The 57,671-nt window shown below is 55.7% G+C and carries 43 protein-coding genes and 1 pseudogene (2 of these 44 running past the window's edge); 19 read left to right on the forward strand and 25 right to left on the reverse strand.

Annotation, left to right across the window (positions count from 1 at the left end):
- The 10 genes from KI379_RS24975 to KI379_RS25020 all read right to left on the reverse strand — a co-directional run.
- On the reverse strand, positions 1 to 1,892 hold the 5' portion of the coding sequence (locus KI379_RS24975; protein ID WP_212985256.1) for an alpha-mannosidase. 538 nt of this gene lie to the left of the window's left edge; the window shows 1,892 of its 2,430 coding nt (coding positions 1-1,892); it begins with the start codon at positions 1,890 to 1,892; its stop codon lies off the left edge, out of view.
- A 51-nt stretch (positions 1,893 to 1,943) separates the two neighbouring features.
- Positions 1,944 to 2,873, reverse strand: a complete 930-nt coding sequence (locus KI379_RS24980; RefSeq protein WP_212985257.1) for a class II fructose-bisphosphate aldolase — start codon at positions 2,871 to 2,873, stop codon at positions 1,944 to 1,946.
- Positions 2,874 to 3,012: 139 nt separating this feature from the next.
- Positions 3,013 to 3,750 carry an aspartate/glutamate racemase family protein gene (locus KI379_RS24985; protein WP_212985258.1) on the reverse strand — a complete coding sequence of 246 codons (738 nt, stop codon included), beginning with the start codon at positions 3,748 to 3,750 and terminating at the stop codon, positions 3,013 to 3,015.
- A gap of 7 nt (positions 3,751 to 3,757) precedes the next feature.
- Positions 3,758 to 5,146, reverse strand: a complete 1,389-nt coding sequence (locus KI379_RS24990; RefSeq protein WP_212985259.1) for a sedoheptulokinase — start codon at positions 5,144 to 5,146, stop codon at positions 3,758 to 3,760.
- Positions 5,147 to 5,484: 338 nt separating this feature from the next.
- Positions 5,485 to 7,536 (reverse strand): hypothetical protein, encoded by a 2,052-nt coding sequence (locus KI379_RS24995; RefSeq protein ID WP_212985260.1) that lies wholly within the window; start codon positions 7,534 to 7,536, stop codon positions 5,485 to 5,487.
- 54 nt (positions 7,537 to 7,590) lie between these two features.
- Positions 7,591 to 8,844 (reverse strand): amidohydrolase family protein, encoded by a 1,254-nt coding sequence (locus KI379_RS25000; RefSeq protein ID WP_089548713.1) that lies wholly within the window; start codon positions 8,842 to 8,844, stop codon positions 7,591 to 7,593.
- A gap of 98 nt (positions 8,845 to 8,942) precedes the next feature.
- Complete coding sequence (locus KI379_RS25005) at positions 8,943 to 10,250, reverse strand: ABC transporter substrate-binding protein (RefSeq protein WP_076173786.1); 1,308 nt, start codon at positions 10,248 to 10,250, stop codon at positions 8,943 to 8,945.
- Positions 10,251 to 10,438: 188 nt separating this feature from the next.
- Positions 10,439 to 11,260, reverse strand: a complete 822-nt coding sequence (locus KI379_RS25010; RefSeq protein WP_076173787.1) for a carbohydrate ABC transporter permease — start codon at positions 11,258 to 11,260, stop codon at positions 10,439 to 10,441.
- 14 nt (positions 11,261 to 11,274) lie between these two features.
- Positions 11,275 to 12,147, reverse strand: coding sequence for a carbohydrate ABC transporter permease (locus KI379_RS25015; RefSeq protein WP_076173788.1), 873 nt, complete (start codon positions 12,145 to 12,147; stop codon positions 11,275 to 11,277).
- A gap of 22 nt (positions 12,148 to 12,169) precedes the next feature.
- A complete protein-coding gene (locus KI379_RS25020; RefSeq protein WP_212985261.1) occupies positions 12,170 to 13,192 on the reverse strand; it encodes a LacI family DNA-binding transcriptional regulator in 1,023 nt (340 codons plus the stop codon).
- Between the two features lie 635 nt (positions 13,193 to 13,827).
- On the opposite strand from KI379_RS25020, the gene KI379_RS25025 reads away from it, so the two are divergent.
- Positions 13,828 to 14,265: a ferritin family protein gene (locus KI379_RS25025; protein WP_212985262.1), complete on the forward strand. Its 438-nt coding sequence runs from the start codon at positions 13,828 to 13,830 to the stop codon at positions 14,263 to 14,265.
- A 242-nt stretch (positions 14,266 to 14,507) separates the two neighbouring features.
- Here KI379_RS25025 and KI379_RS25030 read toward each other — a convergent pair whose 3' ends face one another.
- The 3 genes from KI379_RS25030 to KI379_RS25040 all read right to left on the reverse strand — a co-directional run bounded on the left by KI379_RS25030 (position 14,508) and on the right by KI379_RS25040 (position 16,642).
- Positions 14,508 to 15,281 carry an SDR family NAD(P)-dependent oxidoreductase gene (locus KI379_RS25030; protein WP_089548717.1) on the reverse strand — a complete coding sequence of 258 codons (774 nt, stop codon included), beginning with the start codon at positions 15,279 to 15,281 and terminating at the stop codon, positions 14,508 to 14,510.
- Positions 15,282 to 15,542: 261 nt separating this feature from the next.
- Entirely contained in the window at positions 15,543 to 16,265 is a 723-nt protein-coding gene (locus tag KI379_RS25035; protein WP_212985263.1) for an SDR family oxidoreductase, read from the reverse strand.
- Entirely contained in the window at positions 16,262 to 16,642 is a 381-nt protein-coding gene (locus KI379_RS25040; RefSeq protein ID WP_306433702.1) for a MerR family transcriptional regulator, read from the reverse strand. The genes KI379_RS25035 and KI379_RS25040 overlap by 4 nt, the downstream gene beginning before the upstream one ends.
- A gap of 270 nt (positions 16,643 to 16,912) precedes the next feature.
- Here KI379_RS25040 and KI379_RS25045 point away from each other — a divergent pair, with 270 nt between their 5' ends.
- Complete coding sequence (locus KI379_RS25045; protein ID WP_244879430.1) at positions 16,913 to 17,845, forward strand: copper amine oxidase N-terminal domain-containing protein; 933 nt, start codon at positions 16,913 to 16,915, stop codon at positions 17,843 to 17,845.
- A gap of 98 nt (positions 17,846 to 17,943) precedes the next feature.
- Positions 17,944 to 18,510 (forward strand): AAA family ATPase, encoded by a 567-nt coding sequence (locus tag KI379_RS25050; RefSeq protein ID WP_212985264.1) that lies wholly within the window; start codon positions 17,944 to 17,946, stop codon positions 18,508 to 18,510.
- Between the two features lie 30 nt (positions 18,511 to 18,540).
- On the opposite strand, the gene KI379_RS25055 is transcribed toward KI379_RS25050, so the two are convergent.
- From KI379_RS25055 to KI379_RS25065, 3 genes are all read right to left on the reverse strand, one after another.
- The gene (locus tag KI379_RS25055) at positions 18,541 to 18,909 is read right to left on the reverse strand and encodes a sensory rhodopsin transducer (RefSeq protein WP_076173796.1); all 369 of its coding nucleotides are present in this window, start codon (positions 18,907 to 18,909) and stop codon (positions 18,541 to 18,543) included.
- A 162-nt stretch (positions 18,910 to 19,071) separates the two neighbouring features.
- The gene (locus KI379_RS25060) at positions 19,072 to 20,232 is read right to left on the reverse strand and encodes an MFS transporter (protein WP_212985265.1); all 1,161 of its coding nucleotides are present in this window, start codon (positions 20,230 to 20,232) and stop codon (positions 19,072 to 19,074) included.
- A gap of 122 nt (positions 20,233 to 20,354) precedes the next feature.
- Entirely contained in the window at positions 20,355 to 20,906 is a 552-nt protein-coding gene (locus KI379_RS25065) for a PadR family transcriptional regulator (RefSeq protein ID WP_076173989.1), read from the reverse strand.
- A 319-nt stretch (positions 20,907 to 21,225) separates the two neighbouring features.
- On the opposite strand from KI379_RS25065, the gene KI379_RS25070 reads away from it, so the two are divergent.
- From KI379_RS25070 to KI379_RS25090, 5 genes are all read left to right on the forward strand, one after another.
- Positions 21,226 to 22,983, forward strand: coding sequence for a cache domain-containing sensor histidine kinase (locus KI379_RS25070; RefSeq protein WP_212985266.1), 1,758 nt, complete (start codon positions 21,226 to 21,228; stop codon positions 22,981 to 22,983).
- On the forward strand, positions 22,976 to 24,541 hold the full coding sequence (locus tag KI379_RS25075) for a response regulator (RefSeq protein ID WP_212985267.1): 1,566 nt from the start codon (positions 22,976 to 22,978) through the stop codon (positions 24,539 to 24,541). Before KI379_RS25070 ends, KI379_RS25075 begins: the two co-directional genes overlap by 8 nt.
- Positions 24,542 to 24,660: 119 nt before the next feature.
- Positions 24,661 to 26,001 carry an ABC transporter substrate-binding protein gene (locus KI379_RS25080; RefSeq protein WP_089548721.1) on the forward strand — a complete coding sequence of 447 codons (1,341 nt, stop codon included), beginning with the start codon at positions 24,661 to 24,663 and terminating at the stop codon, positions 25,999 to 26,001.
- A 201-nt stretch (positions 26,002 to 26,202) separates the two neighbouring features.
- Positions 26,203 to 27,102 (forward strand): carbohydrate ABC transporter permease, encoded by a 900-nt coding sequence (locus KI379_RS25085; protein WP_212985268.1) that lies wholly within the window; start codon positions 26,203 to 26,205, stop codon positions 27,100 to 27,102.
- 5 nt (positions 27,103 to 27,107) lie between these two features.
- Positions 27,108 to 27,947: a carbohydrate ABC transporter permease gene (locus tag KI379_RS25090; RefSeq protein ID WP_373309615.1), complete on the forward strand. Its 840-nt coding sequence runs from the start codon at positions 27,108 to 27,110 to the stop codon at positions 27,945 to 27,947.
- 94 nt (positions 27,948 to 28,041) lie between these two features.
- Here KI379_RS25090 and KI379_RS25095 read toward each other — a convergent pair whose 3' ends face one another.
- On the reverse strand, positions 28,042 to 28,476 hold the full coding sequence (locus KI379_RS25095) for an Rrf2 family transcriptional regulator (protein WP_076173802.1): 435 nt from the start codon (positions 28,474 to 28,476) through the stop codon (positions 28,042 to 28,044).
- Positions 28,477 to 28,650: 174 nt separating this feature from the next.
- On the opposite strand from KI379_RS25095, the gene KI379_RS25100 reads away from it, so the two are divergent.
- On the forward strand, positions 28,651 to 29,442 hold the full coding sequence (locus tag KI379_RS25100; RefSeq protein ID WP_212985269.1) for an alpha/beta fold hydrolase: 792 nt from the start codon (positions 28,651 to 28,653) through the stop codon (positions 29,440 to 29,442).
- 135 nt (positions 29,443 to 29,577) lie between these two features.
- Here the strand turns inward: KI379_RS25100 and KI379_RS25105 are convergent, their stop codons facing one another.
- Entirely contained in the window at positions 29,578 to 29,955 is a 378-nt protein-coding gene (locus KI379_RS25105) for a hypothetical protein (RefSeq protein ID WP_084204087.1), read from the reverse strand.
- Positions 29,956 to 30,356: 401 nt separating this feature from the next.
- Positions 30,357 to 30,956 carry a hypothetical protein gene (locus KI379_RS25110; RefSeq protein ID WP_212985270.1) on the reverse strand — a complete coding sequence of 200 codons (600 nt, stop codon included), beginning with the start codon at positions 30,954 to 30,956 and terminating at the stop codon, positions 30,357 to 30,359.
- A 337-nt stretch (positions 30,957 to 31,293) separates the two neighbouring features.
- On the opposite strand from KI379_RS25110, the gene KI379_RS25115 reads away from it, so the two are divergent.
- The gene (locus tag KI379_RS25115; protein WP_212985271.1) at positions 31,294 to 31,740 is read left to right on the forward strand and encodes a DUF6843 domain-containing protein; all 447 of its coding nucleotides are present in this window, start codon (positions 31,294 to 31,296) and stop codon (positions 31,738 to 31,740) included.
- A 210-nt stretch (positions 31,741 to 31,950) separates the two neighbouring features.
- On the opposite strand, the gene KI379_RS25120 is transcribed toward KI379_RS25115, so the two are convergent.
- Positions 31,951 to 33,447 (reverse strand): DEAD/DEAH box helicase, encoded by a 1,497-nt coding sequence (locus tag KI379_RS25120; protein WP_212985272.1) that lies wholly within the window; start codon positions 33,445 to 33,447, stop codon positions 31,951 to 31,953.
- A gap of 371 nt (positions 33,448 to 33,818) precedes the next feature.
- Positions 33,819 to 40,073, reverse strand: coding sequence for a phosphodiester glycosidase family protein (locus KI379_RS25125; RefSeq protein ID WP_212985273.1), 6,255 nt, complete (start codon positions 40,071 to 40,073; stop codon positions 33,819 to 33,821).
- Between the two features lie 761 nt (positions 40,074 to 40,834).
- On the opposite strand from KI379_RS25125, the gene KI379_RS25130 reads away from it, so the two are divergent.
- The 6 genes and pseudogenes from KI379_RS25130 to KI379_RS25150 all read left to right on the forward strand — a co-directional run bounded on the left by KI379_RS25130 (position 40,835) and on the right by KI379_RS25150 (position 48,963).
- Positions 40,835 to 41,734: a carbohydrate ABC transporter permease gene (locus KI379_RS25130; RefSeq protein WP_076173809.1), complete on the forward strand. Its 900-nt coding sequence runs from the start codon at positions 40,835 to 40,837 to the stop codon at positions 41,732 to 41,734.
- 15 nt (positions 41,735 to 41,749) lie between these two features.
- On the forward strand, positions 41,750 to 42,625 hold the full coding sequence (locus tag KI379_RS25135) for a carbohydrate ABC transporter permease (RefSeq protein ID WP_076173810.1): 876 nt from the start codon (positions 41,750 to 41,752) through the stop codon (positions 42,623 to 42,625).
- A 115-nt stretch (positions 42,626 to 42,740) separates the two neighbouring features.
- Positions 42,741 to 44,093 (forward strand): ABC transporter substrate-binding protein, encoded by a 1,353-nt coding sequence (locus tag KI379_RS25140; protein WP_163881096.1) that lies wholly within the window; start codon positions 42,741 to 42,743, stop codon positions 44,091 to 44,093.
- A 164-nt stretch (positions 44,094 to 44,257) separates the two neighbouring features.
- Positions 44,258 to 46,630, forward strand: a pseudogene (locus KI379_RS25145) (carbohydrate-binding protein); the annotation flags it as partial.
- A gap of 606 nt (positions 46,631 to 47,236) precedes the next feature.
- Complete coding sequence (locus tag KI379_RS34370) at positions 47,237 to 47,515, forward strand: FIMAH domain-containing protein (protein ID WP_373309617.1); 279 nt, start codon at positions 47,237 to 47,239, stop codon at positions 47,513 to 47,515.
- A gap of 290 nt (positions 47,516 to 47,805) precedes the next feature.
- Positions 47,806 to 48,963, forward strand: a complete 1,158-nt coding sequence (locus KI379_RS25150) for an epoxide hydrolase family protein (protein WP_212985275.1) — start codon at positions 47,806 to 47,808, stop codon at positions 48,961 to 48,963.
- A gap of 131 nt (positions 48,964 to 49,094) precedes the next feature.
- Here the strand turns inward: KI379_RS25150 and msrA are convergent, their stop codons facing one another.
- Positions 49,095 to 50,069: a peptide-methionine (S)-S-oxide reductase MsrA gene (msrA, locus tag KI379_RS25155; protein WP_212985276.1), complete on the reverse strand. Its 975-nt coding sequence runs from the start codon at positions 50,067 to 50,069 to the stop codon at positions 49,095 to 49,097.
- Positions 50,070 to 50,225: 156 nt separating this feature from the next.
- Here msrA and KI379_RS25160 point away from each other — a divergent pair, with 156 nt between their 5' ends.
- Positions 50,226 to 50,897, forward strand: coding sequence for a YitT family protein (locus KI379_RS25160; protein ID WP_244879431.1), 672 nt, complete (start codon positions 50,226 to 50,228; stop codon positions 50,895 to 50,897).
- Positions 50,898 to 50,957: 60 nt separating this feature from the next.
- On the opposite strand, the gene KI379_RS25165 is transcribed toward KI379_RS25160, so the two are convergent.
- Positions 50,958 to 52,259, reverse strand: coding sequence for an MFS transporter (locus KI379_RS25165; protein ID WP_145028761.1), 1,302 nt, complete (start codon positions 52,257 to 52,259; stop codon positions 50,958 to 50,960).
- Between the two features lie 194 nt (positions 52,260 to 52,453).
- On the opposite strand from KI379_RS25165, the gene KI379_RS25170 reads away from it, so the two are divergent.
- Positions 52,454 to 52,732 carry a hypothetical protein gene (locus tag KI379_RS25170; RefSeq protein WP_212985278.1) on the forward strand — a complete coding sequence of 93 codons (279 nt, stop codon included), beginning with the start codon at positions 52,454 to 52,456 and terminating at the stop codon, positions 52,730 to 52,732.
- Between the two features lie 64 nt (positions 52,733 to 52,796).
- On the forward strand, positions 52,797 to 53,252 hold the full coding sequence (locus tag KI379_RS25175; protein WP_076173816.1) for a LytR/AlgR family response regulator transcription factor: 456 nt from the start codon (positions 52,797 to 52,799) through the stop codon (positions 53,250 to 53,252).
- 59 nt (positions 53,253 to 53,311) lie between these two features.
- Here the strand turns inward: KI379_RS25175 and KI379_RS25180 are convergent, their stop codons facing one another.
- Together KI379_RS25180 and KI379_RS25185 are read right to left on the reverse strand one after the other, a co-directional pair.
- Positions 53,312 to 56,482 carry an ATP-binding protein gene (locus KI379_RS25180; RefSeq protein ID WP_306433703.1) on the reverse strand — a complete coding sequence of 1,057 codons (3,171 nt, stop codon included), beginning with the start codon at positions 56,480 to 56,482 and terminating at the stop codon, positions 53,312 to 53,314.
- 180 nt (positions 56,483 to 56,662) lie between these two features.
- Positions 56,663 to 57,671: the 3' portion of a family 43 glycosylhydrolase gene (locus KI379_RS25185; protein ID WP_212985279.1), read on the reverse strand. It continues 839 nt past the right edge of the window; the window shows 1,009 of its 1,848 coding nt (coding positions 840-1,848); the start codon falls outside the window, past its right edge; it ends in the stop codon at positions 56,663 to 56,665.

Raw genomic sequence — 57,671 nt, forward strand, 5'->3', positions numbered from 1 at the left:
ACGCGATTCGATCCCGGAACGATCCCCGTATAGTCCACCCAGCTCTGACCCGGCTCTTCCTCGCCGTTATGCTCGCGCTCGATCGTTCCGTAAGGAATTTCGTACGTATGCCGGCTGAAGACGCAGTTGACCGGGAAGACGAGCTTCAGCATTTTGAACTTTTCCCGCCAGTCCACGGTCACGCGAACGTCGATTTGGTCCCGGTCCGGATACATCGCAAAATCCTGCACCAGCCGCGAGCTGCCGTATTCGCTTACTACGCGGATGACCGATTTGACCGGCCCGTGCTCGATGCGCTGCACTCTCACCGCCTTGAACTGCCCTGCCGTCCGGTTAAAATGCAGCACGTCGTGGCTCCACGTATCCGAGGTGTCGTCGATGACGACCGGCCGTGCCCCTTCGCCCCGCAGCACCTCATGATCCAGCTTCTTGTCCCGCAGGCTTTTGATAAAGCCCGTGTCCTTGTCGAACTCCAGCCGCAGCCGGCTGTTTTCCAAGACGAGATCGCTGGCCGTAATCGGCTCCCCGACCGGCTTCAGCGAAGCCGATTCCAGGAACAGCTTGTAGACCCGGTATCCGAGCGGCGGCAGTTCGGCCATAAAGCTCAGACGGTAGCGGCCTCTGGCTGCGGCCTGCGACTTGACGGTCTGGAAGGGCACCGGCTTGCCGGTATCGTCGACCAGCACGCTGTTGTCCTTGATTCCGCCAACCTCCAGCTCGACGTTCACTTTGCTGGACCAGGCATGCGGGTTGAACACGACGATCGGGCGCATCGATTCATCCTGCTCGATACCGATGTTCCAGGACAGCGACTGCACCGCATAGTTCAGCGAGCGGTCTGCGATCGCCATCGCTTCCCCAAACAAATATCTCGCGTCCTCATACGCCGGCTCCAGGCTCGTTCCGGCCAGGATGTCATGGAACTGGTTGAACAGCACGTTTTTCCAAGCACGCGTGAATTCCTCAGGATACGGCTGCCCCGTGATCCATGAAGCGAGCGCGGAGAACTTCTCCGCCGCAATCAGCCGGTTCTCCGCCTGGCGGTTCCACTGCTTGATGCCGGAATGCGCGGCATAGCAGCCGCTGGCGTGATGCTGCAGGTCGTCGTGCACAACCGGAAAATCAAGTCCGGAAGCTTCCATGTCCTTGAAGTACCGGTCAGGCGTAGCGAACTCGAGCTTCGGCAGATCGGGCTCCTCGTTCAGGCGCCGAATGCTCTCGATATTTTCCTTGGTCGGCCCGCCCCCGTGGTTGCCCACGCCGTAGAACAGCATCAAGTCGTTCAGCGGTTCCTTGAACTCGCCGAGGCAGCGGCGTACGTGATTCTCCAGATCTTTGCCCCAGGACAGGTACTCGAACATAATGCGGAACGTCAGCACCTTGGACCCGTCGTCGGACTGCCACCAGAAGAGCCGGCTGGGCAGGCCTTTTTCGTTAGGCATCGGGCGCATCATCACGTAGTAGTCCATCCCGCTCTTCTTTAAAATTTGCGGGAGCATAGCGTTGTGGCCAAAGCTGTCAACGTTGTAGCCGACTTTGGCGGTCACCCCAAACTTTTCTTTAAAATAACGCTGGCCGTACAAGCCCTGGCGGACGAAGGATTCGCCCCCCGGAATGTTGCAGTCGGGCTGGATCCACCAGCCGCCGACGATGTTCCACCGGCCTTCCTTGACGCGTGCGCGGATTTCTTCGAACATGGCGGGCTCGTTATTTTCGATCCACTCGTACATGGCCGCCGAGCTGGACGTAAAAATAAAATCCTCCGATTCCTTCATCCGGTCGAGGGCCGAGCGGAAGGTCGCTTTTGCTTCCTGGAAGCCCTCCTGCCACTGCCACAGCCATACCGGGTCAAGATGCGCGTTACCGATCATGTACAGCTTTTTGTCCTTCATACGTGGTTCAGCTCCAATCCATGGTTACTTGGGTGTAAGGATGAATCCGGTTTATTGGAAAAAGCATCCGGCCTTTCCGGCGCTCAGCACGAAATCCTTCATCTTGTTCATGACCGTCTGCTTGACGGCTTCGCGGCCTGCAGCCAGCTGATCCGGCGCCAGTGCCCGGCACTCCGCGTCCGTCATGCGCTCCTCCCGGCCCAGTGCCGCGAGCAGTGACAGTTCCAGGTCTGTCGCGATATTCACTTTGCTGACGCCGCCCCCGTTCAGGGTGAACGCCTGCTGCATCATACCGGCCGGAACGCCCGAACCGCCGTGCAGCACCAGATGCACCGGGGTCAGTGCCCGGATCGCCTCTAGGCGCGCATAGTCGACCTTCGGCTGCTTCACGTTGTAGACGCCATGCGCGGTGCCGCACGATACCGCCAGCGCGTCCACGCCGGTCAGCCGAACGAACTCCGCCGCCTCATCGGGATCGGTGTACAGCTCTTCGTCGGTTTCCGTCTCGACGAAATCGGTCGTGCCGATCATGCCGAGCTCGGCTTCAACCGAGACGCCTCTGGCATGGGCATAGTCGGCCGCTTCTTTGGACTCGCGGACGTTGTCCTCGAACGGCTTTTCCGACGCGTCGATCATAACGGAGGTAAAGCCCGCTTCGATGGCCTCGGCGATGACCGCCATGTCCTTCGTGTGGTCCAGGTGAAGCACCACCGGAACGGTGATCTGCTGCTCCTCCAGCTGGCGGTAGAATTCCTCCGCAAATGCCTTCGGCGTAATGCCGTACCGGATCAGCTCCTTCTGCGAAATCTGGACGATCAGCGGCGAATCTGCCTCCTGCCCTGCCGCCAGAACGGCGGCGATCATGGACGTATAGCGCGGTGAAAACGAACCGATCGCGTACTTTCCGGCTTCGGCGGCTTTAAGGGCCTGCTTCAGCGTCAGGACGTTGGACCGTCCCGCAGCTCCTGCTTGGGTCGTCATAGGGTAAAAACTCCTCTCGCTCTCTCTTGTAAATCTGAAAAACGGACCTTGTTTCCGTCCATAAAGTCTGTTGTTCAGTTAAGTCTGTTCTTCAGTTAAGTCTGTTGTTCAGTTAAATCCGTTCTTCAGTTAAGTCTGTTCAGTGAAGTTTGCTCAGTTCATTTCTGTTCGCCGACAATTGCTCAAGCACGCGCCCCATTCCGAAGGCGGGGCTGGTCAGAAAGCGGCTGCGTTCCTCCGGAGGCAGGCCTTCCACCGCCCGCGCCATCGACGCCTGGGCCAATACGACGATGTCAGCCGTACCGGCCATCCGGACCAGCGCCTCGGCCAGCACTTCGTCATGGCCCTGCCGGTCGCCGGCCAGCAGGCGCTCGTACGCGGAAGAGATCACCTCCGGCACCAGCCGGACTTCTCTTCCGAGCCGCTCTGCCTGCTGCTGCAGCAGTCGCTGCGTCGGCCCGAGCGTCGTGGCCAGCGTGGCTGCCACACCGATGGTGCCGGCGGAGCGCACCGCATGCTCCGCCATCGCTTCGTCGATGCGCACGATCGGCACCGCAATCTCCGGCTGTACGGCAGCGCACAGCTCCCCGATGGAGGAGCAGGCGTTCAGAATACAGTCCGCGCCATGCCGCTCCGCAATGTGCGCATACTGCCTCCACCGCCCGGCGATGGCTCTGACGTCCCCGCCGTTCTCCGCGAGCTCCGGCAGGATCGAGTCGTCCACCAAATTGATGACACGGAGACCGGGCATCAACTGCTGTGCCAGGTCCCTTAAAGGATCGACCGTGACTGGGGTCGTATGAATGACCGCCAGTTTGAAGCGTCCCCATTCCTGCGGCTGGCGCGCTGTACTTGTATCGACTGTGTCCATGTCCATCGCAAGTTCACCCTTTCCTCATTTCGCTAAGCGCCGACCGGACATCGGGATAATATCCGGCCGCCGCTGCGCCGTACACGGCCGCTCCATAGGCCGCCTCTTCCTCCCCGGACGGAAGCTCAAGCGCCAGCCCGAGCTTCGCTTCCAGCATCTCTCGGAGGAGAGGGTTCCGGCGGATGCCGTTGCCCGAACCCGCCGCAGCCGAGATGCTGCCGCGCAGCCCCGCCGGCAGCGCGCCGACGTACTGCATCAGCTCGTCGGCCATGCCCTGCAGGAAGCCTGCGGCCAGATGGCCGGGCGTGAAATTGTCCGGCCCGATGCCGCGGATGGTCCCCCGAAGGCCCGGATCCTGCCGGTTTCCGTAAAACTGGGTCTGCACCTGAAGCGGCTCATCCCCGCGCCGAATTGCCTCCCGGGCCCATTCATTCATCCGCGCGTAGATCTCGCCTTCATCCGGAGACGTGCCGAAGGCTCTGCCCACCTCTTGAAAGAACGCCAGCAGCATGGCGTAGGACTTGCCCCCGCTAAGGGGGGCGCCTACCAGCAGCGAGCCGCCTCCCGGAAACGGCCGGATTTCAAGGCCGGCCGCAGCATCCAACTCCTCCGGAGACACGTCGTTGCCCGTGTAAATGGAAATTTGCGAGCCGGTTCCGACGTTGACGAGCAGCGTCCGCTCCAGCTGCGATACCGAACCGAGGAAGCTCGCCTGGTTGTCGCCGATCGCGCATGCTACGGGCTTGCCGTCCGGCGTTCTCCCGGCCGGCTCCGTGCCCTGGCATACAGGCGGCAGGATGGATACATCCATCCCGGCCTGCCGCAGCGCTTCTTCATCAAAGCAGTGCCGGCTCGCCGAGAACAATCCGATCCCGGCCGCGTTGGATGGATCCATGAGCGGTTTGGCAGCGCCCGTCAGCTGCATAGCCACGTAATCGCCGATCGTACATAAGTAAACCGCATCTTTGGGAACGTTCCCGTTTTTCACATGATGAAAGTGGGTCACCAGTCCATAGCCGCTGGCTGCCGGATAACCCGTACGTTCCCGAAGATACCGTGCGTAAGAGGCATCCCGGTCCTCCATCCGCTCGTCTCCCCGCCCGTCCTGCCAGGTATAGAGCGGACTGACGCTTTGGCCATCTCCGTTGACATAAAGAACGCCGTGCATCTGGCAGGAAATTCCGACCGCGGCCACGTCCGGCCATTCCTCTTGACATTCCGCAAGCAGCCCTCGAACTTGCTCCATAATCCGCTGCGGATCCTGCAGCCGTTCCCAGCTGTGATCCCCCCGAACCGATGCATCGTTCGCACAAGTTGCCACACGGATCGCCCGGCCTGACGCAGCCGAAATCAGCACGGCGCTGATCGATGTCGTTCCGATATCAATTCCTGCAAATAACATACGTTGTCCCCTCCCGTATTCGTCCTGCATCTCATCTCGCCTAAGCGATTTCATGGATTTCCTTATTCTTTTTCGCGGGCATAAAGCTAGGCACCTTCAAGCCATCCGCTTTCGGGTTATGAAATCCTTGTCTCGCTGGAAGGCGGTTTCGATAGGATGAAGAACGTCTACCGGCGTATTTTCATAAAGAACAGACATCGTTTTTTTGTCTCCAGCAAGCAGCTTACGGTTTTCGACCTCTTGGTCTTCGAATCTGTTCTCGATCCATCAGTCTTTAGATCTGTTTTGATCCTTCAGTTTTTGATCCTTCAGTTTTCAGCCCCTCGGTTTCCGATCCTTCAGCCTTCAATCAGCTCGCTCAGCCCCAGCTCCGCTGCGTATTCCGCCGCCTCCTGGGACGCGTACAGAATCAAGCCGATGCACCAGGAGTGCGACAGGGTCAGCATCATTCCTTTGGGCTGGAAGCAGTTCGTGTTGTAATAACGCTCGGTGACCATACCTTTATAGGCATTGAAGTCCCCGTCCTCCCGCGCGATAAACTGCAGGAAGCAGGCGATATGGTCGCGGGTGCGGTCCAGGTAATACCGGTCGCCGGAATGCTTCCACAGCCGCAGCATTTCCGGCACGCAGAACAGGCCGTAATTGTGCAGATGCTGGTTCGACGTGGACGCCTGATCCGCGCCGCGCGAACGAAAATCATACTGCGCCAGCAAGGTGTGGCGCGGGAAGCACAGATTATACGTCCAGCGGAACGTCATCATCCAGTACGCCGCGCTGGATGCGAGCTCCAGCCACTTCGGCTGTCGTTCATACTCGTACAGCAGCACATAGGCAGCGACGGCGTTATAGGCGTCTTCCGAGGTCGGTGTCAGATGCACATCCTCCGGAGCGCCGTAAATATATTCATCCCTGATAAACTTCTCGTAATAGCTGCCGGCACGCACAGCGGCATCGGCAAACTGCGTTTCCCCGAACAAGGCCGCGCCTTCGAGCAGCGCCGCGATCCACAGCATGCCGCCGGCGCCGTCCCATTCTTCGACCTCCCCGGTCTCCGCATGGTAATAGGAGCCGAAATTGCCGTCGCTTCGCTGGCAGGAAGCCGCAAAATTCAAGTTCGACAGGGCCGCCGCTTCCCAGTCCGGATGGGATGCTCCCAGCCCGCGCTCAAAGGCCAGCGCCCGGACCATGAACAGCGTCGCTTCGGCCGCCGTTCTCGCCTGCAGCCAATCGGGCTTCGGATTCCAGCCGGCGTTCCAGCCCCGGCCCTCGATCCAGGACGCCCAGAAAATGCCGCTCGGCGACAAGCCTTCGGCGATTTTGCTCAGCACGTCCATGCCGGCCGCAGTATACTCGGCTATTCCCTGCCTGCGTCCGTACTGCAGCAGCGCATGCGCGTAAGGCGCTCCGCTGACCCAGCCTACGTGCATATGGGGGCGGTCCCCCTGCCCTTTAACGTTGTTGTTCAGTTCGCGGTCAAACGCCGCCGTTTCGTACAATATGCGGTGCTCCGGACGATAATGCCACGTAAACAGGCCGTGGGCGGTCAGCTGCGCCGCCTCGTCCAGATCCATCCAAGGCCGGAGCGGGTAGGCCTCGGCATGCAGCCGGTACATCCGGCGCACGAACGGGTCGTACGCGTGGGGATCGCTTGCCGCCGTATACACCCGGTAGCGCAGCGTTACCTGCTGCCCCGGCTCAAACCGTGCGGACGCCAGATCCGCAGGGGCCGGAACCGGCTCGCCGACGAACGTCACCGGCTCTTCCCGGTACGGGAAGTTCAGCCAGACCGCCGTTCCGTCCGCGTTGCCCCGGAAACCGAGGCCCGTCAAGCCCAGCTCCGACATTTCTTCCGTGCAGAGCGCGCCGCACAGCGCATCATTCCAGGCAAACACTACCGGCAGCGCCGCCCGGTCCGAGCGGAAGGACCAATAATCCGATACCATCTGCTCGGGGTCTCCGCCCCGGTAGTCATAGCGGGGATAGCGCCGCAAATTTTTCTCAAAACGATTTTCCTTATAGAAAGCGCCGGGAATCATCCAATCCGGCTTCCCGGGACCGTTTACCTCTGCCCGCAGCGTCAGCCCCATATTTTTGGGAACGTTCCCGTTATACGTTAAATGAAGGGTGACGTCGTAGCCGCCACAGCTGTCCTTCACCGCTTCCCATTTCGCTTCGGCAGCAAATTCGTCCGAAGAGCCGGACATCGTCAGCCCTCCATCCGTCAAAGCATCCACCCTTTCGATCGGAACCTCCAGGGTCGACCCGTCCAGCGGGCTCCATGCTTCGATCAAATGACCGAACCGCAGCGCAGCCTCCCCCTGTTCCTCACCGGGCCGATACACGTTCAGTACGTAACGCTCACCACCGTCTGCCTCTGCCTTCCATCCCACGATTGACTCCCGCCTTTCTTCCAATAGCCTTCTTTTTCCGGAAATTTTTCTACATTACATATCCAGCTGGTATATCTCGATCAGGTTGTCCCGGAAAATGCGCTTGGCGAATTCCATTGCTGCCTGTTCCGTCATGCTGTCCTCCTGAACTTTCTCGGTTAACACGTCGCCCACTAGGTTCCGTACCAGCTTCAGATGCGCGTAGGTTCCTTCGATATGGTTGTAGTCGCCACCGAATCCCTGGATCTTCGACTGCGGCACCATCTCGATCATTTGATGCAGAATCTGCTTGCCGATCGTCGGCGAGATGATATGCACCCAGGTAAAGTCGGTGTATACGTTCGGATAATTTTTCGCGATGCTCAAATACGATTGATGGTAAGGAAAACCGCAGTGCAGCAGGACGAATTTGGCGTCCCGGTACTGCGCCAGCAGCGGCAGCAGCAGCTCTGCGTTCGAGTTGGTCAGGATGTTGCCGTTGCCGGACACGCTAGATTCATGATGGCCGGTGTGAATCTGGATCGGCAGATCATAAGCGATGGAACGCTGGATGATGAAATGAATGAGGTAGTCCTGCAGCGCCAGCGTCTCTTCCTTCGACAGCCCATCCTGCAGCGTATAGCCTAGCAGCCGATTGAAGACGATCTCCGCTTCGTGGAACGTCGGGTTAGTGCTGGCGAGGCTCCGCCAATACGCATGGCCCAGCTTCGTTGCGACCATTCCTTCCTGTTTGTATCTATGCAATAAGGCATCCACTGCTTCGAGATAGCCCGGGAACGAATGTACATGCACCCCTGCGGCGTTCTCCACGTCGTGAATATCCTTGAGTGTTCGAAGTTTAAAGGTAAAATCCAAAAACATGATCGGCCGGAACAATTCGTAATCCAATTGCGTGGTTTGGATCAGCGTGAACGCCAGGTCAATTTTTGAGCGTTCGTACAGCACCTCCCGGTACCAGTCCGGGTTATTCGTCGCCGCCTTCACTTTATCATTAACCTCCAGAATGCCTTGAACCGTCCAATCTTCAAAGCCGTACAGGTCCTTCATGGCCGTCCGGAACATATTCGCGTACGTGGTGTTGTTCGCGCGCTGCCAGTACTGCAGGAAGGTGGCCGCTTTCTCTTCGTCACTGCGCACCCGGCCGCTTAAAGCCCCGCGCTGCATCCCCGCCGTAATGAAGTCGGAATCAAGGTAATGCATCAGGGAGAAAAAATCCTGCTGCTCTCTTTGTCTGATCTGCGGAGTCGCCAAATGCTCGTGTCCGTCGATGATCCGTAGTTCGCTGATATAATCATGTATGCTGCTCATCGGGCCTTTCTCCTTCCAAAAATGGAGCGGCTGCTCCTCTTCTCATCCGAACAGCAGCCGCGTCTATTTATCTGTCGTTTCTGCTCTTGACCGGGCGATCAGTCCACATTCAGCTCAGGGAAAGCGTTCTTCACTTCTTTTTTGAAGTCTGACACGACGTCGTCATAGCTGCGGTTGTTGGTGACACCGTCGCCTGCGACCTTTCTCCACTTGCTCATGATGTCTTCGCCGTATTTATCCGGTTTCGTTGCCGGAATTTTCACGACGGTTTCGTAATAAGGCTTCAAGACGTTTTCGTCGCCGAACAGCGGGGATTTGTACGTATCCAGGTTGGCCTCGTACACTTTGCTGTTGCCCGGCATGTTGCCCGTTTTCTCCAGGTTGTGCTGCTGCCATTCCTCGCCGGCGATATATTTGATGAACTCATACGCCAGGTCTTTGTTTTTGGACTTTTCGTAGATGCCGCGGTACGTTCCACCCGAGTAGAAGCCTTCCGGCGTTTTGGCTACGCCGTACTTGCCTTTGGCTTTGTCGTCCTTGTTGTCGACCATAAACCCGGCCCATGCCGGCATGGAAGTCAGCACGACGCTGCCGTCGTTCAGTGCGTTGCCCCAGCCCGCCGACATGAACGGAAGCTTGGCATCCACGTTGTTTTTGCGGATATCCAGCTGGGTTTGATAGACCGTCTGCCATTTCGGATCGATGTTCAGCTTGCCGTCCTTCACCCACGGCTGGGTGTTGTAGGCTTCAATGTCGAACAGGTCGCCGGCGTTTTGGATCAGATGCACTTTGCCGCCGCTGTCCGCTGCCACCTTTTTGCCGAGCTCAATGATTTTGTCCCACGAGCCGACCATATCGCTGACTTTGTCGGGATCATCTGTGCCGAGGTACTTCTTGGCCGTATCGCGCAGATACCAGAAGCCGCCCGGAGAAGAGTGGTCGGAAATCGCCCGCAGCTTGCCGTCCTGGGATCGTCCCAGCTCCTGAACGTAAGGGACGTAATCCTTCACCAGATCCTCGGCGCCCATCGCCGACAGGTCCGTCAAAAACTTCGAATCGATGAATTTGCCGATATACCCGCGCTCCAGGTCGAAAATATCGGGAACGTCGCGGCCGGACTGCAGCGCGGTCAGCAGCTTCGTCTGGTATTGGTCGCCCGGGAACATTTTGACGTCTACCGTGACGCCGGGATTTTTCGCCTGAAACTGGTCGGCCATGTCCTTCACCTGGTCAAAGAACGTCCAGATGACCAAATGACCTTTGAGCTCGCCGGATTCGGCGGCCTTGCCGGAGTCGTCTCCGCTTGCCGTACTGCTGCTGTCCGAAGCTTTGCTTCCGCATCCGGCCAGCATGCTGCCGACCAGCAGGACGGACAGCACCATCATCAGCCATTTCTTCGTTTTCAAAACCGATCTCCCCTTTTTGAAGACGTTTTTCTTATTGTGATTGAAGTGCATGCGTAACAGATGTCCGCAATTTGTAGAACGCTTTCAATTGACTTTGTTTTCGTGGCGGTCCACTTCGCCGTTTCCCGGTCATCACCTCTTTCCCTGGAGTCTGAAAGTCAAGCCGTCTTGATGTCTGCTTCAATCGGTCAGCCTTTGACCGCTCCCGCCGCCACCCCGTCGATAATCCGTTTGGACATGAACGAGAAGAAGACGAGGATCGGTACGACCGCAATCACGATGCCCACATACTGTGCGCCAAAGTCTGATGTAAACTGGGATTTCAGGCTCGCGATCATGACCGGCAGCGTCTGCAGGTTGTTGTCGAAGAGGACGATCATCGGCGTGAGAAAATCGTTCCATTTGCCGATAAAAGCGAAGATTCCCAGCGTCGCAAGCCCCGGACTCATGATCGGCAGCACGATCCGGTTGAAGATCTGCCATTCGCCGTACCCGTCCATCCGGCCCGATTCAATGATTTCCGTCGGCACCGAGGAATCCGCGAACTGCCGCATCAGGAAAATCCCGAAGGCGTTGTGGATCGACGGCAAAATGAGCGGCCAGTACGTGTTCAGCATGTTCAGCGAATCCATCAGCTTGAAGAAACCGATGATGCCGAGCTGGCCCGGAATCATCATCGTGCCGAGCACAAACATGAACAGTACGTTTTTGTACTTGAAGTTGTATTTCGAGAAGCCGTACCCGGCCAGTGCCGCAAAGTACACGTTAATGATCGTCGACGTGACGGTGATCAGGACGGTGTTCCCGAAGCCCCGCCAAATGTTGACGGTGTCCTTCAGCCTCGCATAGTTGTCGAGAAACTGGTCTCCCGGAATGAGCAGCAGCTTCCGCGCAATATCCGAGTTGGCATGGGTGGATGTAATGATCATGCTGTAGAAGGGCAGCAGGCATGTCGCCGCCACGGCGATGAGAAAGAGGTACAGAATGCCTCGGGTAAGTATTTTAGCCATGAAGGTGGACCTCCTTAATCCTTCAGCTTCGACGCTTTGGCCGTAATGGCCGTAAAGAACATGACCACAAAGAATATTCCGTAGGCGACCGCCGCCCCGTAGCTGTAATCAAAGTTTTTGAAAGCCGTTTCATATAAGTACATGACCATCGTTCTGGAAGAGTTGCCCGGCCCGTCTCCGAGCATGAGCGGCGCATCAAACAGCTGCAGGCCGCCGATGACCGACGTAATGAACACAAACAGGAATACCGGGCGGAGCAGCGGCAGCGTAATGTGCATCGCGGTCTGCTTTTTGGTCGCCCCATCCACTTCGGCGGCTTCATACACTTCTCTCGGAATGCCCTGAAGTCCGGCGATAAAGACGATCATGTTAAACCCGAAGTACTGCCAGCAGATGACCCCCGATGCGATAATTCTGGACCACCATGGGCTGTTAAACCAGTTGACCGGATCGTGAATGATCCCCAGACTCATGAGCAGCTTGTTGATCGTCCCGGTCTGCCAGTCGAACATGAGGGAGAAGATGACCCCCAGCGTGACCGGCGTAATGATGTGAGGAAAGAAATAGACCGCCCGGAAGAAATGCTTGCCCCGGATAAAGCGCTCGTTCAGCACCAGCGCGAGCAGCACCGATAAGATGAGCTGGGGAACGTTGGATAGAATCCAGATAATAAGCGTGTTGCCTATCGTCTGATAAAAGAAGCTGTCGTGCAGCAGGCGTGAATAATTCGCCAGCCCCACATAGACCGGATCCGAAAATCCGTCCCATTTCATGAAGCTGAGGTAGAGCGTGTACAGAATCGGCATCAGCCCGAATACGGCAAAGCCGATGAAGAAAGGCGCCACAAAGATGTAACCGTAAAATGACCTGTTGACCTTGGAGCCCATCGTTTTCACCCCTTTTTACACTTTACTTGGTTCCACAAGAGTCCCGGACGATGAGCTTCGGCTTCAGCAGATGGATCGCTTCCTCACTCTTGTCCTGGATGCCTTCGATTTGCTGAAACAATCCTTCCGCCGCTTTTCGGCCGATGGCTTCAAAGGGCTGGCGCACCGTCGTCAGCGACGGATACACCCATTCCGAGATCGAAATGTCGTCATACCCGACGACCGACATCTGCTTGGGCACGTTGAGCCCGTGCTCCTGGATGGCCCGCAGCGCCCCGGTTGCCGCTTCGTCGTTGGAGCCGATGACCGCCGAGAAGCCTTTGCGCTCCAGCAGCTGCTTCATCGCCTGATATCCGCCCTGGCTGCTCCAGTCCGACTCCACCACCCATTCCGGTCGGTAGGTTAACCCAAGCGTTTCCATCGCCTGCAAATATCCGTTAAAACGGTGCTGGTTCGCTGCGGCATGCTGCGGTCCGGAAATGTATGCGATTTCCCGGTGGCCCAGGCTGTGCAAGTATCCGACGATATCGTAGACCCCCGCCGCATTGTCGACGTCGACCGCGAAAATGCCGTCCTTGCCGCCGTGATCGCCGATCAGTGCGATCGGATACTGCGAGTCCCTGATTCTCTCCAAGTCTTCGTCCTTGCGCTTTTGGAAGCTCACCAGGATCACTCCGTCGACCTGCCCTTCATACAGAAGGTTGAGGAAGGATATTTCTTCGGCATAGTTGGAAGTCCAGCTCAGGAAGGTGCAATTGTATCCCTTCAGATTGGCTACTCCCTCAATGCCCCGGATGATGCCGGAATAGAAAATATTCGAAATGTTGTCGACGACGACGGCGATGCTGTTCGTCCGGTCAAGCACCAGCCTGCGGGCATTGGCGTTGCGGTGGAAATTCAGCTCCTTGATGGCTTTATCCAGCGCTTCCTGCGTTGCTTTTTTAACCTGCTGCCCGTTCAGGTAACGGGACACGGTGCTTTTGCTTGTTCCTGCCAATCTGGCGACATCGTGAATGGTTGGACCCACTGTTATCACTCTCTCCATGTATCGTTTCCCATGTTTCGGCCCCTTCACTTGCCTATCCCGCTGATACGGAATCGATGGCAAGATACAGCACGAATACCATTTTTGGGAACGTTCCCATTTTACCAGACAGCCGAGGTCCAAGGAAAGGACTTGTTTGGCAGGAGCTGCCATTTCTTTACCGGAAGGATTCACGGCACTAGCAGTTGGTTGTCTGTCCCCCGTCTTAGAGCTATCCATACAGCCTCTATGAGGTTCCCGTCTTGACAAGTTTCCGTCACGGTCCTCCAATCATCCGCCGCCAACTTCATTTTGGGAACGTTCCCAAAATGAAGGAAATGCCTCTCCCAGCTTTGCTGCATCAGAGTTCATGTGAACGGGAAAGGATCTAACAGGAAGCCAAATGACCGAATCAAAACCGATGAAATTTTTGGGAACGTTCCCGTTTTGGTGCAACAACTTGATTAAGATGGGTCTATAATAGCGCTTCCAGAATGGGGTGTCAACGGATATTTCAAAAATAAAAAATAACCATTTTATGGGTGGCGGCTTATCTTTGTCCCTCCCCACGATTTTTTCGTAAATGAATGACATTTGCCCAAGAAGCTGAATAGGGTGAAGAAAAGCCTATATTTGCGAAGGGAGATACACCAAGAATGTATTACTATACGTGGGACTATCGGGCTCCGGCCTCATCCATCGCCGATCTCGAGAAAGCCATCAACGGAGAATACTCCGCCATCGCCTGCTATGAACGGCTGGCGGGTGCGGCGCCAAGCGAAGAAGAACGCACACAGATCATGGAGATCCGTAAAGACGAAATCAGACACTATCAAACGTTTGCCGGGCTGTACACGTCCCTGACCGGAAGACAGCCGGCACCTGTCATCAATGAGCCCTGCCCCTCCGTCTACCGCGATGGCCTCCACTTTGCCTTCAAGGACGAACAGAACACGGTGGACTTCTACCATGAAGCCGCCGACCGGGCATCCGATCCGGCCGTGAAGCAGGCTTTCCTCAGGGCAGCCGCCGATGAGCAGAACCATGCCGTTTGGTTTTTGTACTTTCTTACAAAGCAGCAGGCCAGGGAATAACCGTTGGGGCGAAAGGACACGGAAAGATAAGCCAAACGTTTGCCGGGTCTGTGGCCCTCGATCAGAGCGCACTTAACACTTGCATAGGGATGCTGGATGCTTGAAAGAACCGCAATCCAAAATGGCGCCACAGGGATCTGTCCCTATGGCGCCATTTATATTTATTAAAATCACATGCCAAACTAGATGCGAAATTGGGATTGTCAATTTTTTCGCTATCCGGCCGCAGCTCTCTTGTACTCCTACACCCCGTAATGCGTAACGCCTCCATCAACAAATAAATTTTGCCCCGTAACGTATCCCGCTCCTTCGGAACAAAAAAACAGAACGGGAGCGACCACTTCCTCCAAACGGCCATACCTCCCCATTGGCGTCCGCTGTTCAATCATCTTCTGGTTATCCGGATCGTCGAGGGCTTCTGCGTTAAGAGAAGTCCGGATAAACCAAGGACTAACCGCATTGACGGTAACGCCATATCGGGCCCACTCGCTGGCAAGCTGTTTTGTCAATTGCACGACGGCCGCTTTGCTGGGCCCATATGCCGTTGAGAATGACAGCGTTAGTTCCGATGCCACGGAAGCGATATTTACGATACGGCCGCTTTGGCGTTCAATCATATGGCTACCTGCCGCCTGGGACATCAAAAAAACAGATTTTAAGTTGGTATCGACCACAAAGTCCCATTCTTCCTCACTGAGCTCAAAAGCGGAATGGCGAATGTTTGTCCCGGCATTGTTGACCAGTATGTCGATTTTCCCGAATCTTTCCACCACTTGTTGAACGGCCGAGTCTACGGAACGCTTATCGGTAACATCGCAAGCGATGCCGAGCGCACGCCGCCCGGTAGCAAGGCTAATCTCATGAGCGGCTGCAAGTACTTCGGCCTCGGTCCGGGCAGTCAATGCGACATCCGCCCCCGCCTGGGCAAGCCCCTCAGCAATCGTTCTTCCGATCCCGCGGCTGGCACCTGTAACGATAGCCACCTTTCCGTTCAAATCGAAGTTGACGTTGACCACTTCATATCCCTCCATGAAAATGCATATTTTTCGAATCAGGATGATTTCCATTGCTCGACTAGCTTTTCGTAACCATAGCATGACCAGGTGGCCGCCTTCTGATCATAAAACACGTACTAACATAAGTAAAATGCATATTAATTATCACAACCATATCAAAATTGTTATATAAAAATCATATTAAAAAATGATATGACATTCATATGATGCATTTGATAAGCCATCGGAAAACCATCATGACCATTCCGTTTCAACAAAGAGCTACCAGGAAATGGCCTTCCGTTCCCGGAAATATCCACCGCTGGGGCCGTCCTCTCCCGCAGTAGCCAGCCACACAGCCGTATCGGCCCCCTCCGCCACCGAGAGCGGGGCATCCGTCCCGCCCATATCGGTCTGCACTCTGCCCGGGCAAACCGCATTCGTTTGAATACCGTACGCCGCGGCTTCCTGGTCCACCAACACCGTCAGCGCATTCAGCATCGTTTTGGAAATCCGGTAAGCAGAGGATGAGCCCTTAAGCCCGAGGAGACCCTGCATCACCTCAAAAGAACCGAGACCGGACGACATGTTGACGATCCGCCCGTACCCTTGCTCCTTCATCAACGGCACCACCGCCTGGATCATGCGCAGCGCGCCGAAGAAGTTGGTCTCCAGCGTTTCTTTCATCACATCCTCCTCCACGTCCAGGACAGATACGCCTCGATCCAGAATGATGCCCGCGTTGTTAATGAGAACGTCAAGCCTGCCATGTTCCTGCCGGATTCGATCCACTATCGCATCGATGCTTCCCGGGTCCTGCAGATCCACCACCTGGACCTCCAGCTCAAGCCCCTCCGAACGCAGCTCGAATACGGCTTGCCGCCCCTTCTCTTTGCTCCTGCAGCCAATGATGACATGCAGCCCTTTTTGCGCCAGTTGTCTGGCGATTTCCTTTCCGATCCCGCGATTCCCGCCGGTGATCAGTGCAACCCGCTTGCTATTCATTCCCAATCTTCTCCTTTCTCTAGCTCACGTCTCCAAGTGGTCAGGCATGCCCGTAAATGGTCTTCCGCTTTTCGAAGCGTGTCGATCCGCTCCCCAATCTCCGCCAGCTTGGCTTCCCCTACCCGGATCGCTCCGGGCAAGCATTCCCGCCGAACCTCCTCCGATCCGGCGCACGGATAGGCATCGCTGATTTCTTTGGCGCTTAGTCCAAGGCTGAAGTACAGCTGGATGATCCGGACGCGCTCGACATCGGACATGCTGTACTCCCGGTACCCGTTATCCAGCCGGACGGGATGAAGCAGCTCCTTCTCCTCGTAATATCGCAGTGAGCGCAGGCTCACGCCTGTGGCCCGGGACAGCTCGCTAATATGCATCATCGTTACCCCCTTTCATCGGCCTTGCAGCCATCTGTTAAAGCAAGTGTAAACCCTCACATCATGTGAAGGTCAAGCGATGTTTTGCGGGCGGATTTATCATTCACCCTGATTCAATGGGCTGTCCGTTAATTTTTCTGGTAAGTGCATTGGAAAACGGGGCTGGTTGAGGCCATGACCTCGGTCTTATGGGGGCTGGTTAAGATGTAATGAAGTCATACTTTCTCGTTTATAGGACGTCTATATATAGGAATATCTAAACAGGAGGGACGAATGATGAAGAAAATCACCATGGCCTCGATTCCATTTCTCTGTGCAGCAGCTCTCATGCTGCCGGATCACAGCATCGGTACAGCAGCAGCCAGAACCAATAGTGGAACTCATGTCATCATCAATAAACAAGATCTGGCACCCGAAGATGTCCTTATAAAAAACAACCAAATATTTATTAGCTTCACTGAAGCTAAAGCGCTAGATAATCTAACTTTCCAATGGAATCACGCTGCAAAACAAGTGACCGCAAAAGGCAAGGGTACCAGTCTATTGCTTACCATCAACCAAACAACCGCCCTGAAAAACGGAAAAGCTGTGAAGTTGAACACAGCTCCGTTTATCTATGATGGAAAAACGATGATCCCCCTGCGATTTGTCACGGAAACCATGGGCGGCTCTGTTACCTGGAATCCATCCACTCAGACAGCATACATCACAAAGGCAAGCTCATATTTGACCAGCGATCTCCTGAGTGATGAGTTAAGCGTTGCAAGGAATGCGGCGATCAATCTTCCAAGAGTGTCACTGCTGCCTAAAATAAATACTCCCACTTACGAGACTTCAAGTATCCAGTATTATTTTCCAAAAAATGTGCACGATCAATTTTTTGAAAAAAACAACAATGCCATCAGTTATTTTGAAATTTCTGATGATATCGCTTATTTGAAATGGCAAGGCTTAATCACCAAAAAAGCAAGTACTCAAAAGCAGCTGTATTTTATTTACGGAACGATAACCAACGAAATTGGAACACTGCCATCAATTAAAGACTCCACATTCGCCGCCTTCCATTGGATGCCGCATATCGGATCGACCGGCTATAGCTTGATTCATAAGGACAATTGGAACGATGTTGTGTTCAAGGAAACGGAAATGGATCAAAATAACGCAAAACCAAACTATATTATTGTTCAGATTCCTGAAGAAGAATAGAAACTGGCCCAGTTACCCGGTGGATCGAAATGTTGGACTGATCAGGCAGGATCTCCCTTCCGGAAAATCGAATTTATCGTTAACGGGAGGCGAGGATCATGGCAGTTTATGGACCAGACAGTGCGAAGACACCGGACAAAATTCGCATTATCGGCTCGGTCGGCAGCGGCAAATCGACTTTGGCAAGAGCGTTGTCCGACCAATTAGGCATCCCTTATTATGAATTGGATAATATGGTGTGGAGGCGCACGGACCATGGAGACGTGAAGAACAGCTTCGAGGAAAGAGACTGTATCCTGAACGGCATTCTCGAGCAGGACCGGTGGATTATCGAGGGCGTTCATTATCAGTGGGTGCAGCGGAGCTTCGCGGACGCGGACCTGATCGTTTACGTCGATACGCCGATCTGGGTCCGCAATTACCGCATACTGAAGCGTTTTACCGTGCAAAAGCTGGGGCTTGCGCAGGGGAACTACAAGCAGACGTTCAGCATGCTCCGCAAAATGTACCAATGGAACTACCGGCACGCAAAAAAGGAAAAGCCGGAAATTATGCAGATTGTAGAGCCATACCGCGGAAAGCTGCGGATGATCCGCAATTCGTCTGTGCGGCAGGCTTTAATGCTGTCCGAAAAGCCCGGCCCTAAAGGGATTGAAGTACCCTAAAGGGCCTGAGGGGTCAAAAAACCTGAATCTCTATTCCTTCACCGGAAAGGCCATGACGCTCATCAGCGCGTTCTCGGCCTGCGTAGAATCCAGCCGGCTATACTGCACAAAAATCGGTGCGCTGCCGGTGACCTCCATGGCATAAGGAACCCCTTTCGGTATGTACTTCCCTTCCACGTTCAGATGGGCCGTGCGGATATGATGCGTCCGCTGCCCCCCCACAGTCGCCGTCATGCCCAGGATCGGTTCCCGGTCTTCGAAAAAAGCGTTGACCGTCACCGTCACTTCTTCTCCGCTTAAGTTCAGCACGCAAATCGATTCGTGGCTTTCCAGCTGGCCGCTGCTCGTCGGTGGAATGTACCCGTCGGGAATAATCCACTGTAACTGACCTTTGGACATTCGAATCCCTCTTTTCGAAAAAAGTTTTGCCGTGCCTCCTTAGCTAGGCTCATAAGACGGAGACGCGGCTTTTTTCCATTATAAACCTCTCAGGGAAGCGATTACATCCAATTTCCCTTACTTTTTGGTTAAAAAACAGGGCGGCCTGCTAAGCCGTTCTTATTACTCTACGGCCGCCTGCTCCATCTGCCGCTTTGCCAGCGGTTTGCGGACGAATGCCAGAAAGATCAGCGCGGATACGGCGACGGATGCGGCACAGACGCCGAACAGCGTATTGTACCCCGTATACTGCGACACCCAGCCCAGCAGGATGGAGCCCAGGCCGATGCCGAGATCAAAGGCGGTCATGTACGAAGCGCTGGCCGCGCCCCGCCGCTCCGGATCCGCAAGCCGAAGGTTCACCGCCTGCATGGCCGGCTGAGCCGAGCCGAATCCGATGCCGTACAGCACGGCGGCGGTGATGACGCCCGCAAGCCCGCCGGCGAAGGCAAGGACGAGGAGCCCAACCGCCGTAACGGCCAGCGCCGGCACGATCACGTAAGCTTCGCCGAGCCGGTCGGCCAGCTTGCCGGCCACCGGCCGCGCCAGCGTCAGCGCCAGGGCGTAGACGAGAAAGAAGGTGCCGGCGTTCACCCGGACCGATTCGGCAAAGAGCGGCAGAAACGTCGTGATCCCGCCGTAAGCCGCCGACAGGAAAAACAGCGACGAGGTGACGGGAAGCACCGATTTTTCGAAAAAGACGATTTTCCGCCGCTCCGCCTTGACCTGAAACGGAATCCGGGTCAGAAAGACGAGAATGAAGGCCGCGGCGGATAAGCCGGTCGCCAGCAGAAACAAATCGTGAAATGAGCCGCTCTGGTGCACCCAGGTCCCGAGCATCGGTCCGACCGCCATGGCGATCGTCATCGCCAGGCCAAACCAGCCCATGCCTTCACCGCGCCGCTGGACGGGAATAATGTCGGTAACCGACGTGCTCACCGCCGTGGTAGAGAGCGCCCAGCTGGCCCCATGAAGAATCCGCAGTCCGAGAAGAACGGCGATCCCGCCAACCCAGTCATACAGATACATGGACAATACGAAGAAGATCAATCCCCAAATCATAAAGGGCCTTCGGCCGTAACGGTCGAGCAGCCCGCCGACAATGGGACGAAACAGAACGGCGCTCAGCGTGAACACGCCGGTTACGAGCCCGACTTGGGATTCGTCCCCGCCCATCTCCTTGATAAAGAGCGGCATCGTCGGCAGCAGCAGATAAAACCCAGTGAACAGCACCAGCATAGCGGCCGTGATTTGAATAAAAGACCTCGTCCAGAGCCTTTCCATAGATGAATTCCTCCCTAACCATAAATTAAAGTTGTTTCATGTGCTCCAAATCTTCTGGAATCATCGTGCTGGTTCAATCCCTGTGGCGATATTCCTGATCGTCATCTTTCACGACATTTCCATCAATCTTCCTCGGCCTGGATTCGCTCGATCTCTGCCGTGATCCAGGCTTCATCCGCCTCTCCCAGCCGTTTGCGGTAATCAAACATCCGGAGCAGCTGGTTCCGCTGCTTGGCGGGTTCCGGCTGCTGTGATTGCAGGTACGCCTCAAACCGGGACACATACTCCCGGCTTCTTCGGATGATCTGCAGGTAATCCTCCAGACAGGCCAGGCGGACCTCCTTGGTCACGTAGCCGAAATACACCATTTTAAACCGGAAAATCAGCGCGGCCTCGGCTTCCGGGTTCGGCTCAAGCGTCTCCTTCATCAGCTCTTCAAAACGCTGCCGGCCGGCATCGGTAATCGCATATATTTTCCGGGTTCGCCCGCCCTTCGTCTCTTCTTCGATCCGCAAATGAATCCACCCGGCCTCCGTCATCCGCGACAGAAGCGGGTACAGCGTACCGGAGCTAATCTTACGGCCAAGCCCCACCGCGTTATTCAAGACGTCCTGGAGCATATATCCGTGCTTCTCACCTGTCATCAGCTCGCCCAGAACGAACAATTCGTACACCCCTCTCACCTCCGTTAAATATGTCGTTTCGATATATATTATATGTCGGATCGACATATTTGCAAGCCCCTATTTTTGAAAAGTTTCCCACCTTTTTTACATAGAAAAAGGCGGTTTCTGCAGAGGATCCCACATTAGGCTTCGGTCTGATAAAACATGCAAAATCGCGACATCCAGCCATCCCAATACCGACATCCCAAAGGTCTCCGAATCGTCCCTTGGTCCCGGTCCTAGGCCTCTCCTGCATGTTGACAGCGTTTCCAAAGCGATGACATAATGTTGTACAAAAATCCCGCCTAGGCGGGCGGAGGGAGTAGCCGTGCAGACTTGGAAAAGCCGTTTCAGGCATATGAAAATCAAGAACAAGCTGTCCATCCTGATCGCATTTATCGTTGCCATGACCTTTGCCTTTGCCCTGACCGTGCAGCAGTACGCCTTCTCGGTGTACGACGAGCAGCTGTACGTGAAGTCCTCCCGCGTGCTGTACCTGTCGTCTTCTGCGATTGAAAAGGAGCTCGAACGCCTCGAGCAGCTGTCCTTCAACATTATCACCGACACGCAGATCCAGTCCCAGCTCAAATCCATCGCCCAAAGCGACTCCGATTACGATCGCTTGACCCTGCGCAAGCACATGGTCGACAGGCTCCTCACCTATGTCGGGTCCGAGCCCTCCCTCTACTCAATCCATATGGTCGATGCGGCCGGAGCACAGCAGGATGTCGGCAGCCTGGTTCCCATCCCGGCCGGAAAGCGGGACGTGATCCTCAGGCTGGCGGACAACGCCGAAGGCCAGGCGCGCTGGACCTTCCCCGATGCATCCGATCCGGCCCTGATCCTGACCCGTCAAGTCCGTTCCTACTCGGGCACCATGTTTGACCTGCAGGATATCGGCACCATTTTCATGCGGATCAACATGGAGCGGATCGTGCACGAGCTTGGCGCCGGGGAAGGCGACCTCATCGTGACCTCCGGGCCGGACGTCATTTATCCCTCGCAGCCGCATTTCGATCCCGCCCTCATCCAGAGCTCCATCACATCCGAGACCGGGTATTTTATCAAGGAAATTCAGGGAAAAACGTACTTTGTCGCCTATAACCGTTCTTCCGCCACCGGGTGGACCTATCTGAACGTGACTCCGTTCAACCAAATTTTCCGGCAGATCGTCCTGATCAAGGAAATCGTTATCGGTGTCTTCATTCTGATATTTGCCTTCGCCATTCTGTGGGGCATCCGCTTCTCCCGGGGGCTGACCCGCCCGATCGAGAATCTGATCGCCCGCATGAAGCTCGCAGAGAAGGGGAACTTCGCCGAAGCGAACATCCTTGCCGGCGACCAGGAGCCGCCCGCGATGGACGAACTCGGCCTGCTGCACCGGACGTTCCGCCTTATGGTGGAGAGGATCAACGACCTGATCACCGAAAATTACGCCAGCCGCCTCCTGATTAAGGAGACCGAGTTCAAGGCGCTGCAGGCGCAGATCAACCCGCATTTTCTGTACAACACGCTGGAGTCCATCAACTGGATGGCCAAAATCAACAAACAGACGCAAATTTCGCAAATGGTGCAGGCGCTGGCGTTTCTGCTCCGCAATTCGGTCAGCCTGAAGGAGCCGATCCTGACGCTGAAGGAGGAGCTGGAAATGGTGCAGCATTACATCACGATCCAGAAATTCCGGTTTGAAGAACGCCTGTCCTTTCACATGGACGTTCCCGAACGGGAGCACTTCCGGAAAATTCCGAAGCTGACGCTCCAGCCCCTGCTCGAAAACGCGATTCATTATGCGCTGGAGCCTTCCGTCGGCACGTGCACCATTTCCTTGACCAGCCGGGAGGAAGCGGACGTGTTTATCCTCATCGTCGAAGACGACGGCCCGGGCATGGCGTCAGATACGCTTGAGCTGCTGCGGGAAGGCAGGCTGACCACGGCGGGGAACGGCATCGGCCTGCTTAACATCGACGAGCGGATCCGCTTTGCGTTCGGCGAGAATTACGGGCTATTCATAGACAGCGCCCCCGGTCAGGGGACCCGCATTCATATCAGGTTACCGAAAGAAATGGAGGGATCCGAGCATGTATAAAGTGCTATTGGTGGATGATGAACGCATCATATTGGACGGCATTTCGCAAATGGTCGACTGGCAGGCCTTCGGGACAGTGCTGACGGGAACGGCCCAGAACGGATTGCAGGCTTACGACCTGATCGCAGCTGATCCGCCGGACATCGTCATCAGCGACATCCGGATGCCCGGACTCGACGGGCTCGGGCTGGTCGCCCAAACCTATGCCACCCACCCGAACGTCAAATTTGTGCTGCTGTCCGGATTCGGGGAATTCGAATACGCCAATCGTGCCATGCAGTACGGGGTCAAGCACTACCTGCTCAAGCCGACCGACGAGACCAAAATCGCCGAGGCGCTGAAGGAAGTGACGGCAGAGCTGGATCAGGAGCGCCGGCGGGAAGCATTTACCCTGGATATGAAACGGCGCTTTGAGAAAGTCATCCCTCACGTCAAGGAACAGGTCCTCCGCGAGTTCGTCACCAATAAAACCTACGGACGGCGGGATCTCGAAGAATACCGCAGCCTGCTTCCCTGCGACTTCGGGCGCCCCGTCCGGCTGCTGCTCTGCCATATTGAGGGCGAAGCCGATTACGAGCACCAATTTGCCGTGAAAAATATCGCCGAGGACCTGCTGCATACGGCGCTGATGAGCACGACGCTGGGCGACCACGCGCTGATCCTTATCTCCGACCCGGAGGATCTGGAGCTGCTTCACAGCCGGCTGCAGGATATCCGCCGCACTTTCCGGCTGTATTACAAAATGAACGTGACCGTCGCCGTCAGCGATCCCGGTCCGATCACGTCCGCGCGGAAGCTGTACCGCGAAACGCTGCAGTGTCTGAACTACCGCTTCTATCTGGACGAGAGCGGGATCATTACACGGAAGGACACGTTTGTGCCCGACAGCGGCGTCAGCGAGTTCGCTTTTGACGAAGAGCGCCTGATGCTGCCCGTTCGCTCGGGTGACCGCGAAGAGGCCTCGCTCGCCCTTTCCGAGTTCATCGCCGAGCTCAAACGGGCCCAGCTCGGCATCGAAATGACGAAGTCGTACGCCATTTCGATGTATGCCGCGCTGGTGCGCCTGGACGGACCGGAACGGATGGCGGAGGCCTACAAGCGGATATCCGAGATCGCCGACATGGGCTCGCTGCAGGCGATTCAGTCGTTCCTCGAAGAGACGGTCCGGGACATGGCCGGGCGCAACTACGAACGGAATGCATTTAAATACAACGCCATCGTGCGGAAGGTGATCGACATCGTGGAAGAGCAGATCGGCAACGCCTCCCTGTCGCTGAACCTCGTCGCGCACGAAATGCTGTACATGAACGCCGACTATCTAGGCAAGCTGTTCAAAAAGGAGACCGGCGAGAAGTTCTCCAACTACGTCATGCGCATCCGCATCCAGCGGGCGACCGAGCTGATGGCCGAAAACCCCGATGCCAAAATTTTCGAGATGGCCGAGCAGCTCGGCTTCGGCGACAACCCGCAGTATTTCAGCCAGGTGTTCAAAAAACAGATGGGCTGCACGCCGTCGGAGTATATCCGGAAGCTGACGGGCGGCATCTCTGCTTTTTAAACAAACAGGTCGGTTTTTTTCCTTACCCGGATCGCCGCAAGCGTTGATAATTGGAAATGTAAGCAGTATCAGATAAAGCACACCAATCTACCGTTAAATCCTATGGGGGAGGAAATGACATGAGAAAAGCGTTAAGCGCCGTTCTTCTTTTTTCCTTAATCACCGGCCTGATCGGCTGTTCCGCCGGGGGCAGCAGCGACAAATCGGCCAGCGGAGGCGACGCCGCGCCTGCAACGACTACATCGGCCGGCGAGAGCAAAGATCCGGTCAAGCTTCGCATCGCCTGGTGGGGCGGACAATCCAGACATGATTACACCCTGAAAGTGATCGAAATGTACGAGAAGCAGCATCCAAACGTTACGATCGAGCCCGAATACGCCCCGTTCGACGACTATTGGAAGAAGCTCGCGCCGCAGGCGGTCGCTGGCGGGCTGCCGGACATCATCCAGATGGACATTTCGTATTTGAGCCAGTACGCCAGTCGCAACCAGCTGGCCGACCTGAAGCCGTTTACCGACAACGGTACGCTGAATGTCGCCGACGTCAGCGAGAACGCCCTGAAGGGCGGCGAGGTCGACGGCAAGCTTATCGCCATGAACCTCGGAGTCAACGCTCTGCAGACGACCTTTGATGTCGAGACGATGAAGAAGAACGGCATCGACATCCCGTCCAAAGACTGGACCTGGGACGATATGGGCAAGCTTGGGGAGCAAGCCAAGGCCAAAGGCTTCCAGATCGGCGGATTCGCCTATCATCATGAGGTGTTCTTCCCGTATTACCTAAGAACGATCGGCCAGAAAATGTACAGCGACGACGGCAAAACGATCGGCTATGCCGACGACCAGGCTTTTATCGATTATTTCACGCGATATCAGCAATGGTATGACAAGGGCTACATCCTCTCCCTCGACAAAGAAGCGCAGAAGAAGGGCGTGGCCGAAGAGGACGAAATCGTTCTCGGCCACTCCATCTCCGGCATCGGCTGGTCCAACCAGTTCCTTGCGGTGGCGAATCTGGTCAAGGACCGTCCGCTCGAGCTGAATCCAATGCCGGGTCCGGGCACAAAGGAAGGGCTGTTCCTGAAGCCTTCCATGTACTTCTCCATCGCGGAATCGTCCAAGCAGAAGGAGGAAGCGGCCAAGTTCATCAGCTTCTTCATCAACGATATCGAAGCGAACAAGCTGATCAAGGGCGAACGCGGGGTGCCGGTATCCTCCAAAGTGAAGGATGCGCTAAAGCCGATCCTGTCCGAGAACGAAGCGAAAATCTTTGATTATGTCACCTGGGCCGAGTCGAACAGCAGCCCCGCTGACCCCCCGAACCCGATCGGATCGGTGGAAGTCGAGAAGCTTCTGCGTGATTTGAGCGAGAAAATTCTGTTCAAGAAAATTCCGATCGACCAGGCGGCGGCGGAGTTCCGCAAAGAGGCCAATGCCATCCTGGCCCGCAGCCAGAAATAACCTGAAGGGGAATCCTTATACTGCCTGAAGGAGCCGGGCCCCGGTCGGGTTCGGCTCCTTTCCTTGTGGCTTAGGTGAGAGAACGTACCTCTATAGCCCCTCTATTTCCAGAGGGACAGCCGGGTTACTTCACCGGCGTGGTGCTACTTTCGCTCACAATGCTGTACGTATCCAATTTTGTAAGCTTAGGGGTTGACGATAATGAAAAGGCTGCGGGATAACGAGCACCTCACCGGTTACATATTCACGTCTCCGTTCGTGCTGGGCTTTCTGATCTTTACCCTGTATCCGGTGCTGTCTTCACTGTATTATTCCTTCACCGACTACAACCTGATGGAGGCGCCGAACTGGCTCGGCCTGGACAACTACAAGCGGATGTTCATGGAAGACGATAAAATCGGCAAATCGTTTCAGGTCACCTTTACGTATGTGCTGGCCAGCGTGCCGCTCCGCTTGATCTTTGCCCTGTTCGTCGCCATGATCTTGAACGTAGCGACAAAAGCCGTGGGCCTGTACCGTTCGGCCTTCTACCTGCCGTCCCTGATCGGCGGAAGCGTCGCGGTGTCGATCATGTGGCAGCAAATCTTCGGGGATCAGGGGCTGGTGAATTCCTTCCTGAACCTGATCGGCATCCACACCTCGACCTCGTGGATCGGCAATCCGAGCACCGCGCTGTGGACCTTGATCGCCCTGTCCACGTGGCAGTTCGGCTCGTCGATGATCATTTTCCTGGCGGGGCTGAAAAATATACCGAAAGACTACTATGAGGCAGCGGGCGTGGACGGCGCCAATGCCGTCCGGCGGTTCTTCAACATCACGCTGCCGATGCTGAGCCCGATCATCCTGTTCAACCTGACGCTGCAGACGATCTCGGCATTTATGACGTTTACGCCGGCCTACATTATTTCCCGCGGAGAAGGCGGTCCGCTCGATCAGACGCTGCTCTATTCGCTGTACCTGTACCGCAAGGCGTTCTCGCATTTTGAGATGGGCTACGCTTCGGCACTCGCCTGGGTAATGCTGCTCATCGTCGGGTTCCTGACCCTGCTCATCTTCAAATCCTCGACCCGCTGGGTTCACTACGAGACGAAGGGAGACTAACGGCCATGACCATGTCCACACCCAAGCGCGTTTTGTACCATGTGCTGGTCGGCATCTTCGCCCTGTTCATGATCTATCCGATTCTATGGCTGGCAGCCAGTTCCCTGAAGCCGAATGACCAAATTTTCTCGACCGCCTACAGCCTCATTCCAAGCCGGCTGGAATTCGCCAACTACGTCTCGGGCTTCAAGGGATTCGGCGGGACGACGTTTGCGACCTTCTTCAAAAATTCGTTCATCATCGTCATTCTGTCGACAGTCGGCGCCGTCGCCTCTTCGGCCCTCGTAGCCTTCGGCCTGGCGCGCACAAAATTTTTCGGCCAGAAGTTCTGGTTCGCCGCCATGATGACCACGATGATGCTGCCGCAGGACGTCGTCCTTGTGCCGCAATACGTCATGTTCGCCAAGTTCGGCTGGCTCTCGTCCTTCAAGCCGCTGATCGTCCCGCATTTCTTCGGCACGCCGTTTTTCATCTTTCTGATCATGCAGTTTATCCGCACCATTCCAGGCGAACTGGACGAAGCCGCGAAAATCGACGGCTGCAGCAAATACGGCGTGTTCTATCGGGTGGTGCTGCCGCTCATCGGACCGGCCTTGATCACCAGCGCGATCTTCTCTTTTTACTGGAGATGGGACGACTTCATCAACCCGCTCATCTATTTGAACAGCCCGGATAAATTCCCGGTCTCCCTTGCGCTGAAGCTGTTCCTCGACGGCGAATCGCTGAACAACTGGGGCGGCATGTTCGCTATGGCCACACTGTCGCTTCTGCCGGTTGTGATCGTATTTTTCATCTTCCAAAAATACATCGTCGAAGGGATCAGCACCACCGGTTTGAAAGGATAACAATAAAGTTTTCTATAAGCTTCATGCCGTCCACGGTGCTCAATATAAAACAAAGACCGGATTCCTTAAGTAAGGAAATCCGGCCTTTTTCATGTTAACTTTCAATTTCTACGATTCCGCTCTTCACCATCGAATCAATCGTAATGCCCGACAATTCGTTCTCCATCGTCGTTTGGACTTTCGTGTAAACTCCGTCTAATAAATACGGCATTTTACTGCCTACCGGACAAGTCGGGTTGGTATCCCGATGAATCATAAAGATCTCCTGGTTATCTTCCATCGTAGCTCGGTATACATCCAGCAGCGTGATTTGATCCGCCTTTTTGGCCAGGCTGATCGCGGCATTCGTTCCAAGAGTCGATGTAATAAGACCGGCTTTCGTAAGTTTCCTCATGATTCTTCTAATCACCGCCGGATTGGCGTTCACACTCATGGCAAGCAATTCGGACGTGGTCCGGCCATTTTTATTAAATTCAAGAAAGCATAAAATATGAACCGCTACAGAGAACTGTTGGCTTCGATTTCCCATTTTTGCAAGGTCCTTCTTTCCGGTTAAAGCTTATGTTTAGTGTATTGATTTTTGAAAAGCAAATCAAACTTAAAATGATGTATCAAAGCATCAACTTGACTTCTTAAGGATGAATCGTTATTTTATAATATGTAACAGTAACTGTTACTGATACTATTATTGGGAGTGGATCATATGCATTATCATGTTAACGGCGTCGAACTTCATGTGGAAGAGCAGGGCCAAGGAGACACGGCTCTTGTGTTTTTGCACTTTTACGGCGGGTCAGCACGAACGTGGACGAAAGTGGTTGACGTTCTCAAGGAGGATTACCTTTGTATAACCTATGACCACCGCGGATGGGGAGACTCAGATAAGTCAGCTGTATCTTATACCATTCAGGATCTTGCCGATGACGCACATGCGCTTATTCAAGAGCTTGGTTTGAAGCGTTATGTGCTCGTTGGTCATTCCATGGGCGCTAAAACGGCGCAATTGCTGGCTTCACGTCATCCGGCCGGTTTAGAAGCTTTGGTCTTAGTTGCACCATCTCCCCCGACACCGCAAGATATGCCGCAAGACATGAGAAATGCCATGGTTCATTTTTATGATTCGTGTGAAGGAGCAGAAATCGCTTTGGGCAATATCGCCCTGCTTCCCCTTGAAGAGCATATCCGCGAAATGGTGCTTGAGGATATGCAAAGGAGCGCACCTTTAGCCCGTGCGGCATGGCCTGAAGCCGCAATGCTTGAGGATATATCCGCAGAAGTGAACAACATCCGTGTTCCTACCCTTGTGCTCGCCGGGGAATCTGATCCGGTAGACCGGTTGGAAACACTAAAAAGCGAACTGCTGCCGCGCATTCCTCATGCAGAGCTACGCGTCATTCCCCAGACCGGCCACCTTTCTCCCTTAGAAGCACCCGGCGAAATCTCAGAGGGAATCTCCCATTTTTTGGCCAAGCAGAAATGGGGTAATGGCAAATGATATGAAAAACGGCAGGTCAGCTGTAAGCTGAATCCCTGCCGTTTTTTGCGCTTACACTCCTTGTGACGGAAAAGCGGAGGGGCGCATTTATCATGCTGCTGTATGGTATGAGGTGCCTCTGCCGAGGCCTGCCGTTTACTTTTTCTCGAACAGACCGAGACGGTTGTTGGGACGGCCGTTCAACCGGATCCCATCGCCATTCTTACTGTTCTTGCGCTTGGTACCGTTCAGGCGGTCTGTCAATTCGTTAAACCAGGCTTCGTCATAGGTGGCCAGTGCTATGTCAATCAGGCTTTCGACGTTGTTCTTATCTGCAAGCGGGTTGACCGGCAGCGATCTCAGCCAGGATTCACGTACACCGATCACGCGTCCAACCGCTTCCTCGTTGTCGGACTGAACGACGCGTACTCTCGCGATGCCTTTCTGAGCGTCCACCGTCTCAATGTATCCGTGAATAAACTCACCGTCTACCGTCTTCCCTTGGACCCAATCGCTAACTTCGAATCTCATCATTCCACCGCCCATCTTTAAGTATATACAAACTGTAACCAGAAAAATCACAAAATGAATATACTGTAATGATACTAAACACAGTTGGGAATGTCAAATCCGCCAACGACCATTTCGCAAACGACCGATTACATGGATGAGAAGCCACCTGCCGCCATATCCCCCATCTATAGTGTATGCAGTTAGCGGGCCGTAGGTTCGTTACTGCCTTTGAAATGCGACCTTTAAACCTAGTCCGATATACAGCGCTCCTACAACTTTGCCGCTAAATCGGCCCAAACGACGGATCCATGCCGTCCGCCTGAAAACCGTCCTTGCAGGCTCACCTGTGGAAACACACCGGGCTGATGCACGCTAACTGCCGATTCCCAACGGATCCAATGTGTGCATGAGCTCTCAGTTTTCTAATGAAGATCATCGCTGCGTCTCTGCAGCCATTGCTGGAATTCAGCGGGTGTACTCACATCATCATCCAATACGGCCGAATAAATATCGAAGCTTTTCACTTGATTTCCATATTCGGCCCGCTTTGCCCATTCGGTTTTGATGCTTAAAATAGCAGCGATCTTGGCAGGAGTAAGGCGTGCGGGCATCGTTTGAATATGCAGCAAATCAGGCTGTTTGTCAGGCTCGTCTACAAACCAGATATCCAGCTCCCACCGGTGGCCGTTTGCGGATCCGTAGGTCAATCCAAGAAAATAACCGTCTGGGTAAGCCGGATCGGTGTTCCATTGGCCCGCATCGTTAATAAATTTCATCTCCCGTACTCCCGGATTGGACATCAGCTGCAAAGCAATTTCAGAGACCGCAGCCATATCCAGTTTGGAGCAGACCACCGTCACATCCAAGTCTCTCCAAGCCATTAAACCTAGCGCAGCGCTCCCTACGATTACGGGCTTACCGGCTGCTGCCAACAATGGCATCAAGTTCAGTTCTTCAGCAACCGAACCCGCCTCAACCTGCAGCTGCTTTTGGCGGGCAAGCAAATCCTCTTGGTTCATCATCGTCCCTTCACCCTTTCGATATCCGCTAAACTGGTCTTATTTCCTCCGGCTGTCAAATTCGCCGCTTCCAGCAGCATCATGTTCTTCGTCCTATCAGGAAAAGATAGCCGGGTATCCTCCAAAATGTTCTCTTAGCATCATTATAGTGTTTTTAGAGAAATTTTAAGAGGAAATCGATAGATGAACTGCATGATTTGGTCAGCACGAGATATGGGAGGTTGATCCCTGGCATTCTCTTTTTGATGAAAGTAATATCCGATTTTTCCGTCGATCATTATGGAAAGCTGTTGTAATATAATGTAAGTATCTTAATGAACGAATCAAAGGCGGTGAAGATTTGAAAGGTCTGATTAGAGCATATAAGGTATTCATCGCCGTGTTTGCCGTCATTGTGGTTGCTGCCGTTGTGATTGGGACAAGGGGGCTGAGTGGACAGGAAAATCATACTTATGTGCTGCCGGCCGGGTACACGGGATGGGTAGCGGTCATTTACAATCAAAAGGGCTATCCCGAGCTCCCGAAAGAGGGAGACGCCATTGTAAACCGCATTCCGAAAAACGGAGTTTTGAAGACGTCGAGCGCACCGACAGCCGGCGGGATGACATTTTTTTATGCTGATGATCAAGGTCAACGGACTGAAGTGGGGATGGGAATGATTCAAGGCCAGCACATGGGCACGGATACGATCCTGCGTCCGGACGGTACGAAAGAAGAAAAAACGATCAATGCGTTTTATGTCGGCACCGAGCAGCAGTATTACGCTCATTTACAGGAGCAGCCCTGATAGATCACTTAAAGCCACACTGCTGTTATCCTCCAATCATCCACTATTAATAGCAGCTGTAGCGCCCCGTCCACTGCCCCCCTCCCTCAGACTCCTTCTTTTATGGAAAATACAAATGACCCACAGGAGGGTCACGGGCAAAGTGCCCTTCCTGTGGGTCACAGATCACAGATCATCTGCGGTCAATGCGTAAAACGTCTAAACTCCATATTAATGAGACGAACTTACCTTATTTCTAGGGTCCGCCCCGCTTGGTTTCGGTCTGCGGTTCGTGCGCCCATTGGAATTTCCATTTCCATGCCCCTTGGACTTGTCGTTCGCATTTCCCTTCGAATGGCCTCCCGCATCACGCTTCAAGCTGCTGTTCGCGTTCCGATCAGGTTTGCGGGCACCGCTCGCCGCCGCCTTTGGGGCACGATCCTGCTTCGGTTTTCCCCGCTGCTGCCCATCGTCCGTCCGCCCTTTACGGGCATCTCCAGCCTGCGGCTTGCGGGAATGGCCAGCTTGCGTCTTACCCGGCCGGTTTGCCGTGGAATTCCCCAATGGGCGATTTGCCGCTGCCGCTTGGGGCTCCATCGGATAGTCATGCCCCTTCACTTCGGGAATAGCCTTGCCGATCAGCTTTTCGATGTCCTTCAGGTACGGCAGCTCGTCCGCCTCGCAGAAAGAGATTGCTGACCCGCTCATCCCCGCCCGGCCCGTGCGGCCGATACGGTGAACGTACGTCTCCGGGATATTCGGCAGATTAAAGTTAATGACATACGGAAGCTCGTCAATATCGATCCCCCTGGCGGCAATGTCGGTCGCCACCAAAATGCGCGTCGTCCCGTTTTTGAAATGGTTCAGGGCGTTCTGCCGGCTGTTTTGCGATTTGTCGCCATGGATCGCCTCCGCCGTAATGTTCGCCTTCTTCAGCGCACGCGCCACCCGGTCGGCTCCCCGTTTGGTACGGGTAAACACCAGGGCCGACTCGATCGACGGGTCCTGCAGCAGCTGGTTGAGCATCTGCAGCTTGCTTCCTGCCGCCAGCAAATAAACCGACTGCTCGATCCGTTCGGCGGTTGAGGAGACCGGCGTCACTTCCACTTTTACCGGGTTGACGAGCAGCGTTTGGATCAAGCCGCTAATTTCCGGAGGCATCGTCGCCGAAAAGAACAGCGTCTGCTTCCGCTTCGGCATGACGGCGATAATCCGCTTCACATCATGGATAAAGCCCATGTCCAGCATCCGGTCGGCTTCATCCAGCACGAGCATTTGAATATGCTGCAGATCGATGTGCTTCTGATGGATCAGGTCGATGAGCCGGCCCGGCGTGGCGATCACGATATCTGCGCCCTGCTGCAGCGCCCGTTCCTGCGGCTTTTGCGGAACGCCGCCGACAATGACCACCGCACGCAAATCGGTATACTGGCTGTACGCCTTCACGTTATCCATAATCTGAATGGCCAGCTCTCTCGTCGGCGTCAAAATAAGCGCGCGGACCCTGCGGCCCGCCCCCGGTTTGCGGGGCTCCCGGCTCAACAGCTGTATGATGGGCAGGGAAAATGCAGCGGTCTTGCCGGTTCCCGTCTGGGCGCAGCCCAAGAGATCCCGTCCGGCCAGCACGGCCGGAATGGATTGTGCCTGAATCGGCGTCGGCTCGGTATAGTTCTGTTTGGCCAGCGCTTTTAAAATATTCGGGTCAAGCTTCAAATCTTTAAAGTTCATATATGCTCCTTTTACTTTAAACCTGTATTCTTTAATCACGAAACCTGTGTACTTTTCATCCAAGTCACCACAAGCCGTTCTTTTACGTCGTAATACATAACGATACCACATCTGGACACCAAAAAAGAAGCGGAATCTTTCTCCGCTTCCTTAAAAAATGATGTATATGGACTAAAATGGCAATAAGCTTCACGGAACTGAGCACGGATCAAGGGGATGAATGCGCAATGAAAGTGTTCCGCCAGCATATCATACGGATGATGACAAAAGAGACCGGAAGGGTCAGCTCACCAAGCTGTTCCCCGCCGGTCTTCTTGTTGTTGGATCTTCTAACTGGGTGAACCGTAAATTAACCGGATCGTTATCTTCGTTTATTTCCCCGCCTGCCCCAGCTTGGTCAGGACGTTATACAAGATCTGGGCCGTTTCGGCCCGGGTGGCCTGGCCGTCGGGATGAAACCGGCTAGGCCCCTGCCCTTGAATCAGTCCGGCGGCGTACGCAGACCGGACGGCTTCCTGCGCCCAGGCCGGCGAACCGGCGACGTCCGTGAACGGCGCCGTTTCCCCGCCGGCTGCGGCGGTTCCGCCCGCGGCCCGGTAGGCGCGGACGATCATGGCCGCCGCTTCCTGGCGCTTGATCAAGGCGTCCGGTGCAAAGCTTGCGCCGCTGACGCCTTGGACGATGCCCGCCTTGGCGGCGGCGGATACGGCTTCCGCGTACCATGCCGCGGAAGGCACGTCGCTGAAGGGCGCGCTGCCGTCGCCCTTCAGGTGCAGCAGGCGGACCAGCATCGCCGCCATTTCGGCGCGGGTCACCGGCTGATCCGGCGCGAAGCTGCCGCCGCCGACGCCGTCGATGAGATGCTTCGCCGCCAGCTCCCGGATCACGCCGGAAGCCCAGTGCCCACTCGTATCGGCGAAGCTTTTGGTGTACTCCAGAACGGCGTAAGCGGCATCCAGCGAGCTCACTTCGGCTTTCAGCTTGCCGCCTGCGGCCGTTCCGCCGATATACGTGAGCTCGCCTTGGCTGTTCAGGCCATACAGCCCGGTCAGCTTGGCATCCAGCCCCGAGGCGACGGGGAGCCCCAGCGTTATCGGCTGCTGCAGCGCCGTGATCGGGTGAACCTGGCCCTCCTTCGATATGAGGCTCAGGTTGAGGGTAAAGAGGCTGCTTCCTGCGCGGAGCACCGCGCCTTCCGCCTGCCCGGCCTTCGCCACCCGCTCTGCGGCCTCCGCCTCCGGGGCGCGGGATGCCGCCAGCCGAATCGTGCTGCCTTCGAGCTGATCGGCGGGCACCTGGCCGCTGGCCGCCTGCAGGATGTCTGCGGGAAGCGTCAGCTTCAGGTCAGCCGCGTTCACCGTCAGCGGCTGTCCCTGGAGCAGCGAGGCGGCGCTGCCCGGCAGAATCAGCTCATTGAACGGCTGATCTGTGTCCAATACGGCTCCGCCTTTCGCCAGAATCGACGTCAGCTGCGCGGCGTTCAGCTTCCATTTGCCGCCTTGGCCCGGCTTCGGATCCGGCTGGGCGGGCGGAGTCACCGGCGGCTGCACCGGTGTAGAGGAGTTCCATCCATTATTGCCTGAATTCCCGCCGTTATTTCCTCCGCCATTTCCCGGGTCACCTCCGCCAGGGTTATCTCCTCCGCCATTACCCGGATCGCCTCCGCCAGGGTTATCTCCTCCGCCGTTGCCCGGGTCGCCTCCGCCAGGGTTCTCACCATCTCCCCCTCCCGGCTGCTCCAGAGCTTGAACGGTAAGTTCATACTCGGCCGACAACGATCCGGAAGCGGCTGATATCACCGTCTTCCCTTCGGCCAGCGCAGTCACTACGCCCTGTTCGCTCACCGAAGCGACGTCCTCATGGCTGCTGCTGAAGGTTACACCTTCCAGCACCTGAATGCGCGTGCCGTCCGCGTAGACCGCTTCCGTTACCGTCTGATCGGTCTCCCCTTCCTTCAGCACTTCTTTGCCCGTCAGCTCCAACGATTCCGGTTCGCCTTCCGGCGCCGGATTCACGGTGACGATCGTCTCCGCGAACAGATCCGGGTTCACCGTGCTTGCCGCCCGGATGACGGCCGTTCCCGTGCCGGCCGCCGTCAACCGGCCTTCCGGCGATACCGTCACCACTTCGCCGCCCTCTCCGGTCGGCTCGGCGCTGTAGACGGACCACGTGACGCCGGGGTCCGCTCCATCCGGCTTCACCTTGGCGGTCAGCTGCCGGGTTTCGCCGACGGCCAGCTTCACGTCCTGCTGCTCGATCTCGACTGACTCCGGAGCCGGAGCCTCGGTCTGCTTCGACAGCGTAAACTCATCGACGGTTCGTCCGCCGACCGTCTTGGTCACAAAGTGCAGGCTGTCGCCGTCCACCTCGACCGAAGCGTACATTTGCGTCGCTTCATCATCGGTAATCCGCTGCCAGTCCCGTTTGGTCAGTGAGTAAAACTTCGGTCCGGTCGAGCCGGCCACGACATAAGTCGTCCCCTGCCCGTCCGGAACGATCTCGTTGTTCATCATCGGGAAGGTCCGCAGGTAAATATGATCATGCCCGTTCAGGACGAGATCGACCCGATGCCGCTCGAGCACCGGCGCCCACAGCCGCCGGATGTCGGCCGTATCGTAAATGCTGCCGTACGGGCCGCGGTGGAAGATGGCGATCTTCCATTTTTTATCCGTCCTGGACAGGTCCTGGTCGAGCCACTCCTTCTGCTCCTCGTACTGGTATTCGCTGTTCAAAACGACAAAATGAATATCCTTGTAATCAAAGGAAAAATTGCTTCCCGCCAGGCTTGGCACACCGTTGCCCGGCTGGTTGAAATGGGCCAGGAAATCGTTGTTTTCCTTCGTTCCCATCACCTCATGGTTGCCGATCGCGCCGACCAGCGTCGTGTTCAGGAACGCCTCCTGCGCTTCGCTGAACCACCACTTCCATTCCTGCTCGTTGAAGCCTTTGTCGACCATGTCGCCGACGTGGACCATAAACTCGGCGTCCGGCGAATCTTCCACCGCCTTCTTCACCGTGCTGCCCCACAGCTTGAACCCTGCCAAATCTCCCGCCTGGGAGTCGGCGAAATACAGGAACTTGGTATGATCGCCGTCTGCCTCAGCGGTCTTGAACGTGCCCTGCGGGCTGTAATGACTGCTTCCGTCACCGACTCGGTACACGTATTCGGTGCCCGGCTCCAGGCCGTTCACCGTCGCCTTGTGCACCCGGACCGCTCCCAGATCGAGTGTCTGGTACAGATAGCTTGTTCCTTCCGTTTTTATCACACTGGGGTCGTCAAACCCGGTAAAATCCGCCTTTTTCACCACTTCTACCACAGTCTGCTCCACAGCCGGGCTCGTATGCCAGATGAAACCGCGGGATGCAGCCGGATCCTCGCCCATGCCGACGTTGATGTTGTACGGCGTTTCGGTACCGGACAGCGGCGACACCTTAAACTCCGCCACCGGGCTGTACTGGTCTCCCTTCATCGCCTGCACTTGATACGTCTTGACCTCAGCCGTCAGCAGCTTGGTGCGCAGCTCGCCCTGTGCGTCGGTCGTTCCGACCGGACTGCCGTCCGCGGTGATCTCCGCGCCTTCCACCGGCTCCCCCGACTCGTCTTTGACCAAAAAGACCGTTTCGTAGCCCTGGATGTTGCCGTTCTCGTTCCAGGACAGCGACAGGGCGCTCTTGATATCCGATTTCAGCGGCAGCCCAAAGAAGGGATACACCACGCTGCCTGTGCCGGCAAAGGTAACGTTACCGGATTCGAACCGGATTTCGTTTGTTCCGGCGGCGTCCTTTTTCACGTCAAAGCTGATTTGTCCGATCAAATCGCTGTCGGTCAGCCCCGCTTGGTCCAACTGGCTGAAGGTCAGCGCAGCCGTGCCGTTATCACCGATAACTGCGCTTGCCTGGGTCTCCTCCAGCTTGCCGCCCGGAATAAACTTGAGATTCTCCACCTTGCTCAGGTCAAAAGCAAACCGGAGCTGTCCTCCCTGCAAACCGGCGGCCTTCACCCCTTTGATATCCACCGTGTAGGTACGGCCTCCGTACAATTCCTTCGGCGTGTCGTACGTCAGCTTCGAGCCGCCCGTGTCCACGTTGAAGGTCCACGCCTTGGTCGTCCGGTTGCCGGCCAGGTCCGTCACAGACACCTTGGCCTGATGCAGCCCGTCCGCCAGCGGCGTCGCCGGGGTGTAATAAATCCGGCCTTCCGGTGGATACAGCGTGTGCTGCACACGCTGGCCGTCCAGGTCGAACCGGATCGAGTCCGGATCAATCAGCGTCGTGCCCGGATGCTGCGCCGGATCATATCCCGCGTCTTCGCCGTACACCTTAATCACCGGCTGGTTGCTGCGGATCGTCTCCCCGTCCGCCGGCGAGAAGTCCTTCAGGACCGGCGGCTCCATGTCGTCCTGATTCGGACCGTACAAGGCTCGGATCTGATCGACGTAGATCGCCCCGGCATCTTTCTTGGCCGATGAAGTTTCCATGTAGCGCACCGGCATGTCCATGATCAGAGGAAGCGTCCGGCCTTTGGGCACATCTGCCTCCAGGTACTTCCACCCGGTCCAGTCGATGCCGATATTCTGGTCGGTAAAGTCGAGCGGTATCGTTCCCTTGCTGTCGCGCAGCTGTGCACGCAGCCAGTGGGTTTTGCCGTCCCCGTATACCCACATGCTGATCTTCTCCGGATAACCCGGGATTTGAATGGCCTCCGCCTGCGTCTTGCTCTGCAGGTAGGCGCCCGAAGTTCCCGGTGTGCCGGTAAAATCATACTCCAGCTTCAGCGAACCGCTGCCGAAACGGACCAAATCTTCATTCGTCTCGATGCTCACCTTGGACGTCTTAAACTGCGCGCCGGCCGACGGCAGATACTTGTCCAGGCCTTTTTCGAAATCCTCCAGCACCACCGGAGGCTGGCCGATGGTCACATCCATCTGAGCTTCCACCCCCTTGTAGCTCACCACAATTTTGCCGCTCAGCTCATTGCCTTCCGCCGCAGTAAAGACGCCGGCTGCGTCGATCGAGCCGATCGGCCCCTCGACGCGCCATGTCAGCAGGCGGTTGTCGGCCTGCACCATCTGGCCGTCACGGAGCGCCGTCACCTTCAGCGTCTCCGACTGGCCCGGCGGGAAGCTGCGCAGCTGATCGCCAAATTTCAGCTCGGTCAGCGTATCGACCACTTCGACTTTGCCGGCTCCGTTTGCGCCGCCGGACGTTACGGCGATATCCGTCTGGCCGGGCGTGGAACCTGCCGTAAAGACGCCGCTGCCGTCGATCGTTCCAATCGCAGGGCTGACGCTCCACTCGGGCGTCCCGTCCATCGCGGCCGGATGCAGGTTGGCATCGACACCGGCCGCCTTAAAGGCCGCTGTCGAGCCGGCCAGCACCCTCGCCAGCTGCGGCTTCACGACCAGCTTGTCCACCGGCCCTTCCGCCGCCTTGTTCACAAGCAAGAGCCCGTTGGCCGTCTTGCGCTCCCCGCCGTCCGAGGGGGAGTTCAGCAGCGTACGGCTGGTGTCGCCCGGCATGCGGGCGATAAATGTCGACGAGCCGCCGCCATCCAGGTTGATGGCGTTCACGACGCCGATCTCCGCCATGATCTGCCCCAGCTCGGCCAGCGTCACGCCTTCGCTGAAGCCCGGCTGGCGCCCGTCGATTTCCAGCATGACGACGGAGCCGTCCGCTTTCGTCCCGATCGCCGTGCGCGGATGGGCCGCCGGGTCGCTGTTCGGCTGCGCCGCCCCGTCCTTGACGAGCAGCGCGGAGCCGCCGATGGCCATCGTCACGCCGCTCCAGGCCGGCTCAAGGCCGAAGGTGACCGATGCCGTATCGCCTGCCTTAAGGCCGGCGAGCACCGCGCGCTGGCTGCCGGAAGCCGACAGGATGACCTGCCCCGGGGCTAGCGGCGTGCTGCCTTTGTCTTTATGGACGTCGGCTACCTTCAGCTCCAGTGTCTCCCCGCTTTTGACCTCTCCCTTCACGACGTCAAGAACGACTTCGTCTCCTAAATCATTGGTCATGGTCGAGCCGTAGAAGTCGTTCGTGTACAAAACGAGATCGTTATTGCCACGCGTCCGGTTGATGGACGTCAGCTCGGTCTTCTGTCCGCCGATCTCCAGCGTCCGCGCAAGCTTCGGGCTCGGCCCGTACATCGTCGTGCCATCCTCCTTGATGCCAAACGCGTACCAGTCATTTGGCGGACTCGTCAGTATTTTTCCGCTGCCCATGAAGTAACCGAGCGGGACGCCGGAGGACATATCATAAAAGTCTCCGTTGATCCCGGCGATCACCCGATTCCCCGCTCTGTCGATATCCGCAGCCATTTTGCTGACCGGCTGCATGCCGTATACTTTGCCGTCCGTCATGCCGGGCTCAAGCACCAGAGCCGGATTGGACGGATCGAACTCCACCATGTGCAGCTTCTCCAACCCTCGGTCCAGCTTCATGTCCTTCCAGGTATAGACCGCGCCCGGTCCGATCTGGACCTGCCGCTCGTCGACGATGCTTCCGGCTGCCGCAGCCTGTGCGCCGGCTTCCGCCGCCAGTACGGGCCGCCCGCCGGGCAGAGCCAGGGTCAGAACCAGCGTGCCGGCCAGCAGCGACGCCCATAGGCTCCTCGTCCGTTTTCTTATCATTCCATCCTTGCCTCCCATTCGATCTGACAGAATTCGGGTCCTTCATAGAACGCCTCGACAGCAAAGTATAGCGGTAGCGTGTAAAGCCATCTCCCCTCTCTTCGTAAAATTTTGTCAGATTAATGTAAAATAAAATTAAATATTCACTAACAATATAAAATTATATTTCACGATTGGATAGGAGCTTTGTAACTAAGATCGAGACAAAACCAGAGGTTTGAAGCCCTGTTTTGGCAGCAAATTTCGACAGTGAACATGAATCCGGCAGGCACGGCGCACCGTGAACAAAACGAAAGCCCTTGCGCATAAGCGCAAGAGCAGCATTGTCTTTTACATAGCATGATATATCATGTTTTTTCTACCGCAGCCTTCTCCTCTCCGACTAGATTGAAAAAACAGATCCGGTATCCACGCAGCCTCCTCCCCATTCATCTCACATGATATGCACATTCAATCTGCAAATAATATAACAATAATTATAAAAAAACTTAATTTAGTATATTGACACTATACTGTTATGTCATTATATTGAGAAATGTAAGCGGTTTATTTTCGTGATCTTGCTCTAAAGAAGCAGATGAAATTGAAGAAAGGAGAAAAAACAGGGGGCCGGAGTGCAGCCAGAACGGACCGATCCACGGACCGCCTGCATTCCGAATGCAGTTTACACCGTACTTTACTTTTACGCACGGGGCCGGGACATAACGGCGGGTACACGCACCGTTCCTGTCCGGATGCTGAATGAGGGAGGTATATGAAAAATGACGGTAAGCAAAAAGAAGCTTCGCGGCTGGGCCAAAGGCTATCTGTTTATTCTGCCTTCCATTATTGGCTTCAGCGTGTTTGTCGCCTATCCGCTGTTGTCGTCCATTTATTACGCCTTAACGGAATGGAGCGGCTACGATAAGCCCCGTTTTGTCGGATTCGACAACTTTAAATACATGTTCACGGAGGACCCGGCCTTCTGGCCTTCGGTCCGGGCGACGCTGTATTTTGTCATCATGAGCGTTCCTTTATCGCTGATTCTGGGCCTTTTGCTGGCCATGCTGCTGAACAAAAGCCTGCCCGGCATCAAATGGTTCCGCACGATTTATTACCTGCCGACCGTCGTGCCGTCCATCGCGACACTCACGCTGTGGCTGTTTATCTATCAGCCCCAGTACGGGCTCGCCAACTCGCTGCTCAGGCTGCTCGGACTGCCCGAAGGCACCTGGCTGACGAGCGAAACGACCGCACTTCCCTCCATCGTGCTGATCGGCCTGTGGCAGGTCGGATCCGGCGTCATTATTTTCCTGAGCGGTCTGCAGTCTGTTCCTCAGGAGCTGTACGAGGCGGCCGAAGTCGACGGAGCCGTCCGCTGGCGGATGGCCCTGCACATTACGATTCCTATGATTACTCCTATCCTGTTCCTTCAGCTTATACTCGGCATCATCGGCGCCTTCCAGGCCTTCAACCAGGTACAGGTTCTGACCGGCGGCGGCCCGAACTTCTCCACATCCCTGCTCAACTTCAAAATTTATAACGACGCCTTTAACGGCCGCATGTTCGGCTATTCGATCGCGGAGGTCTGGGTGCTGTTCGTCATCATCATGATCTTCACCGCGCTGACTTACCGGTACTCGAACCGGTTCGTGTATTACGAAAGCGACAATTCGAAATAAGGAGGCTCCCTGCTAATGGTGATGCAAACGGAAGTACGGACAACAACACGCAAACCCAGACGGAAATTCAGCATCCTGGACACCATCCGGTTCATTATCCTGACCATCGGTGCCATCGCCATGCTGTTTCCGCTGCTGTGGATGGTGACCATTGCCCTGAAGGGCAACAACGACGTGTTTAAAATCCCGCCCGAGTGGTTTCCCCGGGAGCTGCACTGGTCCAACTTCGTAACCGGAACGCGGGAGATCAACTTCTGGCAGACATTCGGCAACTCGATGTTCATCGCGGTGCTGTGCACGATCGGCCAGGTCGCCAGCTCCGTGCTGGTCGGTTACGGGCTTGCCCGATTAAGCTTTCCCGGCCGGAAGCTGTGGTTCTCGCTGTTCGTGGGCAGCCTGATGCTGCCGGGCTTTGTCGGCATGATCCCGCTCTTTAACCTCTACACGAGCCTGGGCTGGTATGACTCCTGGCTGCCGATTATCGTGCCTGCTTTTTTCGGGAACGCGACATTTTCATTCCTGTACGTCCAGTATTTGAAGACGATCTCGGTTTCCTTTGACGAGGCGGCCAAAATCGACGGTGCTTCCGACTTCTACATTCTGATGAAAGTGCTCGTACCCATGACAACGCCGGTCATCATGACGATGGTCATCTTCTCCTTCCAGGGGGCATGGAACCAGTACCTCGAGCCGCTGATTTATATTATTGACCCGAGCAAATGGACGCTGTCCCTGGCGATGGCTTCCTACAAAGGCACTTATGCGACCGCCTGGAACCTGTTCATGGCCGCAGATCTCATCTACATTCTGCCGATGCTGCTCATCTTTTTCTTCGGCCAGAAGTTCTTCATGCAGGGGCTTGGCTCCGTCAATTCCGCTTCATTAAAATAACTCGGCCGCCCCGGGCGGATAGGAGGTGGTGCCTGCCGGCGGTGGGATCAAGGAAATGATATATCAGGTACAGGTGACAAATGTATTGGAAATGAGATATCAGGGAGGTCTTTCTATGACAAAGGGTGCAAAAAAGTGGTTTAGCGGCATGCTCACGTTACTCCTGTTCTCCAGCCTGCTCGCCGCGTGCGGCGGTGGCGGGTCATCCGATTCCGCCGGTTCGGCGGGCACGTCCGATTCGGGTGGTACGTCCGGTTCGAAATCGTCCGGCAAGAAGGTCGAAGTGACGATGATCACTTGGGAATCGAAAGAAATGAACGATAAAATCATGGCGGCCATGAAGCAGTTTGAGCAGGAAAACCCCGACATTACGGTGAAACTCATCCCTACCCCACTGGACAATTACGGCGTCAAGGTCAACGGGATGCTGACCGCCAAGAAGGCCCCGGACATTTTTATGACAGGCAACGACATGCTGCTGGACAACGCATCCAAGGGACTGCTGTATGACTGGACGTCTCAGGCGGAGCAGGATAAGGAATTCATGGACGGCTTCTACAAAGGCGTCGTGGACAGCTGGCATTATGACGGCAAGCTTGTCGGTCTGCCCGGCCTGCTGAATACGTATGGCATTTTCTATAATAAAAAAGCGTTCCAGGACGCCGGTCTGACCGAGCCGAAAATCGGCTGGACTTATAACGATCTGTTCACAGCTATGGAGAAGCTGTCCAGCAAGCAGGGCGGTGTGCAGCAGTTCGGCTATTACGCTCCGCTTGATCCGTTCTATCTGTCGCTCTATTCGGTCTCCTCGGGCGCCGCTCCGTTCGCCGACTCCATCCTCAATCCGACCAAAGTCGAGATCAGCGACAAGTTCGTGGAAGGCGTGGAGAAATACAAAACCGCTATTGCAAACGGTTACATGAATCCGCCGACCTTCGATTTGACCAACGTCATGAGCTCCTTTAAGCAGGGCAAGGTGCCGATGACGCTTCAAGGCCAGTGGGTTGCGGACGATTTGATCCGTACGGCGCCGAAAGATCTGCAGTGGGGCTTCGTGCCGATGCCGGTCGTGAACACCCAATCCGAGATTTACGACGCGGTGGGCTGGTGCAGCCCGACAACGGTCAAAAATCCGGAAGCCGTCTGGAAAGTGCTGAAATTCCTGGACTCCAAAATGTACGAAGAAGTGCTTCCGCAAACGCCGGTCGCTCCGGCAGCGTACCAGGCATCCTCTTCCGCTTACTTTGAAGCGCTGAAGACGGCTGGCCATGCCGATGTCGGGGAAGGTATCGACCACATTTTGAAATCGCCTGATACGCAGCCGGTCCGCTTCCTCTCGTCCTGGGCAGGCAAAGCGAATCCGTTCATCGAAGCTTCCTGGAAGAACGTCCTGATGGGCAAAGCGCCGATCAGCGAGCTGAACACGATGGCGGATAAGATCAACAAGGTCATTTCGGAAGCCAAGTAACAAGTCGCGGGATTAACGGTCCCCTCTGCCCTTCAGGCGTGTATACTCCTGCAAAACTCCTGCCTTTTATTTATCCAAACGCCGGATGCCCGGATGCAGGCGGGGACCGTTCATATAATCCATCGTTGCAGCGTTCCACAACCACCATAAAGGAGGAGACTTTAATGACTAAGAGCAAACGCCGCATAAACCGGCTGTTGAGCGTGCCGCTGGCGGCCGCCCTCACCCTCGGCTCCGTCACCGTCTGGGGGCCGGGCACAACCTATGCGTTCAGCGCCGAGGACGGCGACACGGCCATCGAAGCGTTTAACGCCAAGTTCTGGGATCCGGCGGCCAATATGTTCTGGAGCAGCACCGATCACAAGGATCACCAGGGGTTCTGGGTGGAAGCCGAGCTGTGGGAATTGGTGATGGACTCGTATCTCCATACGTCGGATCCCGAGCTGAAGGCGCAGCTGCGCAAGCAGATCGACGACGTGTATACCGGCACGGTAGCCAAATACGGCAGCAACTGGACGAACAACCCCTTCAACGACGACATCATGTGGTGGGCGATGGGCAGTGCGCGGGCGTACCAAATTACGGGTGACCAGAAGTATTTGGACGCGGCAAAGTACCATTTTGACTGGGTATTCAATACGCAGTGGGACGAAGACTTCGCCAGCGGCGGCATCTGGTGGCTGAACAGCGAGCATAACACCAAAAATGCCTGCATCAACTTCCCGGCGGCTGAGGCGGCGGTCTATCTGTACAACGTCACCAAGGATCAGCATTATCTGGACGCCGCGAAGCAAATTTTCAAATGGGGCAAAACGATGCTGACCGACGGCAACGGCAAAGTGTTCGACCGGATCGAAACGGAAAAAGGGCCGATCCCGGACGCCACGCACTACAATCAGGGTACATACATCGGGGCGGCGGTAGGCTTGTACCGCATTACCGGGGACACCTCCTATCTGGACGAAGCGGTCAAGGCGGCGGCTTTTACCAAAGACCATTTGGTCGATAACGGCGGCGTGCTGAACTTCGAAGGACCGAACGGTGACCTGAAGGGCGGCAAAACGATCCTGCTCCGCAACCTGTCCTTCCTGCAGAAGGCGCTGGACGAGCGGACCGAAAGCAAATACAAGGACTTCGGCGCGCAGTTTGACGCCTGGGTCTCCTTCAATGCCGAGCTCGCCTGGACGCACCGGAACGCCGACAATATCGTCGACGGCAACTGGGCGGGACAGCTGCTCTCCGGGACGTACGAGTCCTGGTCGTCCGCCGCAGCTGTAGAAGCGCTGAATGCGCTGAAGCCTCAGGATGCCGAGATTCATTATCCGGAGAAGGACCCGTACAGCAAAATCGAAGCCGAGCGTTACAACATCGGTCAAGGCTTCATCCTGGAGGGTGCGCTGGAAGGAACGCTGCAGCTGGGCGGCATCGAGGCGGGTGACTTTGCGGCCTATAAAAACGTGAACTTCGGCACATCCGGCGCCAAAGGATTGATCGCGAGAGCGGCCAGCGGAACCGGCGGCGGCAACATCGAAGTCCACCTGGATTCGCTTGACGGGCCGAAAGTCGGAACGCTGAACGTCGAAGGCACCGGCGGGTGGAACAACTACATCGATGCCGTCACCGTGCTGAAGGATGACCAGGGCAATCCGGTTACCATTACCGGCACGCATGACGTCTATCTCGTTTTCACCAAAACGAAAGACCAATACCTGTTCAACCTGAACTGGTTTAAATTCACTACCGGCGACCCGACCCGCACCGACGCTTACGCTAAGCTGAAAGGCGTGAACTATGACAGCAGCGAGGGCCTGAGCAAAGCGCAGGGCGGTTTCCTCGACGCGATCCACAACAACGCCTATGCCTCTTATAAGGGCATCGACTTTGGCTCCGGTGCCGCCGGCATGACGGCCCATGTCGCCAGCGGCAATCAGGGCGGATCGATCGAGGTGAAGCTGGATTCCCTGAACGGCCCTACCGCAGGCGTCGTGGAGATTCCGGCCCTCGGCGGCTGGGATCAATGGGTGGACATCATGGCGAACCTTGATGATAAACTCACGGTTGGTGTGCATGATGTGTACCTCATTTTCCACGGAAAAGACGGCAGTGACTTCCCATGCAACCTGGATTGGTTCACCTTTACGACGATGAAAGGCACGGCGAGAGATGCTTACGCCAAGCTGGAAGCTGAAAACCGGACGAACGGCGTCGGTTTCGGCACGGAAAGCGGCGGCGGCCAGACCTATCTGGCCGGTATTTTCGGCCCGAACAACGGGTACGCCATGTACAACTACGTTGACTTCGGCAGCACAAGCCCGACGAAGTTCCACGTCAACGCGGCCAGCGATACGAGCGGAGGCACGGTCGAGGTGCGCATCGACAGCCTGAACGGTCCGGTCATCGCCAGCAACAAGGTCACCGGAACGGGCGGCTGGCAGAACTTCAAAGTGTTCTCGACCGATGTGACGACACCGGTGACCGGCAAACATATCGTGTTCCTGCTCTTTAAAGGCTCGGACTATCTGTACAATCTCGACAAGTTCACCTTTGGCGACCCGTCCGTCTTTACGGCACCGAACCCGCCGACGGAACCGGTGGAAGACCATGTACCGCCGGGCGATGTGGAGAACGTGCTCGTCAGCCGCGGTGACGGCCAGCTGACCCTGACCTGGGACGGTCCGTACGATTTGGACGCGGACAAAATACGGGTCACTGTGACGAGCGGCGGCCAGCAAGTGGGTGACGTTCTCGAAGTGAAGCGCGGCATTCAAAAGGCCGTCATCCCTGGCATCGAGGACGGCAAGGACTACAGCATCCTGCTCCAGGCCGTGGACAAATCGGGCAACGTGTCCAAAGGCGTCACGGTGGACAGCAAGGTTGAGCCAGCCTTCGCCCTGACGGTGAACGGTAATGCCGTGAAGGACGGCGATACGCTGGACGACAGCGCGGTACTGTCCTTCCAGGCCGGCGGCGGCCTTGCCGCAGGCGGATCGGCCGTGCTGACGCTGGCCGGCAAGGAATATAAGGTCGACGCGCAGCAGGCTGGCGTCGACGTGGCCCTGGCCGGCAAGCTGGGCGACCAGACGGTCACCGTCGACGTGTACGGCGGCTCGGGCGAGCCGGCCCGGACGACGCTGCAGCTGCATGTGACGACCGGCCCGGCCTCCATCCAGCAGCTGATCGACCGCTACAGCGCCGCCGGCGACCTGGGCGGCGGGCTTGTGCCGCAGCTGACCAATGCGCTGAAGCAGGCGCAGCACCAATGGGACGGCGGCAAGCCGGACCAGGCCGTGAAGCACCTGCAGGACTTCCTGAAGCATCTGGACAACAAGGGCCAGAGCGGGAATATCAAGGATGACGCCAAAGCTGTGCTGACCGCGGATATAAACGCGGTGATCGCGCAGTGGCAGGGCACGGGAAAATGATTTGCGCGTAGGTTGTGGATAGTGGTAAACGAGGGGCTGTCTTTCACGGAATCATCCGTGAGGGGCTGCCCCTTGTGGTTTTGGCGAGAGAATGAGGTAGAAATCGTTGCAATCATGCAGCTGTTTTGTGCGGGATTGCTAGAGGTAACCACTTCGAAATTACGAATGTCCGTGCCAGAATTTTTGTGATCCAGCCCGCTCTAATTTTGTTGACAACTCAACAATGGAGATGCTATATTCCTCATACAACGTTGATTTATCAACCATATAAAGGGAAGGAGCATATTTTTATGAATAGGATGGACAGCACCAAAATACAGCCGTTTCGCATCGAAATTGCGCAAAGTGCGCTCGACGACCTGCGGGACCGTCTCGCCCGTATCCGTTGGCCTGACGAGCTGCCGGATGCCGGTTGGGATTATGGCGTGCCGCTCGGCTACCTCAAGGAACTGGCGGAGTACTGGCTCAATTCATACGATTGGCGCAAGCACGAAAAGCGGTTAAACGGGCTGCCACAGTTTACTACAACCATCGACGGGGCCAACGTTCATTTCCTGCATATCCGTTCCCCGGAGAAAGATGCGCTGCCGCTGATCCTTACCCACGGTTGGCCGGGCTCGATCGTCGAGTTTCTCGATCTCATCGGACCTCTCTCTGATCCGCGGTCTCACGGCGGCGATCCGGCTGACGCTTTCCATCTGGTCATTCCCTCGATCCCGGGCTTCGGGTTCTCGGGCCCTACCCTGGATAAGGGATGGAATATGCGCCGGGTTGCCCGGGCTTGGGCGGAGCTGATGAGTCGCCTCGGGTACGGCTGCTATGGCACCCAAGGCGGCGATTGGGGCGCAGGCATTTCCCGGTTGCTGGCCGAATATGACAGTGAGCATGTGTGCGGCGTCCATGTGAATTATTTGCATACCGTTCCAGCGGAGGACTTCGACCCGAGTGAACTGTCTAAAGAAGACCGAGAAAGGCTCGAACGCGCGCAGAGTTACCGGTCCGCACCGGCAGGGTATGCGAGGCTCCAATCCACCAGGCCCCAAACTTTGTCCTATGCGCTCACGGACTCGCCGGTCGGACAGCTGGCATGGATCGCCGAGAAGTTTTACGAATGGACCGACCCCGCCTGCAGGGTGGACGCCGACCGGCTGCTAACGAATGTGATGCTCTATTGGCTTACGGCAACCGCCGGATCATCAGCCCGATTGTATTACGAAAGTTCGAAATCGAAGGGGCCCCTTCGGTGTCCCGTACCATTGGGCGTGTCCGTGCTGCCTTACGACTTGGCATTACCGGTATATTCTCTTGCGCAGCGCCAACATCCCCTCGTCCATTGGACCGAGTTTGAACACGGCGGGCATTTCGCCGCCATGGAGGTTCCGGATCTGCTCGCTGAGGACATACGCATCTTCTTTAGAAAATTCCGTCATGAACTTCATCGGGCTTGACCCAGCCACAGGCTTTACACTTTAACGAACCATGCCCTTTTTAGGCCGTCCTTGAAGTTTGCACTTTAACGAACTATACCGTAGGCCATCCTTCAGGGATGGCCTACGGTTGCTCCCCCTACTCTCTCACCTCACTGCCCCTCAAACAGCTCCGTATACTTCCCGTACCCCTCACGCTCCAGCTCCTCCCGCGGCACAAAGCGCAGCGCCGCCGAGTTGACCTGGTAATGCTGTCCGGCTGGCGGCGGGCCGTCGTGAAACAGGTGGCCCAGGTACGAACCGGACAAGCGGCCGTACAGAGCGGTGCGTGCTTTGCCGCTGCGCAGGTCGGCCTTTCGGCGAAGGAAGCCTTCGTGGATCGGCCGCGTGAACGCCGGAAAGCCGGTCCCCGCATCGAACTGATCCCGCGAGCAGAACAGCGGATCTCCGTTCACCACATCCACGTAAATCCCTTCGCGTTCGTTGTTCCAGTATGCATTCTCGTACGGCGGCTCATCCGCACCGTGCTGCGTCACCTCGTACTGAAGGCGGGTCAGCCTTTTGCGCAGCGCGGCATCATCCTGCTTTCTGCGCCAATACTTTTCGGCAAACGTTCCCCGCCCCGACCCTTCATGGTAGAGGTTGTAGTCGTAGCGGTGCGTTTTATAGTAGTCCTGGTGCTCATCCTCCGCCGGATAGAACGGCCCCGCGGGCAAAATTTCGGTGACGATGTTCCCCTTAAACCGCCCGCTTGCCGCAAGCTCCTGTTTGGAAGCCTCCGCTTTGGCCCGCTGCTCCCCGCTATGTACAAAAATGGCCGTCCGGTAAGAGTTCCCCCGGTCCATAAACTGCCCGCCCGCATCCGTCGGATCGATCAGCTGCCAATAGATGTCCAGCAGACGCTCATACGGAAACACAATGGGGTCAAAAGCGATCTGAACCGCTTCATAGTGCCCCGTCGTTTCGGTCCCAACTTCTTCATAAGTCGGATGCTCCGTATGGCCCCCGGTATAACCGGACACGATCGAATGGATCCCCGGCAGCTCGTCAAAGGGCTGCACCATGCACCAGAAGCACCCGCCCGCAAACGTGGCAAGTTCCCCCCCCTGATGTTTGTCCTGCTCCATGCTTTCCTCCCCTTTCTTTTAAAAGTAAACATACCACAGTTCTGCATCCCTTGCCCGCCCGGCATGAATTGGCATCCTTGTCCGCAGACAAGCATACATTTTAGTAAAGCTTGACCAGCTTATGACCACCAAACTATTCTCCAAAGGATGATCGGGTTGAAAATACAGTTAATTCCCGGCCGTTACCGGCACCACCGGCACCTGTTTTACCGCCGCCTCGGCAGGAAAGTCTCACTCATTACAGCGGGAGCGGTGCTTCAAGGCTTTGCGATGGCGGTTTTTTTATTCCCGCACAGCATTCCTTCCGGGGGAGGTGCCGGTATTGCCGTGCTGCTGAACCACGGGTTCGGCCTGCCCATGAGCCTCGGCTTCTGGGTTGCCAATTTCGCCTTTCTCATTTTTACCGCCCATCATTTGGGCATATTCAGTGCTATTGGCACCATTTACGTGATCACGGCCACGTCCGTATCGGTCAATTTTTTTGAGGTATATGTCCGGCCGCCGCTGCTGAATGTGTGGCTCGATCTCTTGATCGGTTCCCTTATTCTTGGTACAGGCGTCGCCATGCTGATGAGGCAGCGGGTATCCAACGGAGGCATCGGCTATACCGCTTTAGTGATATATAAGTATAAAAAAATAAAACCCGGCACATCCCTTTTCTGGATGAACGGGGTTATCTTTATTCTGGCGGCCTATGTCGTCAATTGGAGAATTATCCTATTTGCCATCGGATGCCAAATGATCTCCACACGCGTCATCAACTACATCCTCGGCCGCAAGCCGCAGCGGAGATGGACGGCCGATTTCGCCTGGCGCAGTAAAAAATAGCAGCTTGCTTCTGCCCATCTGCGCGCAAACCATAGGATCCATCCAACAGAACAAGCCGGATCAAGATCCGGCTTTTTGGCGTCCGCCGAACGGCCGAATGAGGCCCGCCGGCTTGTTGCGGTAAGCTTTGGCGCGTTTGCCGCCGGATGGCTTGCCTTCCCCGGAATCGACCCGGATCAGGAAAAGGGCCAGAAGCCCGATCACAAACGTCAGTCCGGCAATGGACAGAAACATGCCCGGCCGCGACCATCCCGTCATCCACCCGAACAGCGGAGGACCGACAGCCACCCCGAAGAACCGTACCGACCCGTACAGGGAGGTCACAATGCCCCGTCTTTCCTTCCCGACCGCTCTTGTAATAAAGCTGTTGACGCAGGGCAGGATCAGGCCCGTTCCCAAACTGCTGACGGCCAGAATGGAGATGAACAAGGTCAAATGCCCGATAAAGGCCAGCAGAACGTAGGCAATCGTCATCAGTACGAATCCGATCACGATGAGCCGTTTCATCAGCTTTTTATTTTCCCCGATTTGGCTGCCGGTCACATAGGACGTGGTGCACATGACAAGCAAAGGAATGGCCAGAACCAGCCCTTTGACGGCTCCCACGATATTGTGTTCCTTTTCCAGCATGTCGGACAGGTAAAAAAGGATGCCAAACAGCGCAAACAAACAGGTGGCGCCGGCCAGATACGCAGGGATCAGCCATCGGCCCTCATGCTTAAACACGCTGCCAAGACCATTGACGTATTTCTTAAAAGGCATCGGCTCCTTCTCTTTTTTCTTCTCCTTGATCAGGAGCCAGGTGAGCGCGATCGAAATAATCACGACCGCCGGAAAAGTGAAAAATACGCTGTACCATACGATCAAGGCCACCAGCGATCCGAGAATCGGCGAGATGACTTTACCAAAGCCGTTGGATGCCTCGACCAATCCAAGCACCCTGCTCTCCGCGGATCCCTTGAACAAATCGCCCGTGAGCGCCATGGCGATCGGGGCTGTCCCTGCCGCACCTATGCCTTGAAGCGTCCGGCCCACCATAATCCAAAGGAACGGTTTGGGGAACAGAGCAGCCGCGAATCCGGCCAGCAGACCACCGATTCCGTACAGGATCAGCGCCGGCACGATGACAATTTTCCGGGAGAAACGGTCGGACAAATACCCGAGGATGGGAATAAAAAAGGCTGCAACCAAAGAGAACACGGTGATCGTCAGGCTTGTTTGAAACGATGAAATATGAAGCTTCGACTCCATTTGGGGCAGGATTGGAATCAGCATGGAATTGCCGAACGTCATGATAAAGGGAACCGAGGCAATGGCCGCGATCGTTTTCCCCGACGGTTGTTTCTGCTGTTCTTCAGCCATCGCAGGAGTGCTCCTTTCTAGGAAAGTACACCTTTTCTGCTTAGATTGTCCCTGGAAACGTCATGTTATGCTCAATCCTGTTGCCTGGAGATTATTCAGAACGTATTCAGAGCCGTGTGGTCTAATGGAGGTATCGCTTTAAACGGAGGCATAAGTATTGTTATCAATTCATGGATTTGCTTGGTGGTGAAGGAATGTTATCGAAAATACAGCAAGAAGCTTTAAAACAAGCCTGGAAGCATGGAGGTAAGCTCGTTCGTTGGAATGACGGAGGCTTTTGGACTTATGAGGGCGTACTGCCGAAGGCAAGAAGTGGCTCAACAAGACTGCCTGATGTCGAATGGTGCTGTACGACAAATACGATTTTTGCGCTGGTCCGCCGCGGGTACATGGCCATGGATGATTGGCATACGTGTTCGGTCGTACAAGAAGAAACGTATGAGCAACCGGGTAAAAATGGAGCGTTAGAATAGTTTCAGAATACATAAGTATACCGCATCCGAGAAAACAAGGGTCTGTTAGGGGAGAGAAAGCCGCTTGAAGGTAATTATCGTCGATGATGAGCATCTGGCATTATTAAAAATGGAAAAACTGCTTCAGACACAGACTGCTGTTCATGTTCCGTGGAATGTGATCGGATCCTATATGAATCCGCACGATGCGCTGGCGGCATGCCGGATCGAGATACCCGATGTGGCCTTTCTGGATATCGAATTGCCGGAGATGTCCGGCATGGAACTGGCTGAGCAGCTGCTCGCGATTCATCCGCAGATGCACATCGTTTTTGTGACTGCCTTTCAACAGTTTGCAGTTCATGCATTTCAGGTGAATGCCCTCGATTATTTATTGAAGCCCGTTCAACCCGCGAGATTGGCTGTCACGCTGAAACGAATCGCACAGTGCTTGAGCCTGAAGGCTGCGGGTTCCGGAACGATCCTCGTACCACTGGAACAAAGCTTTTTGGCAAGACAAACCAAATACGCCAGGGAATGAACCGCTGAATACGATGAACAAAACCACAAAGCAGCCTGCTGAACAGGCTGCTTTGTGCTTTACTCTATGCTTTGAGGGGGCTCGAATTCCCGAGGGTCCCCGGAGCCCTGGCTCGGAATCACGAAGGACATCACCGTTCCCTGCCCCAACTGGCTCTCGATCTGAAGCCCTCGGCCATACCGCTGCAGAAGCCTCCGGTTCGTATTCTTCAATCCAATGCCGCCGGATGACGGTTCGCTCGCGGAATGCGGTTGAAGCAGATTCTGTACTTCCTCTGGAGTCATGCCCTTTCCGTTATCCCTGACTTCAAATCGCGTGCCATCCTCTTCCCGGCGGATGATAATCTGCACGGTTCCGCCTTGAATCCGGCTCAGCAGCCCATGCTTAACTGCATTCTCGACCAGCGGCTGCACCGTGAGCGGCGGTATAAACAGCGATAATTGCGGATCGATATCCCAAATGACCGCCAGCCGCGGCCCGAAACGCGCCTTCTCGATGTATAAATATGCCCGGACAAGCTCGAGTTCATGGGAGAGCGGCACCGCTTCCTCCGAGTTAATAAAATCGATGCTGATCCGCAGATAGGAAGTAAAGGCGTCAGCCAGCTCCCGCATTTGATCCAGGTCGATATCGCTTAAAGCCATAATCGAATTGATCGTATTAAACAGAAAATGAGGCTGAATCTGTGCCTGCAGATATGCCGCTTCAAGCCGGAGACGCTCTTTTGCCGATTTTTTAAGCGTCGCCAAGGAACGTACCCGGTATTTCAGCTCAAGCGCATCCACCGGTTTCGCCACATAATCATTGGCGCCGGCCATAAATCCGGCATAAATATCCTCCGGCCGGCTTCTTGCGGTCAGCAGCAGAATCGGCAGCTCGAAGCTGTTGTACCGTTCACGGACGATTCGCGTCAGCTCATAACCCGACGTATGCGGCATCATGACGTCTGATATGAGCAGGTCCCAGGTCGAGGACGAGAGCTGCAGCAGCGCTTCCTTCGCCGATAAAGCGGTTTGAATCTCATACGGCTCCTCCGCAAAAATGCCTGCAAGCACCCTCAGGTTTACCGGATCGTCCTCGACGACTAAAATTTTGATTCCACCAGATATCGATTCGTCCAGCGATCCACCGCCATGGCCAGCATAAAACGTCTCCATCGAGACTGCCGCTTCTGTGATGTGCAGGGGATCCAATGGTGCATCCTCCAGATCCAGCTCCGGCTCGGTACGGCCTCCTGCGGAATTCTCATTCTCTAGATCCGCCTGCAGCCAACCTACAGCCTTAGGAAGGGTGAAGCTGAATACCGCTCCTTGTCCAGGGGCCGATTCGGCGGTCAACCTCCCTCCGTGCAGCTCGACCAGCTGCTTACAGATGCTGAGACCAAGCCCGATCCCCCCATGATCGTCTTCATCCTCAGCCTGCTCATAGGGAAGAAAAATCCGTTCCAATGCGCTCTGCTCCAGCCCTCGACCCGAATCGGCCACATGAATGACAACCGCCTCTTCCTTGACCTCGGCCGAAATTTCGATGACGCCTTCATCCGTAAATTTGATCGCGTTGTGCAGCAGGTTGAACACAATTTGGGTCAGCCTTTGTTCATCCGCATCAACCGGAGGAAGCTGGTCCGGTATCGACAGGACCACTTGAACGGGTTTGCCATCCGTCATATGAGCCAGCATGCTGACCACGCCGGACACGACCGATTCAACCTGCAGGGCTTCCCGGCGCAGCACGATCCGCTGATCCTTCAGCATGACGGCGTCAAGGAGGTCATTCAGCAGCTGTGACATCCGGCGGCTGATGGTGACGAGCAGCTCCATATTTTGCTGGCTTGCTTCCGACAATGAGCGTCCCTCGCGGGAAAGGACCGATTGTGCAATGTTGATGATCCCGTGCAGAGGTGTCCGCAATTCATGCGAAGTGTTCGCCAAAAATTGATCCTTCCGTTCGTCCGCCCGGCGAAGCTCGGCATTCAGCCGGGCATTTTCCGCCGCATTCCGGAAATACCGCTTAAACCAGTACACCGAGAAGCCGACGACCCCAGCCAAAATATCGACCGGGTAATAAATCGGGGTGAAATTCCAGTCGAAATTGACAAATCCCCATACGATATTGGAAATGACGCTTGTTGCCGCCAGCAGAATGATAAAGGCATCTTTCCGCTTTTGATACACCATCTTGCCGATGAGCGCAAAGAACCAGATGCTCGGAATCAGGTATAACCAACCGAAGACATGATGGGTCCTTGTGATATGAACCAGATTGGCGGGGGCTGCAAGTATAAAGATCCAGTACAGCGCAGAGACGCTCAAATACGTAAGGAATACCGGCCCGCGCCGGACTTGCCCGGTAAAACCCCTGCCCATCAGCAGCATGCAGAACGGAACACCCAAATAAGACAACAGCCGTATTTTCAGCATCCAGGTATAATTCAGGGGAAACCAGCTCATCAGCACATACTCGTGGTCCGAAACCACCGTCAATCCCGCGAAAATGAGCAGGAACACAAAGGCAAGCAGCAGCTTCTCCCGCGGGTTGATCAGGAACATAATACCGGCGTACAGCGCATGAAGAAGCAGGATCGTAAACACAACCACCTGAAAAACAATCGAATACCACCACTCAAAATCAATCGCAGCCTGCGTTCCGAACCGCATGGACTCGATGATGCCCCCGCTGGTGGGATCATGATAATTCGCCGATTGCACGAAAATATCAATCACGTTCTGCTCGTTCGGAGCAGCGTCCTTGGCGAAAGACTGGATGACCGGAATATACGCTTTAGCACTCGCCGCCGGTTTGCCGGCTTCACCGACGATGTTCCCGTTGACGATCACAGTAGATGAAGCTTTAATTTCTTTAATCCATAATTTATAACGCTCGTCCGGCTGCTCATCGACAAGAATCCGGAGCCTGTAGGTCCCGTACCCGAACGACGAACCGCCTTTGTCCTGCCAAGCCGGGCTCCAATCCCCGGGAACATAGATCATACGCCTTTCCTGATCAGTTTCGTCCGCCTGGCGGCTGTCCGAGATCAACCGATCCGGATAAAACTCCCAATCCCCGTTCAACAAGAGGGAATGCTTGTCTTCCATAGGATGCCCGCGCAGATCAAGAGTGCCCTGCACAACCTTGGGCTGCTCATCCGTACCAAACGTATCCCACCAGAACCATCTTACCCCCAGCATGAGGGCTAAATATGTAATGAATATGATGATTTTCTTAACCAAATTCTCCTGAGCCTCACTTCACTTGAAGTCATCCATATTCATAGTAACGGAAACAGCCGCATCCCGCTATTTGAAATCTTGGAGCGCCTGAAAAAAGAGGCTGGAACATAAGAGGCGTCAGCAACAAAAAAGACGGCTTCCTGTAACAGAAGCCGTCTTATATTGGAACCTCCTATATCTTCAATCCAAACGATACAGCAGCCAAAACTGTGCGGTTCCGCCGGGAATGTCCTGCCACGTTCCTACATCCGTACCGCTGTTAATGCTTGCTCCGTTAACGTCAAGCGCTTTTCCCGTCTGTACGTTAAACCATTTGCAGTACCCGTTGCCGGTATCCACGAGTTTCCACTTTTGCGTATCCAAGCCTTGATACTCGGCTAAGCCCGCTCTCCCCCAAGCGGCCGCAGGATCGATCACGGTCAAGGCTTTGCCGGACTCCGGATTCACGAATGAATAGGTTCCGTCCTCATTTAGGGTAACCTTCCAGCGCTGCGCCGCCCCTCCGTCGGAATCATCCTTCATTTGGGTCCACGTCTCTCCCGCTGCATTTGGGTCAGCCACACTGAGAGCTTTGCCGCCATTCGGGTTAATCAGTTTGTACTCGGCCTCAGGCTTAATCGAGAATGTATTGCTGCCAGCAAGTTCAATGTAGTCGATGTCAATGGCATGTTTGCTTTTCGCAAATTCGATGACGTTGTCGTAGCCTTTCTTCAACTCGACCTGGATCGAAGCCGTTGCATACTGCTTGCTTCCCGTGTGAGGCAATGCCACCGTCACGGCTGGGCTACCGTTCACCGACACCTGTTCCGTGGCATCGGGACCTGCGGTATTCGAATACCTAATGTTTAAGGTATAGCTCCCTTCTTCGGGCACAATGACATCCTTGATCGATAAGGAACTGTTCGTGTTATTGAGCCGCACAACTTTGCCGCCGGACGCGCCTTCCTCCTCCTTGATTAATGCCTTGGCTGGTGTTCCATGCTCCGCCTCAATCCGATAATCGCCGGACGGAACCGCAAGCGGACCGTTGGTTGGAACTCCGAAATTCGGGGAACCGTCGTTATTCCAGGTAAAAGGCTGCACCCTGGTCGGCCGGGCACCGCAGCCTTGGCCGGGTCCGCTGTTGCCGTGGTACACGATCAAATCCTGCGTCCCGTCCTTGGATGGGACAAAGGAGTTATGTCCCGGA

The organism is Paenibacillus cineris (assembly GCF_018333335.1).
Lineage (GTDB): Bacteria > Bacillota > Bacilli > Paenibacillales > Paenibacillaceae > Paenibacillus_AQ > Paenibacillus_AQ favisporus.

Coding starts and splice junctions, on each gene's coding strand:
- KI379_RS24980 (WP_212985257.1), bottom strand. CDS start 2,873: ATGACGACCCAAGCAGGAGCTGCGGGACGGTCCAACGTCCTGACGCTG.
- KI379_RS24985 (WP_212985258.1), bottom strand. CDS start 3,750: ATGGACATGGACACAGTCGATACAAGTACAGCGCGCCAGCCGCAGGAA.
- KI379_RS24990 (WP_212985259.1), bottom strand. CDS start 5,146: ATGTTATTTGCAGGAATTGATATCGGAACGACATCGATCAGCGCCGTG.
- KI379_RS25000 (WP_089548713.1), bottom strand. CDS start 8,844: ATGAGCAGCATACATGATTATATCAGCGAACTACGGATCATCGACGGA.
- KI379_RS25010 (WP_076173787.1), bottom strand. CDS start 11,260: ATGGCTAAAATACTTACCCGAGGCATTCTGTACCTCTTTCTCATCGCC.
- KI379_RS25015 (WP_076173788.1), bottom strand. CDS start 12,147: ATGGGCTCCAAGGTCAACAGGTCATTTTACGGTTACATCTTTGTGGCG.
- KI379_RS25020 (WP_212985261.1), bottom strand. CDS start 13,192: ATGGAGAGAGTGATAACAGTGGGTCCAACCATTCACGATGTCGCCAGA.
- KI379_RS25025 (WP_212985262.1), top strand. CDS start 13,828: ATGTATTACTATACGTGGGACTATCGGGCTCCGGCCTCATCCATCGCC.
- KI379_RS25035 (WP_212985263.1), bottom strand. CDS start 16,265: ATGAATAGCAAGCGGGTTGCACTGATCACCGGCGGGAATCGCGGGATC.
- KI379_RS25040 (WP_306433702.1), bottom strand. CDS start 16,642: ATGATGCATATTAGCGAGCTGTCCCGGGCCACAGGCGTGAGCCTGCGC.
- KI379_RS25045 (WP_244879430.1), top strand. CDS start 16,913: ATGATGAAGAAAATCACCATGGCCTCGATTCCATTTCTCTGTGCAGCA.
- KI379_RS25050 (WP_212985264.1), top strand. CDS start 17,944: ATGGCAGTTTATGGACCAGACAGTGCGAAGACACCGGACAAAATTCGC.
- KI379_RS25055 (WP_076173796.1), bottom strand. CDS start 18,909: ATGTCCAAAGGTCAGTTACAGTGGATTATTCCCGACGGGTACATTCCA.
- KI379_RS25060 (WP_212985265.1), bottom strand. CDS start 20,232: ATGGAAAGGCTCTGGACGAGGTCTTTTATTCAAATCACGGCCGCTATG.
- KI379_RS25075 (WP_212985267.1), top strand. CDS start 22,976: ATGTATAAAGTGCTATTGGTGGATGATGAACGCATCATATTGGACGGC.
- KI379_RS25080 (WP_089548721.1), top strand. CDS start 24,661: ATGAGAAAAGCGTTAAGCGCCGTTCTTCTTTTTTCCTTAATCACCGGC.
- KI379_RS25085 (WP_212985268.1), top strand. CDS start 26,203: ATGAAAAGGCTGCGGGATAACGAGCACCTCACCGGTTACATATTCACG.
- KI379_RS25090 (WP_373309615.1), top strand. CDS start 27,108: ATGACCATGTCCACACCCAAGCGCGTTTTGTACCATGTGCTGGTCGGC.
- KI379_RS25095 (WP_076173802.1), bottom strand. CDS start 28,476: ATGGGAAATCGAAGCCAACAGTTCTCTGTAGCGGTTCATATTTTATGC.
- KI379_RS25100 (WP_212985269.1), top strand. CDS start 28,651: ATGCATTATCATGTTAACGGCGTCGAACTTCATGTGGAAGAGCAGGGC.
- KI379_RS25105 (WP_084204087.1), bottom strand. CDS start 29,955: ATGATGAGATTCGAAGTTAGCGATTGGGTCCAAGGGAAGACGGTAGAC.
- KI379_RS25110 (WP_212985270.1), bottom strand. CDS start 30,956: ATGATGAACCAAGAGGATTTGCTTGCCCGCCAAAAGCAGCTGCAGGTT.
- KI379_RS25120 (WP_212985272.1), bottom strand. CDS start 33,447: ATGAACTTTAAAGATTTGAAGCTTGACCCGAATATTTTAAAAGCGCTG.
- KI379_RS25125 (WP_212985273.1), bottom strand. CDS start 40,073: ATGATAAGAAAACGGACGAGGAGCCTATGGGCGTCGCTGCTGGCCGGC.
- KI379_RS25130 (WP_076173809.1), top strand. CDS start 40,835: ATGACGGTAAGCAAAAAGAAGCTTCGCGGCTGGGCCAAAGGCTATCTG.
- KI379_RS25135 (WP_076173810.1), top strand. CDS start 41,750: ATGGTGATGCAAACGGAAGTACGGACAACAACACGCAAACCCAGACGG.
- KI379_RS25140 (WP_163881096.1), top strand. CDS start 42,741: ATGACAAAGGGTGCAAAAAAGTGGTTTAGCGGCATGCTCACGTTACTC.
- KI379_RS25150 (WP_212985275.1), top strand. CDS start 47,806: ATGAATAGGATGGACAGCACCAAAATACAGCCGTTTCGCATCGAAATT.
- msrA (WP_212985276.1), bottom strand. CDS start 50,069: ATGGAGCAGGACAAACATCAGGGGGGGGAACTTGCCACGTTTGCGGGC.
- KI379_RS25165 (WP_145028761.1), bottom strand. CDS start 52,259: ATGGCTGAAGAACAGCAGAAACAACCGTCGGGGAAAACGATCGCGGCC.
- KI379_RS25170 (WP_212985278.1), top strand. CDS start 52,454: ATGTTATCGAAAATACAGCAAGAAGCTTTAAAACAAGCCTGGAAGCAT.